Raw genomic sequence first — 56,246 nt, 5'->3', positions numbered from 1 at the left:
CGCCAAGTGGCAAAGGCCACCCCGTCTCCCTGGGGAGTAAGGATGAACCTCTTGATAATCCGTCTGATCATCTTCGCCGTGGTGTTCTTCGCCGGGCTCAAGATCTATCGCATCTATCGCGAGTGGAAGCTCGAGCAACAAGGCGATGACAACGGCACCCAACACGAGGGTGGCAAGATGGTCCGCTGCACCTGGTGCAAGGTGCACGTTCCCGAGCAGGATGCGCTGCGCGAACGCGGCGAATGGTTTTGCTCGAGCGATCACCGGGACAAGTTTCTGGCCGAGCACAGCGACGATACGCCCGACGACCCCAAGGCCTGATCATCGTCCCCGAGTGTGCCTAAACCGCAAGAGCACGGCGCGGGAAGGACTCATTGCTACAAGCATTTGTTAATATAGATCCCTGCTGGCGATCATTAGGCCTCTGCTGAACAGCGAGGTGTCAACCAGGCGCTGATGGGGCGTTGCCGGATCAGCGGGATGAGAGCCCTGATGAGAGCCCTACCGACAACCACCACCGGCGGTGCCTGAGTCTTTCGACCACACGTTGAGGGGACAAATCTATGAAGTGGGCGGACAGCAGCCGCAACCAGATGCACAAGAGCGCCGACGCTATCGGCAACCTGCTGGTAGAGGGCTTCCACTATCTTGGGCTCTTCGCCATCGGCGCGATCACCGCCTGGGCCTCGGTGACGGCCTTTCTCGACATGGTCAGCGCCGGGCACGCCAGCGTCGACAGCATCTTGCTGTTGTTCATCTATCTCGAGCTGGGGGCCATGGTTGGCATCTACTTCAAGACCAACCATCTCCCCATACGCTTTCTGCTTTACGTCGCCATCACCGGCCTGACGCGCTTCCTGATCGGCGACGTTTCCCAGCACAAACCACCCGATATCGGTCTCATCTACATCTGTGGCGGCATCTTCCTGCTGGCCCTGTCCATCCTGGCCGTGCGGTTCGCATCCCATCGCTTTCCGTCGACCAAGACGATCGACGCCTCCGGCGCGGAGGTCAAGGTCAACACCAGCGACCTGTAGCTCGACGGCGCGGGCTCGGTCGACGAGCCCGCGCATAAACACGACCAGTCCCAGTCGCCACCCGGCTAGGGCCCTGGGTCGCTGGAGGAGAAGCCGAGGGGCTCAGGACGGGGCTCGGTGAAGCGCTTCGAGAGACACGGCTACACGCCCTGAACCCGCCCCTCGAGCCGATAGGGCACCGGGTCCAGGATAGGGGGTCGACCGAGCAGTTCATCGACCAGCAAGTGCGTGGAGGCCGGCGCCAGTACCAGCCCGTTGCGATAGTGGCCGGCGTTGACGTGAAGGTTGTCCCACCCCGGCGCTCGGCCGATGAAGGGCACCCCATCCGGCGAGCCCGGCCGCAATCCGGCCCAGTGATGTTCGATGGCGCAGTCGGCCAGCGCCGGCACGATGGCCGTGGCACTTTGCCACAGCGACTCTCGCGCCTCGTTGTCCGTCGTCTTGTCGAAGCCCGCCTCTTCCAGGGTGGAGCCAGCCAGCACCCGCCCATCGCCACGGGGGATGACATAGCGTCCATCCATCAGCACCACGCGCTCGACGAGGCCCGGTGGCGCCTTGAACACCAACATCTGCCCCTTCACCGGGCGCACCGGCAACGCGATGCCGGCCTTGGCCAGCAGCTCGGCGCTCCAGGCGCCGGCGCAGACCACGAACTGGTCTCCCTCCAGCGTTCCGTGTGACGTCTCGAGCGACACGATTCGGCCGCCCCGGCGTTCGAAGCCGCGGACCTCGCACTGTTCACGTAGCTCGACGCCCGGCATGGCATCGAGGCACGCCCGTAATGCACGCAGCAGCCGCGGGTTGCGGATACTGCCAAGGGTCGGCATCCATAGTGCCTCCTCGACGCCGGGGCAGGCTTCGGGCTCCTTGGCATAGATCACCTCGGGGCCCACACGAGAGAGCGGCTTGCCGACGTCCCGCGCCCAGGCGAGAGCCGCGTCTTCGTCGCCGACGCGCAGGTACAATAACCCCTTCTGGCGGTACTCCGGATCGACACCGGTCTCCTCCAGCAGGCGAAAGGCCAGCTCCGGATAGGCCCCCTCAGACCACGCCGCCAGGCGCGAGATCGGACCGCTGTAACGCCACGGATACAGCGGCGAGACGATGCCGCCACCGGCCCAGGAGGCCTCGCGCCCACACTCCCCGCGCTCGATGACCGTCACGCGATGGCCGGCATCTGCCAGTTGCAGCGTCGTCATCAAGCCGATGACGCCGCCCCCCAATACGATGAAATCGCTCACACCCTGTCCCCAAGTCCGATACTGACCCGCTCCCTCGGCGACTAGCCTGATAGCCAGGCCACTGCAGGAGTCGATGACGATGGCAAGGAAGCCTTGCGTCTACCGCTGCGCCCGAGCTAAGTGCCTGGGCGCAACATTACTGGAACTGCTGACCGTCCTGGCGCTCTGCGCCGTGCTGGCCAGCGTGGCGGTGCCCGGCTATCGCCAGCTAGCCGCTAGACAGGATATCGCCGCCGAGCTCGCACGGCTAGGCGGCGCCCTGAGCCTGGCGCGAAGCGCGGCGATGGCCAGCCGTCGCCCGATCACCGTCTGCCCCAAGGGTGAGGGTACGCAGTGTGGAGCAGACTGGGCGGGGCCACTGGTGATCGTTGAAGCACGGGGCGATGACGGTTACCTGAGTGCCGATCGCCGAGTCCTGCGCTATTTCGCCGCCAGCCGCGTCGCCAGCGTCCACTTTCGCCAGGACGACAAGCCGGTGCGCTTTCTTCCCACCGGGCGAGCCAGCGGCCATAACGGTACCTTCGATATCTGTACCCGCCAAGGCCTCGCGGCCAGCCTGGTACTGAGCAACTTCGGCCGCGTGCGTCAGAGTGCCTCTGCACCCGCCTGTCGCTAGCGTCCGCTACGCAGGGCGATCGATCCATAATGTGCCACTGGCTCCTCCGGATGTCTCACCAGTGCTGCCGTTGATGCTGACGTTACCGCTCAGCGACAAGACCCCAGACGCCACCACACCACCATGAACGACGAAGGGATCTTTGAAGAGGTCGCCATTGATGGCGATCCCAGTAGCCCAGAGATCGCCGTCGACCTCTGCCGCGCCGGTGGGATTCAAGGTCAACTGGCCAGACACCAGAAATGACGTGGCGTAATGTCCCGCGGGGAGTGTCACCGCCAGGTTGCCATCGGCCACCACCAGCGCCACGCCTGGAAAATCTGCCAGATCATAGATCCCGGCAAATCCATACTTCGACGCACAGTAGAGTGAGCTTCCTTCTCGGTGGCATCCGCCCGGACCGAAGTCCGTTGCACTGAAGGCCGACAGCGCCTCGTCCACCCGTGCCGAAGGGCTCGTCGCCAGAGGCGAGTACTGGCACATCGCAATATCATTCGGCCCATAGTTCACCGACACACCGGCGGTCAGCGTGTCGCAACCCTCGGGCAGCTCGGGCAGACCAATATCTTCCCCGCCAGGCTCCTCAAGGCTTGCGACCAGCACGAAGTGGCGGGCCACGACTCGCTCTCCGTCGCCGACAAACCCCAGGATCAATTGGGCGGGATCGTCCTGATAGCGACAGTCGATATACCGATAGCCAACCCCCGCATCGGGAGAAACATCGACGCTGGGTGACCAGGCCGAGTCGTAGGCACCGTCAAGCGCCGCGGCCTCTATCACCCCGCAGTCGCGTTCGACGTCCGTCGCAAAGACCTCGGCAAGACGCTCCGCGCCGCCCCATTCGGCCGCCATCTGCGCCTGGGCCTGGGCGCGCAAGTTGCCCGCCAGGCGCTCATCGATCAACGATGACTCGAGCCCCGAGAGGACCATGACTGTGGCGATGACCAGCAGCGACAGCACCACCAGCAAAGCCGCTCCGCGCTCTCTTTCGGGCCCGCTCATGGAGTGCCCTCCTCTGTCATCAGCGCCACATCGCGATCCACCGCATACAGCACCAGTGCCGTCGTTTCTCCCGACAGGCGCAGCCGGATCCGATAGGTCCCGGCGGCCTCCTCGATGACGATGGGCTCGTCATCGCAGGCCAAACCGTCGACCAACGGCTCCCCCGAGCCAACGTCATGCAGGGTGCAGTCATCACTGCCCTCACTGGGTCTCAGCGCGAAGGTACCGGGGTCCGCTTCCCCCCGTCTCAGGGCCCCGATCACCACGTCCAGGGCATAGCTGATCACCGCCTGACGCTCGGTCATCACGGCCACGCGCGCGGCCGTGCGGCTGGCCTGCTCAAACAGGCTTCCAGCGGCGAGGATGACCAAAGTACCGATCAGCATGGCGATCATCATTTCGACCAGGGTAGTCCCCGCCTGGAAGCAGGCAACCCGAGGGCGAGGTATCGGCACGAGCCGATGCTCGGACCACCGCATCGTCTTCATCGCGGCCCTGCCGGCAAACGCAGACGGTAGTCGAAGGCGCTGGACTCACCGCCGAAGCGTGCCTCCAGCCAGCTCACCTGGATGACAAAGCCGCAGTCGGGCAATGCGGTCACCGGGTCACCGTGAAGCCCGGGCAACCATGGCACCCAACTCCCGTGCCAGTCGCTGGCATTGACCGCGGCCGCATCGGGGCAGGCGTGCTCCGAGTCCGAGGCCAACGCCGCCCACAGCCGCTCGCGAGCATCCTGGGCCGCCAGATCGGCGATACCCCGCTGGATGGCGGCATCGGCGCTCTGCAGGCTCTTGAGCTGCATCGCCGCCAGGCCAAGAAACCCCACCGCGAGCACCATCATCGCCACCAGCACCTCCACCAGAGTCTCGCCCGATTGACGCGCCTCGCCTCGCCTCATCGGACGCCCTCCGCCGCGCTGATCACCGTGATCTGGCCACTCGCTTCGACAACGATGTCGCGGCTCCCCACCCCGGCGAGGGAAACCGTCATCTGGCAAGGTGCGCCAAAGGAACACGCGTCGAGGCGGCCAAGCAGATCGAAGCTCAGCTCTCCTGCGGAAATCCGCACCACATCCCCTGGTGACGCGGCAAGGGACAGCAAGGAATAGCCGCCAGCGTCGCTGACCATCAGACGCCAGTAAGGGCGCGCAGGAGGGCCTTCGGCACGCAGGGAAACTGGTCCGCGTCGCGTGACCGCGGCGTTGCGCGCCAAGGTCAGCGCACCGACGACCTGATTGACGTCGGCGGCGAGTCTATTCTCGTCGAGCCACGCCCCGAGGTTCGGTATCGCCACGCTGGCCACAGCCGCCATCACGGCCAGGCTTACGAGCAGCTCGATCAGGCTGATGCCCCGCTGACGGTCGCCGCCGGACCGCCCGGCACTACCAGCAGTCACGGGGAGCCGTCGCACCGGTCTGGTTGGTCGACAGGGTCGCGCACGCCGGGCTGACCGCCGAGGCGGCGACCGCCTTGGCGGTCAGCTGGTAGTGCCCACCCTGCGCCGTCAGTTCCACGACGTAGTGGCCTTGCTCGGAAGGGCCTTCGACGTCGCTGCAGTGATCGTAATGGTGATTCTGGGTATAGCAACGCTCCAGCCGTGCGGCGGCATTGGCCAGGGCGGCGCGGCCATCGGCCACCCGCGCCGAGCGCACCTGGTCGGTGTAGAGGGGATAGGCCACCGACGCCAGAATGCCGAGGATGGCAACGCAAATCAGCAGCTCAATCAGCGTGAAGCCGGCACTGCGGCCGCCGCCGACCGCACCGCGGCCGCCAGGTCGTCGAAGAATGAGGCGCATGCTGCGCTCCTGATACGATGAGATGACACAATCAATAGCAGTATCACCGAGGACGGCGACACGGGGGGCGAGCCAGATCAAGAAGCCGGCAGGCGCTTGAGCGGCGAGCGCACTGGCGAAGGGATAACGAACCACAACGATGAGCCAGCAGAGCTCGCTCAAACAAGCTCAAACAAGATCACACGGCAAAGGCCCCGTGACTGGCGCTGACACCCCGGGGTCGAGCACGCCGGTCCCCTCGCCCCAAGGCCCCTTGCGCCGACCGAGAACGGTCATCCGCGCTAGAGATTGCGGTAGGCGACCCCACCCGCGATAGACGGATCCGCTGCAATAGACGGCCCCACAACGACGTCCGCCGCGAACGTATCGCGGCGGACAGGTAGTGCAGCAGCGCTGACGCCGGGGGCGTGCCTACCCCGGCCCCGCTTGTAACTTGGCACTGTTCACCCCTGGCTGCGCCTCATGCCAGGGCTCTCCCCTGGCTGAGCTCTCCCCTGGCTGAGCTCAATCGCTCGCGATGACCCGCTCGCGCAGCTCCTTGGGCATGGAGAAGGTGATGTTCTCCTCGCGCCCTGCCAGCTCCTCCGGCGACTGGGCGCCAAGCTCCTGCAGGCGCTGGATCACGCCCTTGACCAGCACATCGGGGGCGCTGGCGCCGGCGGTGACCCCGATAGCCGCGAGGCCCTCGAGCCAACTCGGATCGATCTGCTCGGCGTTATCGATCAAGTAGGCCGGCGTGCCGACCCGCTCAGACAGCTCACGCAGGCGGTTGGAGTTGGAGCTGTTGGGGCTGCCCACCACCAGCACCAGGTCACAGCCGTCGGCCAGTTCTCGGACCGCGTCCTGACGGTTCTGGGTGGCGTAGCAAATGTCGTCCTTGCGCGGCCCTTCGATCGCCGGGAAGGTCGCGCGCAAGGCGTCGATGACCTTGGCGGTATCATCCATGGAGAGGGTCGTCTGGGTGACGAAGGCGAGCTTGGACGGGTCCTTGACCGCAAGCCGTGCCACGTCGGCTTCATCCTCGACCAGGTAGATCTGGCCGCCATACGAGACGTCATAGCGGCCCATGGTGCCTTCCACCTCGGGATGGCCGGCGTGGCCGATCAACACGCACTCCTGGCCACGGCGCGCATAGCGCAGCACCTCGAGGTGGACCTTGGTCACCAATGGACAGGTCGCATCGAAGATGCGCAGACCGCGACGTTCGGCCTCCTCCTGCACCGCACGGGAGACCCCGTGGGCCGAGAAGATCACGATGACGTCATCCGGCACCTCGTGGAGTTCTTCGACGAAGATCGCGCCGCGCTCCCGCAGGGTATCCACCACGAAGCGGTTGTGGACCACCTCGTGGCGTACGTAGATCGGCGGCCCGAACACGTCGAGCGCGCGGTTGACGATCTCGATGGCGCGATCGACGCCCGCGCAGAAACCGCGCGGATTGGCCAGCTTGATGTGCATGCGTTGCCTTGCCTCGATGCCTCAAGGGCATCCTATCGTTGACGGCGAAGGGCACCGTGGCGCCCTTCTCGTTTCGGCCCGGGTGACGACGGTCTCGCTAACGACACCGCCTCAGTGGGTGGTGGCCGGTTTCACGCCCAGCACTTCCACCTCAAAGGTCAGGGTACGCCCGGCGAGCGGGTGATTGAAGTCCACCTCGACCATGTCATCCTCGATCTCGGTGATAACCCCCGGCAACTCACCGCCATTGGCATCGGCAAACGACATCACGGTGCCGATCTCCGGGGGTTCGCCGTCGAACACGTCGCGCTTCATGCGCTGGATGTTCTGCGGATTATGCTGGCCAAAGGCGTGCTCCGGGGTGATCTCGAAGGCGCCGTTATCGCCGTCGGTCAATCCCTGAAGCGGCTGCTCGAAGCCAGGGGGCAGGTTGCCGTCGCCGAGCTGGAACGTGGCCGGCGCCTTGTCCCTGGTGGAATCCACCACGGTGCCGTCTTCCAGCTTGAGGGTAAAGTGGAGGGTGATTTCCATGCCCTCGTCGATGCGATAATCGCTCATAGGTGTCTCCAACAGACAGGGCGCCATCGTGGCGCCCGCCAGGACAAAGGGGGCTGTCGGGCCGGTCAATATCACATGCCAGGACCACGCCGCTGATCGAGCCCCGGCGGCGCCAGGCGCCTTGCCGAGGCGCGTCAAGGGCGGCGGCTCAGCCTCGACGAGCGCGGCGGCGCTCACCGAATATCGACTCCCAGATCAGGCCAATGGCGCCGATGGTGATGCCGATATCGGCCACATTGAACGCCGGGTAGTACCAGCCGGCGGCGTGGAACGAAAGAAAATCAACGACATAACCGTGCACCAGGCGATCATATAGATTGCCCAGCGCCCCGCCGATGATCAACGCCAGGCACGCCGCCAGAAACTTCTCGTCGCGCTTCAACCGGCTCATCCATACCGTCAGGCCAATCGTGGCCCCCACCGCAATAGCGGCAAACAGCCAGCGCTGCCAGCCCGGATGACCGGCCAAGAAACTGAAGGCCGCCCCGGTGTTATGCAGCAGCGTGAAGTTGAAAAACGGCAGCACTTCGACCGGTGTCGCATAGGTCAATACCTGGCTCATCAGAGCCTTGGTGCCAAGATCCAACGCCACCCAGGCGATCGCCAGGATCCACCAGCGCAGCGGCTGATTCATTGGTTCTGCGTGTGTCGTCATGCTCGCCTCGGTCTGGGTATCAGGCATAGTGGCGCGTCTCTCCGGCACCTTCCGGCAGGTTGCTTACGCAGCGCGCGCACAGGTCGGGGTGCTCGGGCAGCGAGCCGACCTCGGGACGATGGTGCCAGCAGCGCTCGCACTTGGTGTTGTCGCTGACCGCCACGGCGACCTTGAGGCCCTCGACGTCGGTGTCCTCGGCAGCCGCTCCGTCGGCCAGCGGCACCAGGTGCACGTCACTGGTCAGCATCACGAAGCGCAGCTCATCGCCCAGGCGTGCCAACAGCTCCTGCAGTTCGGCATCGACGTACAGGGTGACCTCGGCCGCCAGGCTGCCCTTGATGGTCTTGGCGTTGCGTGCATCTTCCAGGCACTTGTTCACCGCCTGCTTGACGTTAAGCACGCGCTCCCAGAAGTCGCGCCCCATCTTGGCATCCGCGGACAACGCCCCGAGATTCGGATAGTACGTCTCAAGCAGCACACTGTGTCCGTCGCCCAACCCCTTCTCGCCGGGAATGTTCTCGAAGATCTCCTCGGCGGTGAACGACAGGATCGGCGCGACCCAGCGCACCAGCGCCTGGACCACATGATAAAGCGCGGTCTGACAGCTGCGCCGAGCCAGGGAATCGGCCTGGGTGGTGTACTGACGATCCTTGATCACGTCCAGGTAGAAGCCACCGAGCTCCCGGGCGCAGAAGCCGTGAACCTGCTGATAGACATCGAGGAAGCGATACTCCTCGTAGGCCTTCTCGATACGGCTCTGCAGCTGTGCAGCGCGGTCGACCACCCACTGATCCAGCGCCAGCATGTCATCGAACTCGACCAGGTCGCGGTTCGGCTCGAAGCCGTTGAGGTTGGCCAGCAGAAAACGCGAGGTATTACGGATGCGGCGATACACATCCGAGGTCCGCTTGAGGATCTCGTCGGACACCGCCATCTCACCGGAGTAGTCGGTGGAGGCGACCCACAGGCGCAGGATATCGGCGCCGAGCTTGTCCATCACGGCCTGCGGCGCCACCACATTGCCCAGCGACTTGGACTGTTTGCGGCCCTTCTCGTCGACGGTGAAGCCATGGGTCAGCAGCTGACGATACGGCGGATGACCGTCGATGGCGCAGCCGGTCAGCAGCGACGAATGGAACCAGCCGCGGTGCTGGTCCGAGCCCTCCAGGTACAGGTCGGCCCGCGGGCCACTCTGGTGGCCGTGGGGGTGTGAGCCGCGCAGCACGTGACGGTGGGTGGTGCCGGAGTCGAACCACACGTCCAGGGTGTCGCTGATCTTGTCGTAGTCGGCGGCCTCGTCACCCAACAGCTCGGCGGCGTCGAGGCGGAACCAGGCCTCGATGCCGCCGGCCTCGACGAGCTCGGCAACCGCGCCCACCAGCTCGACGGTACGCGGGTGCAGCTCACCGGTCTGCTTGTGCAGGAAGAACGGGATCGGCACGCCCCAGTTACGCTGGCGCGAGATGCACCAGTCCGGACGGTTGGCGATCATGCTGTGCAGGCGGGCCTTGCCCCAGGCCGGCGTGAACTGGGTCGCCTCGATGCCTTCCAGGGCGCTTTCGCGCAGGCTGCGACCGTCCTTGCCGGCCAGGTCCATGCCCACGAACCACTGCGGCGTGGCGCGATAGATCACCGGCGACTTGTGGCGCCAGCAGTGCATGTAGCTGTGCTCGATGGTCTTGTGGGCCATCAATGCCCCGGCGTCATGAAGCGCGGCGACGATCTTCGGATTGGCCTTCCAGATCATCTCACCGCCGAACAGGGGCAGGTCATCGACGTAGACGCCATCCCCCTTGACCACGCTGATGAAATCGCTGAAGTCCATGCCGTAGCGGCGGCACGACTCGAAGTCATCCACGCCGTGGACCGGCGCCGAGTGCACGATGCCGGTGCTGCCAACGTCGCTTTCGACGTACTCGGCCAGGTACATCGGCGCGAGACGCTCGTAAAGCGGGTGGCGGAAGTTGATCAACTCGAGGCGCTCGCCGCGAGTCGTGGCGATCACCTCGCCGTCGATACCGAAACGCTCAAGGCAGCTGTCGACCAGCTCCTCGGCCAGCAGCAGCAGGCGCTCGCCGGTGTCGACCAGGGCGTAGGTGAACTCGGGATGGACGTTGAGTGCCTGGTTGGCCGGGATGGTCCAGGGCGTGGTAGTCCAGATGACCACCGCGGCAGGCTTGGGCAGCGAGGCGAGATCAAAGGCCTCGGCAAGACGCGCCTCGTCGGCCACCGGGAAGGCGACGTCGATGGCATCGGACTTCTTGTCCGCGTACTCGACCTCGGCCTCGGCCAGGGCCGAGCCACAGTCGAAACACCAGTTGACCGGCTTCAGGCCCTTGAACACATAGCCGCCCTCGACCATATCGGCCAGCGCGCGGATTTCACCGGCTTCGTTGGCGAAGTCCATCGAGCGATAGGGGTTGTCCCAGTCGCCGATCACGCCCAGGCGCACGAAGCCTTCACGCTGCTCATTGACCTGCTCCTCGGCGTAGTCACGGCACAGTTCCCGAGCCTTGGCCGGCGCCAGGTGCTTACCGTGGGTCGTCTCGACCTTATGCTCGATAGGCAGGCCATGACAGTCCCACCCGGGCACATAGGGAGCATCGAACCCTGCCAGGCTCTTCGACTTGACGATGATGTCCTTGAGGATCTTGTTGAGCGCATGGCCGATGTGGATACTGCCGTTGGCATAGGGAGGTCCATCGTGAAGCACGAAGAGCTCGGCCCCCTGGCGCTGCTCACGCAGGCGATGATACAGATCCAGCTTCTGCCACTGCTCGACCCGTGCCGGCTCGCGCTTGGGCAGCATGCCGCGCATCGGAAAATCGGTTTCTGGCAGATTCAGAGTGTGCTTGTAGTCGCTCATAGTCCTGGGGTCAGCCGTCGTCGTGGTCGGCGGGGCGTCCCGCCGAGGAGTCATAATTCGCGGCGTCACGCGCCCGGGGCGCGGATGCCAGAGGAAAGGCGTCGTCGGCCGTGCCGGCAGTCGTCACGGCGGCCGGTGCCGCGGCGCAGCGGCCGGCATCGGCGAACAGTGCCCTAGCCTGGTCGATGTCGGCATAGATCTGCGTCTTCAGCGCATCGAAGCCATCGAAGGCGATCTCGCCGCGCAGCTTGGCGCAGGGCGTCACCGTCAGCAGACGACCATAAAGGTCGCCGTCGAAATCCAGCAGGTGCGCCTCGCACACCGGGCGCGGGCTGCCCACCGTGGGCCGCCAGCCGATATTGGCCACCGCCGGGTACTGGCGACCGTCGACGTCCACCATCACCGCAAACACGCCACGCAGCGCCAGCGGTCCCGGCAGCAGCGGCAGGTTGGCGGTGGGTACGCCGATGGTGCGCCCGCGCTGCTGATCCTTCACCACCCGGCCGCGCATCTGGAAAGGACGTCCGAGCAGTCGACGAACGGCCGCGAAATTGGCGCTGGCCAGCATGGTACGCACCCGGGTACTCGACACCCGCTCACCGTCGGTACGGAAAGTGCGGGTGTTCTCCACCGAGAAACCGCTGGCCTCGCCGGCGTCGGTCAGCAAGTGAAAGTCACCGCTACGATCGCAGCCGAAGCGAAAATCATCGCCCACGACCAGGTGACGCACCCCCAGCCCCTTCACCAGTACCCGGTCGATAAACTGCTGGGCCGTCAGGCGCCGCAATGCCTCGTTGAAGGGCAGGCACAGCACGCGATCAACGCCGGCCTGCGCCAACAGCGCCACCTTATCGCGCAGGCGCGTCAGCCTCGGTGGCGCCTGGTCGCCGGCGAAATACTCCCGAGGCTGGGGTTCGAACACCACCACGGTAATCGGCAAGCCAAACTCGACCGCCTTGTCATGACACTGCTCGAGGATCGCCCGATGGCCGCGATGAACCCCATCGAAGTTGCCGATGGTGGCCACCGAGCCACGGTGCCTCTCGCGCAGATTGTGCAAGCCTCGGATCACTTCCATGGATGTCGCCACGCCCAACGTAAAGGGTTTCGATTATAACGAACCATGATGGCCTTGACAGCCGCGCACCCCGACCACAAGTCCATCGCCATCACCGGCCACAAGACCGACGCCCTGCGCCATCGACTCACTAGCCCTTGAGTCGGAACTGCCTCACCCGCACGCCGGTCAGGCCCAGCCAGATGAAGTACACCGCGCCGCCCGCCGAGACCAGCGCCAGCATCCATAGCGCGCGATGCATCAGATCCCAGCCGAGCCACTCGTGCCACTCGGGCGCCAGGCCCCACAGCAGCGCCCCCATGGCCAGGCAGCCGCCCCCCAGTTGCAGCGCGAAACGCCCCCAACCAGGCTGAAACTTGAGCACCCCTTCGCGGCGCAGCAGCCAGGCGAGCAGCCCAGCATTGAGAAATGCCGACAGGGCGGTGGCCAGCGCCAGGCCCGCGTGAGCCAGCGGCCAGATCAAGATCAGGTTGAAGACCATGTTCGCGACCATGGCGAGAATGCCCACCTTGACCGGAGTCTTGGTGTCCTGACGGGCGAAGAACCCGGGCGCCAGCACCTTGATCAGCATGAACGCGACCAGGCCAAGGGCGTAGGCGCGCAGGCTCATGGCGGCCATGACGATATCGTTGTCGGTCATGGCACCGTAGTGAAACAACGTGATCAACAGCGGCTCGGCCAGCAGCGCCAGCGCCAGCGCCGCCGGCAACCCGAGCAGCAGCACCGCCCGCAGCGCCCAGTCGAGCATGGCGCTGAAATGCTCCCCGGACTGCTCGGCATGACGCTTGGACAGCGCCGGCAGAATCACCGTACCGATGGCCACGCCAAAGACCCCGAGCGGCAGCTCCACCAGGCGGTCTGAGTAGTACAGCCAGGACACGCTGCCCGCCGCCAGAAACGAGGCCAGGACGGTATCCAGCAGCAGATTGATCTGCGACACCGAGACCCCGAACAGCGCCGGCGTCATCAAGCGCAGAATCCGTCGCACCCCCTCATGGGCGAAGTTCGGCCAGGGCCTTGGCAGCAGCCCGAGCCGCGCCAGGAAGGGCACCTGGAACAACAGCTGCGCCGCACCGGCGATCAGCACGCCCCAGGCCAGCCCCATGGCCGGTTCGCTCATCAAGGGCGTCAGCAGCAGCGCCGCACCGATCAGCGACAGGTTAAGCAGCACCGGGGTAAAGGCCGGCACCGCGAAACGATTCCAGGTGTTGAGCACACTGCCGGCGAAGGCCGTCAGCGAGATCAACAGCAGGTACGGAAACGTCAGGCGCAGCAGGTCCGTGGTCAGCGCGAGCTTGTCCGGATCCCGCGCGAAGCCCGGCGCAAACAGCCACGCAAGCCACGGGGCCGCAACGATGGCTAGCGCGGTGATCAGCGCCAGCACCGCGGTCAAGCTGCCCGCCACGGCATTGAGCAGCTCACGCACCTCGGCCTTGGTGCGGGTGGTCGAGTATTCCGACAACACCGGCACGAAGGCCTGATTGAAGGCGCCCTCGGCAAACAGGCGGCGCATGAAATTAGGAATCTTGAACGCCACGAAGAAGGCGTCGGCTCCCGCGCCGGCCCCCAGCAAGGCCGCTATCACCACGTCCCGCACCAGGCCCAGCACCCGAGACAGCATGGTCATGCTGCTGACCACCAGGCCCGAGCGCATCAGGCCCCGGCGCGGCGACGTGGCTGGCACGGCGCCCACCGGAGTACCCTCGCCCTGGTCGAGCGCACCCTCGGCGGGCCGTTCTGACTGTTGCTGTCGACGCTCGTCGCTCACGTCACGCTTCCTTTGATGTCTCTGAAGACCACCGGGGTCTCGGGGCTGGCTCGGACGCCTGCCTCACCCCATGTCTGGCCGTTCCATGGTTCGTGGCATGGTTCGTGGCATGGTTCGTGGCATGGTTCGTGGCATGGTCCATCGCATGGTTCGTGGCATGGTCCATCACATAGCCCTTAGCATGACCCCTGTATAGCCGAATCCCCGACGGTCGCCTTGCGCCCAGGCGGGAGCGCCTCTCCAGGAAAACCTCAAGAACGAAAACCCCAGGCACAAAAAAACCGGCCGAAGCCGGTTTTTCGCCGATGCCGAGACGCCAAGGCGAGCTCGGGCACCGCAGGCGCCAGACCGGCTTACGCGGCCAAGGCCTTAATTCGCTTGTTCAGACGGCTCTTGAGGCGAGCGGCCTTCTTCTTGGACAGCACGTCCTTGTCGGCGATGCGATCGATGACCGGCTGGGCCGCACGGAATGCGTCCATTGCCTGGCCGTGGTCGCCGCCCTGGATAGCCTTGATGACGCGCTTGATGGAAGTACGAACCATGCTGCGCTGGCTCGCCTTCAGGACACGACGGTTTTCTGCCTGACGGGCGCGCTTGCGGGCTTGCTTGCTGTTAGCCACTGACTGTCTCCTTGGAGAAAGTTGTCGTCATCGCTGGGCGATGACTCGATGTCGTATTGATCCAACGGGAAAACAACCACTTCCCATCGGCTTGGCCATCTGGCCGATCACCTCGAATGCACTTCGAACAGTCGTCGAACGCACTGCAAAATGAGGCGATCGTTACGGGCCGTGTCTGAGAGGATGGCGCATACTATCACGCCAACCCCCGCCATGCCACATTTTCACCGACTTCGCCAGGGGCGGTGTCAGTGCTGAACATCACGCCTTCCGCCACCGGCAGCGCCGCCAGGCGACCCCGTGCTACAGCACCACCAGGTTGTCACGATGGATCAGCTCCGGCGCTTCCATATAGCCGAGCAGTTCGCTGATGCGCCGGCTCGGCTGGCCGAGGATCTTGCGCGCATCGTCGCTGCCGTAGTTGACCAACCCCTTGGCGATCCGCTCGCCTTGCTCATCGACACACAGCACCATGTCACCGCGCACGAAGCTGCCTTCGGCGCGGCGCACGCCGACCGGCAACAGGCTCGAGCCACTCCCGCGCAGCACACGCACCGCGCCGGCGTCCAGGGTCAGAGTTCCCCGCACTTGCAGTTGCCCGGCCAACCAGCGCTTGCGCGCCGCCATCGGTGCCTGGTCCGGCGTCAACAGGGTGCCGAGTCGCTCGCCCCTGATCAGTCGGCAAAGCACCTCGGGCTGACGTCCGCTGGCGATCACCGTGACCGCGCCGGAGCGCGCGGCAAGCCGCGCCGCCCGGACCTTGGTGGCCATGCCACCACGACCAAGGGCCCCGCCGCCGCCAGCCACCGCGGCAAGCCGTGGATCATCGGCACGCCCTTCGGCGATCAGGCTTGCCCGCGGGTCGTGACGCGGATCGGCATCGAACAGCCCCTCCTGGTCGGTGAGAATCACCAGGGCGTCGGCCTCGAGCAGGTTGGCGACCAGGGCCCCGAGGGTGTCGTTGTCACCGAAACGAATCTCGTCGGTGACGACGGTGTCGTTCTCGTTGACCACCGGCACCACCTTGACATCGACCAGGGTTCTGAGCGCCGAACGGGCATTCAGGTAACGCTTGCGGTTCGACAGGTCATCATGGGTCAGCAGCACCTGGGCGGTCAGCAGACCGTGACGACCGAAGTGGTTCTCGTAGGTCTCGGTCAAGACGTTCTGCCCCACCGCCGCCGCGGCCTGCAAGTGGTGCACCGAGGTCGGGCGAGTCGCCCAGCCCAGACGCACCATGCCGGCCGCCACGGCACCGGATGACACCAGCACCACCTCGACCCCCGCCTGGCGCAAGGCGGCGATCTGGTCGACCCAGCCCCCGATGGCCGCATCATCGAGCCCACGACCGTCATTGGTCAGCAGCGCGCTGCCGATCTTGACCACCACGCGCCGCGCCCCGGACAGGGCGTCGCGCCCCGGTACCTGCTCTACGCTGTGCATCCTTTCCTCGCCATCGCCACGCTGGGGCAGCCGCTTCGTGCCGCCGCCCCGACCACCCTCAGGGGGCGTATTCGACCTCGACGTCGTAATCGTCGTCATCGAAGTCATCGTCGTCGATATCGTCGCGATGACGCTTGCGACCGAGGCGTGCCTCGGTACGAGCCACCGCTTCGTCTTCCATGCGCCGGCGCATTTCCATCTCGCGCTCCATGGCTTCTTCATCCTCGTTCTCGAGGGTGCGCTGCTCGGTCAACCAGCGGTAGGCCGCCTGGACCAAGGCATCGGTGCCATGGTTGGAGATCGCCGAGATGCGAAACACCGGGCCCTCCCAGCCCAAGCGCCGGACGATCTCGTCCGCCACCGCCTCACGCTCTTCCTCAGGCAGCAGGTCGAGCTTGTTGAGCACCAGCCAGCGCGGACGCTCGGCCATGGTCGGTGAGAACTGTCCCAGCTCGCGCACGATGGCCGCGGCCGCCTCGACCGGATCAGACTCATCGAACGGCGCCACATCGACCACATGGAACAACAGCCGCGTCCGGGTCAGGTGCTTCAAGAACCGCAGCCCGAGGCCGGCACCATCGGACGCACCCTCGATCAGGCCGGGCACGTCGGCCATGACGAAGTGCTCGTGCATGCCGAGCTTCACCACGCCAAGGTTCGGCACCAGGGTGGTAAACGGATAGTTGGCGACCTTCGGCTTGGCCGCCGATACCGAGCGAATCAGCGTCGACTTACCGGCATTGGGCAAGCCCAGCAGGCCGACGTCGGCCATCACCTTCATTTCCAGGCGCAGGTTACGCCGCTCACCCTCGGTCCCCGGCGTGGTGCGACGCGGCGCACGGTTGGTAGAGGACTTGAAGTGGATATTGCCCAAGCCTCGACGGCCGCCCAGGGCCACCTGCACCACCTGACCGATTTCGGTGACGTCGGCGATGACCTCGAGGGTGTCCTCGTCGATCACCGTGGTCCCGACCGGCACCTTCACGTGCAGGTCATCACCGGCACGCCCGCTCATCTGGCGGCCGCGGCCGGGCTGCCCGTTCTGGGCCTTGTAGAAACGCTGGAACTTGAAATCGATCAGCGTATTGAGGGCGTCATCACCGATCAGGTAGACACTGCCCCCGTGACCGCCGTCGCCACCGTCCGGGCCACCCTTGGGCACGTACTTTTCGCGCCGGAAGCTCAGGCAACCGTTACCGCCATTGCCTGCCTCCGCGATGATCGAGGCTTCGTCGACGAACTGCATCTGTCATTCTCCTGGCGGATCCTGTCCACCATGATACAAGAAGGCCCCGCAGATAGCGGGGCCTTCTCTGGTCGCTCCGACACTGTCAGAGCCAAAACATCCGCTCCGGCCGGCGCGACCTTCTCAGCTCGGGCGGTCTCAGGCGGAGACGACGCTCACGAACTTGCGGTTCTTCGGACCCTTGGTCTCGAACTTGATCACGCCTTCGTTCAGTGCGAACAGGGTGTGATCCTTGCCGATGCCAACACCGGTGCCGGCGTGGAACTTGGTGCCACGCTGACGCACGATGATGTTGCCCGGGGTCGCTGCCTGGCCGCCATACAGCTTGACGCCAAGGCGTTTGCTTTCACTATCGCGACCGTTACGTGTGGAGCCGGCTGCCTTCTTATGAGCCATTGCAAAGTCCTCGCTCGTTAGGGGAATAATCCGCAACGCTGCTTGCCCGAGGGCAAGGCGTCTTTAGGCAGAAATTCCGGTGATTTTGACTTCGGTGAACCACTGACGGTGGCCCTGACGCTTCATGTGGTGCTTACGGCGACGGAACTTGATGATGGTCACCTTCTCGCCACGGCCGTGAGCCACGACTTCAGCAGAGACCTTGGCACCGGACACCAGCGGGGCGCCGACGGTGACGTCGTCGTCGTTACCGACCAGCAGAACTTCGTCGAACTCGACGCTTTCGCCGGTGGGAACTTCCAGCTTCTCGAGCTTGAGGGTCTGGCCTTCCTGAACGCGGTACTGCTTGCCGCCGCTCTTGATCACTGCGTACATGCTTTCTCTCCAGAAACTCATCGGGGTTGGCTCTTGATCGACCTGCTTCGAGTGGCGCCCCTTTTGGCAGCCATCTGACAGGGAGCATGGATGAGTGGGCCGCGGATTATAAACCAGTCTCGCCCGCATGCACAAGCCATGAAGCCGCGTCAACCAGGGTCCCCGCGCACACGGGCCTCACATGGCCGCATAAAGTCGGCCCTTGTGCGACTTGGCCGTCTTGACGCCCCCATGGGGGGCCCATAGCATGACCGGCAACCCAAGGCCCACGGCCCCATCTACCAGTCGAAGTCGCCTTCATGCCCGTCAACGCCACGCCATCACGCCCCGCTCCCTCGCCGATTCACGCCGTGGTCGCCGACGACTTCAGCGCCGTCAATCGCACCGTCCTCGACCAGCTCGCCTCGCGTATCCCCCTGGTCGAAACCATCGGCCAGTACATCATCGAAAGCGGCGGCAAACGGCTGCGCCCCCTGCTGGTACTCCTTTCGGCCCGAGCCCTGGACTATCGCGGCGACCAGCACATCGCGCTCGCCACCCTGATCGAGTTCATGCACACCTCGACCCTGCTGCACGACGACGTGGTCGATGAATCGCATATGCGTCGCGGCAAGGCCACCGCGAATGACGCCTGGGGCAACGCCCCCTCGGTGCTGGTCGGCGACTTCCTCTACTCGCGCTCGTTCCAGATGATGGTCGAGATCGGCTCCATGCGCATCATGGAGGTGCTGTCCAAGGCCACCTGCACCATCGCCGAAGGCGAAGTCCAACAGCTGACCAACGTCGGCAACCCCGACACCGACGAGGCGGCCTACTTCGACACCATCATGGGCAAGACCGCAATGCTGTTCGAGGCGGCCTCCCATAGCGGCGCGATCATCGCCGGCGCCAGCCCCGAGCAGGAACAGGCCCTGGCCGCCTACGGCCGTTACCTGGGCCTGGCCTTCCAGCTCATCGACGACCTGCTCGATTATCAGGGCGACGCCGAAGCCATGGGCAAGAACGTCGGCGACGATCTGGCCGAAGGCAAGCCCACCCTGCCCTTGATCCAGGCCATGGCCGTGGGCACGCCGGAGCAGACCAAGCTGGTCCGCCGCGCGATCCGCAAGGGCGGCCTCGATCACCTGGACGAAGTGCTCGCCATCGTCGACAGCACCGGCGCCCTGGATTACACCCGGGCCAAGGCCGAAGAGATGTCGGCCTTGGCCCTGAACGAGCTCAAGCACTTGCCGCCGTCGGAGTTTCGCGATGCCATGGCCCAACTCGCCCGCCTGGCCGTCGAGCGCAAGACCTAATATCCAAGAGCTGAGAGCCGAGAGCTAAGACATGGCGAGTGGCCAGCACTGCCGCTACGGCGACGCACCACCAGCCGTCGCAGGAATGGCGAAAGCAGGCGAGCCGGCAGAACGACACTGGCGAGCGCTCCGGGGCAGAGGCATGCGCCGGCGCCAGGACGGACATGTGCCAGAAAAGCCCGGTAAGCGAAGGACGAGACTGTAAAAAAATGCGCAACCAAGGCGCTGCAGGGTTGCAACGCACAGTGGGATCCGTATACTACGCAACCGTTGAGGCGCACACCTCAGCGAAGATCGGAGTATAGCTCAGCTTGGTAGAGCGCTGCCTTCGGGAGGCAGAGGTCGTAGGTTCGAATCCTGCTACTCCGACCACAGATTTCAAGACCGCCGCCCAGGCGTTGCCGGGCGGCGGTTTTTTTTGGCCACAAGCGCCACCTCTGCCACGTCGAGCCTACCCTCAGCCGCCCGACGGAGCGTCCAGCCTTGTCCCATGCCGGAGCACTCATCAGGGTGTTGCATCATCCAATGGATCGCGCCCACCGAGCCAGACCGCCATCAACGTCGACCGTCGATCCGCTGAAACGCCCCGAGGAGATACCCCGGGGGCTCACCTCGGCCAACCCGGTCATCCATCGACGGCTCGCTTGCCATGGCCCCCTCGGATTGGTCTCGGCGGCATCGATCAGGCCGGCATCTGATTGGCCTTGGCGTCTCGCGACCAGACCCGGTGACCGAGCAGCGCTTGGCGGAAGTCCGCGTAGACCCCATCGACCGAACCCCCGAGCACGATGCCCTCTTGCGGTGCCGAAATGCCCGCGGCATCGAGCAGGTGGCGGGCGTCGCCCAGGCCGGCGATTGGCTTCAAGTGCTTGAAGGCCTCCTGGAGATAGTAGCGCCCTTGGCCTGAACCACTCAGCGCCTCAACGCTCTCGGCTCCGCCTGCCACGACCACCGCATCCAGCGTGACAGAAGGCTGGCCGTTGAGCATCGCGTCAGGGGTCAGACTGGCCCCCTGGACGGTGTTCACCGGGGCCATCGACGGAGCAATGATCAAGCCCGCGGCGCCCTCCTGCTCAAGCTTGCTCTGCAGCGCCTCGACCTGATCACCATCGACACCATCCGCCACCAGGATAGCGACCTTGCGATAACGAATATCCGGCTGCTGGCGGTGCAGTAGACTCAACGCCGCGGAGGCAGCCAACGCCGACTTGCCGAGCTCCTCGTTCGGCGCCGGGGCTTGGTCTGGCGGTTCGATGCCGTGCTTCTCACCGACTCGGCGCGCCAGCCCCATGTCGATGTTGGGCAGGATCTCCTGGATGACCCGCTGGCGAATCCAGGGCCGCTCGACCTTGGACAGCTCGAAGGCATAAGCCGCGATGATATGCTCTTGCTCGACCTCACTCTGACTGTGCCAGAAGAGCCGCGCCTGGGAGTAATGGTCGCCGAACGACTCGCTACGGGCCCGAACCTTGTGGGCGTCGATGCGCTCGTTGTGGCTCTCGAAACCGCCGTTCTCCGGTGCCGGAGGCGTCTCACTGGGCCAGCCGCCATCGATGGAGTTGGGCTCGTAGGAGGCCTGTCCCTTGTTGATGGTCTGGCGATGCGGCGCATCCCGCTGGTGATTGTGAAAGGGACACACCGGCTGGTTGATCGGGATCTCGTGGAAGTTGGGTCCCCCCAGGCGCAACATCTGAGTATCCAGATAGGAGAACAGCCGGCCCTGCAGCAGCGGGTCATTGCTGAAGTCGATGCCGGGCACCACGTTGCCGGGGTTGAAGGCGACCTGCTCGGTTTCGGCAAAGTAGTTGTCGGGATTGCGATCGAGCACCATCTTGCCGATCGGAGTGACCGGCACCTGCTCTTCAGGGATCAGCTTGGTCGGATCCAGTATATCGAAGTCGAAGGCGTGCTCGTCTTCTTGCTCAACGACCTGGATGCCAAGCTCCCATTCCAGCGGATCGCCGTTTTCGATATCTGCCCACATCTCACGACGGTTGAAGTCGGGATCCCGCCCCCAGAGCTTCTGAGCCTCGTCCCAGATCAGCGAGTGGGTCCCCGCCAACGGCTTCCAGTGGAACTTGACGAAGCGAGCCTTGCCGTCACGATCGATCAACCGGAAGGTGTGCACGCCGAAGCCTTCCATATAGCGAAAATGGCGTGGAAAGGCGCGATCCGACATGGTCCACAGCACCATATGGGCGCTCTCGGGCATCAACGACACGAAGTCCCAGAAGGTATCGTGGGCCGACTGACCCTGCGGTATCTCGTTGTGGGGCTCGGGCTTCACGGCGTGCACCAGGTCCGGAAACTTCATCGCATCCTGAATGAAGAACACGGGCATGTTATTGCCGACCAGATCCCAGTTGCCCTCATCGGTGTAGAACTTGACGGCGAACCCGCGCACGTCGCGCACGGTGTCGTTCGAGCCACGGGCGCCCTGCACGGTAGAGAAGCGCACGAAGACCGGTGTTTTCTGGGCCGCATCCTTGAACAGCCCCGCCTTGGAATAGCGTGCGGCCGACGAATAGGGCTGAAAGTGGCCATGCGCCGCCGCCCCCCGAGCATGAACGATGCGCTCGGGTATCCGTTCATGATCGAAGTGGTTCATCTTTTCGCGAAAGACGAAGTCTTCCATCAGGGTGGGGCCACGCTCCCCCGCCTTGAGCGAATTGTGGTTATCGGCGATGCGGGTACCCTGATTGGTACGCAGGTCATGGCGTTCGGCATCGCTTCGGTAGGTCGCCAGGCGATCGGACTTACGCTCGCCATCGTTGCGATGCTCGGTGTCCTGGGCAGGGCCACGGTTGGATTCGGTGTGAGGATTATTGGCCATGAACAAACACTCCTTTGCTCGTGGAGAGCGGGGCTTCTTGCCGATCTGTCAAAAAAGCCCACGCTGTCTCGTTAGCATAGATGTCTTGTACAACTTCCCCGTTATAGGGAATTCGCCACTACGCCACAAACCCTCCCTCGCCCATTTCCGCTCGACAGTAGAAAATATATTGTTAAATATCAACTTTTTACATAACAAGCACACCCTCACCAAACTTCGATCTTTACACACCATACCCACCCATTACATTTTCTCACCGCCACCCGTCGCCGAGGAGATTCCCACGAGCCTCCCGCCGCCTTGGGCGACTCAGGACCGTGGCGTTCAGCTTCGGCGCATGGGTCAAAGGCCAGGGGCCCACCACGCAGATGCCCCCTTGGCCTCGCGACCAGGGGGCGTCTTCTCCACGGACACGCGGCCAAGCCAGCAAGCGTCAGCGAGATCGAAAACCGAACGATCTCGCCGAGTCCCTTCAGCCAAATAGCGACAGCAGCGCCAGCGACAGCGCCGGCACGTAGGTGATCACCAGCAGCGACAGGATCATCGCGATCACGAAGGGAACGATGCCGCGAATCACGGTCTCGAGCGATGTATTGCCTATTCGCGCCGCCACGAACAGATTGATGCCGAGTGGCGGTGTGATGAAGCCGATGGCCAGGTTGACCACCATGATGATGCCGAAGTGCACCGGATCGATGCCGATCTGGATCGCCACCGGATAGAGAATCGGCGACAGCACCAGAATCGCCGGCGTCGTGTCCATCACGCAGCCAACGATCAGCAACAGCACCAGGATGAGCAATAAAAGCAGCACCGGGCTACCCGACACCTGCAGCATGGCATTGGCGATGGCCACCGGAATCTGCTCGATGGTCAGTATCCGGGCGAAGGTCGAGGCGCAGCCCAGGATCACCATCACCGTCCCCGTCGTCGCGCAGGAGGCGGCCACCGTCTTGAAGATGTCTCGGGGAGACAGCTCGCGATGGATGAAGACTCCACAGACGAAGGCATAGACGGCCGCCACCGCGGCGGCCTCGGTGGGGGTAAATATCCCCGCATAGATGCCCCCGAGGATGATCACGGGGTTGAGCAGCGCCCACTTGGCTTCCCAGACCAGGCAGAGGGTCTGGCGCATGTCGAAAGGCGTCTCGTCCCCCTTCCATCCCATTTTCTTCGAGTAGAAGTACGAGTAGAGAATCAGCACCAGGCCGATCATCAGACCCGGCAACACTCCCCCGAGGAACATGTTGGAGATCGAGGTGCCGGTGGACACGCCGTAGAGCACCATGGGAATCGACGGCGGGATGATGACACCGATGCTGCCGGCGGCGGCGACCAGCGCCAGCACGAAGGACTTGGAGTAGCCTGCCTGAAGCATCGTCGGCACCACCATGGAGCCGACCGCCGCCACCGTCGCCGGGCCCGAGCCCGAGACCGCGGCGAAGAACATGCACACCACCACGGTAACGATGGCCAGGCCCCCGGTGAAGCGACCGAAGAACGCCGAGGCCACCGACAGGATTCGCCGCGACACGCCGCCGGCCCCCATCAGATCGCCGGCGAGGATAAACAGCGGAATCGCCATGATCGGGAAGCTATCCGTCGCCGACACCAGGGTCTGGGCGACGTACAGCTCGGACAGGGTACCGAAGCTCAGGATCGTGATCACACAGGCGAGGCCGATCGCGATGCCGACCGGTACATTGAGAATCAATAGAACGACAAGGCCAGCAAAGAGCACCGTAGCGGTCATCTCACACTTCCTCTTCGACGGCGGCTTGTGGATGCTTCAGTCGCCAGGTAATGGTTTGCACCTGGCGCAGCGTGGTCAGGGCAAAGCCGACGAAAGGCGCGGCGTAGACGATCCACAGCGGCACACTCAGCGCCGGCGAGCGCTGGCCTAGCATCATCTGTCGCCCGATCACCTCCCAGGAGGTCCACACCACGTAAAGCGCAAAGGCCAGAAACAGCACGTCACCCAGGATCACCACCCACCGGCGCGCCGCCCGCGGGAACAGCTTCAGTCCGGCGTCGATCTTGATATGGCGCATCTGCCGGGCACCGTAGCTGATGCCGAGATAGATCAACCAGATAAACAGATAGCGAGCGAGCTCTTCTGACCAGGACAGCGAGGCCCCCATGACGTAGCGCATGAACACCTGCACCGCAAGAATGCCCGCCATCAACATCATCAATGCCACACACACCGAAATTTCGGCGTACTCATCGAGCCAATTCACGACTTTCATCCGCTCTCCTCCTGTTCCCTGGGCGCGGTCTTGGCCGATTCCTCCAGCCAAAAAGATGGGACGCCCCCGCTATGCCATAAGGGGCGCACCGTGGGTCTTGTCTTGGTGCAAAGACGCCGCGCCTTACTCGTCGAGAAGCTGGTCGAGGTAGTCAGGGTGCTCCATCTTCGACTTCACCAGGTCGTAGATATCGGCATCGCGAATCGCCTGCTGCCAGGGCTGTTTCTGCGCCGGCGTAATCTCGGTAACGACGACGCCCAGGTCGACGAACTTGGCCAGAATGTCACCCTCGACCTCCTGGGAGCGCTGGCGCTGGAAGTCCGTGGTTTGATCGATAGCCGCTTCGATGACCTGCTGCTGCTCTGCACTGAGCGACTCGTACCGGTCGAGGTTCATGAACACGACGTACGGCGTGTAGACATGCTGCGTCAGCGACACATGGTCCTGAACTTCCTGGAAGCGGTTGCTGTCGATGATGCCCAGCGGGTTCTCCTGAGCATCCACGGTGCCCTGCTGAAGCGCGGTAAACAGCTCCGTAAAGGCCATCGGTGTCGGATTGGCACCGAAGGCCCGCCAGGCCGCCAAATGCACCTCGTTCTCCATGGTGCGCACCTTCATGCCTTCCAGGTCAGACGGCGCGACGACCGCCTTGCCACTATCGGTAAAATTGCGAAAGCCGTTTTCCCAGAACCCGAGCCCCTTGAGGCCCTTGCTCTCGAGCGACGCAAGGATGTTCTGCCCGATCTCGCCGTCGAGCGCTGCGTAGGTCGCCTCGGGCGACAGGAACAGGAAGGGAGAATCGAACAGGTACAGGTCCGGAAACAGATTCGCCATCGGGCTGGTGGAAGACACACCGATATCGATATCACCGAAGATGGTGCTTTCGGTCACCACCCGGTCGTCGCCGAGCTGGTTGTCCGGAAACAGGTTGATCTCGATCTCGCCGTCGGTGCCTTCCTCCACCAGACGCTTGAACTCGACTCCCGCCTCCTTGGCCGAGACCGACGTGACGTTGGACATGCGCAGGGTATCGGCCTGGACCGCAACGGGTACCAGGGATAGGGTTGCGGCGGCGATCGCGACGCTGCATGCCGATAGCTTGAGCCGCGCGCTCCGGAACCCGGTGCTGGTACGCTGCGCCGGTGGGCGCGGCGAGAGCTGACGTGTAACGCAGGACGCGGGGCTAACCAAGAACTGAGCCATGGTGTGTTCCTTGTTGGTATTGTGGGTTGCCAGAGTCTGGCGGCGTGACTCGTCTCCACCGCAAGGGCTCGGCGGTGGTGACCTGGCGGCACTACAGCCGCCGATTCAGCGTGGGGTGTTCACTGGCCACATGACCGCCTCACCACGCGCAAAGCGCACGGCTTCTTCGGCGACCTTGCGCTTGAGCTCTTGGGCGGCGTCTTCTGAGTACCAGGCCATGTGAGGCGTGATCAGGCAGTTGTGTTGCGCCCACAAGGGGCTATCGGGTGTCAGCGGTTCGTGCTCGGTGGTATCGAGCCCGGCCCCGGCGATGTGGCCCCTGGCCAGGGCCTCGGCCAGCGCCGCTTCATCGATGATGCCGCCGCGGGAGGTGTTCACCAGATAGGCGCCGGGGCGCATGCTCTCAATGGCTGCGGCATCGACAAGGTGATGGGTGTCATCGTTTAACGGGCAAAACAGCGCGATGATATCGGCCTGGCGAAACAGCGCATCGAGCGCCACCGGAGTGATGAAGTCGGTGCCATCGGCGGCGTTCGGCGTGTAGAAGCGATCATGCCCCACCAGCGCGAAGCCCAGCGCATGCATCTTGGCGGCGTAGAGGCGTCCGATGCGCCCAAGGCCGATCAAGCCCAGGGTCTGAGTCGACTGGCGCCGAATCGGAACCGCCTCGATGTAATTCCAGCGTCCGGCGCGACATGAGGCGTTCATCGGCACGATGCGACGGGTCAGCGCCAGGGTCAGCGCGACGGCGTGGTCCGACACTTCGTGCATGCCATAGTCCGGCACGTTACAGACCTGAACGCCGGCGTCGCTGGCCGCCTCGAGATCGACGTTGTTGACGCCGACCCCATAACGGACGATCTGCTTGAGCCGGGGTAGCGCTTCCAGCACCCGGCGGGTAAAGGGGGCGTATTGATTGAGGACGATATCGGCGGCGGCCACCTGCGCGATAAGGTCGTCTTCACTGCGACAGGCCAGCAGCGGCGCCTCGAACCCGGCCTCAGAGAAGATGGCCTGTTCGATATCATGGTCTGCGTGGTCAAGATCCGAAAATACAATGCGCATTGCCTGACTCCCTTCAAGGTCCCAGCTCTCTTGGTCCCAGCTCTCTTGGTCCACCGCTGGCTTGGTCCACCGTCGGCTTGGTCCACCGTCGGCTTGCTCCACCGCTGGCATGGCGCCGCGGACATGGCCCGCGGACATGACGCAGCGCACTCGGGGCCAAAGCCCCTGCCCGTCGCCGGGCCGCGCTGCCAGGAGGCCCTTTCGGGCCAAGGTCTCCAGGCCCCGTCAGCGCCCCAAGTACCCCCCGTCCACCGGCAACGTGACGCCGTGGACATAGTCCGATGCGCTTGAGGCCAGAAACAGCAGCGGCCCCTTCATGTCTTCACCGCTGCCCCAGCGACCGGCCGGAATCCGGGCGGTAATCTCGGCGTTGCGCCCTTCGTCGGCGAGCAGCGCGGTATTCATGTCGGTGGCCATGTAGCCGGGCGCGATGGCATTGACGTTGATGCCCTGTGCGGCCCATTCGTTGGCCAGCGCCTTGGTCAGCTGCATGACCCCACCCTTGCTCGCGGCGTAGGCAGGAACGGTGTAGCCGCCGAAAAACGCCATAAGCGAGGCGATATTGATGATCTTTCCCCCGCCCTGCTTGAGCATCACCCGACCGGCCAGCTGCGCCAGTTCGAACACCGCGGTCAGGTTGACCTCCAGCACATCGTTAAACTCGTCCAAGGGGAAGGCTTCGCTTGGATGGCGGCGCTGGACCCCCGCCGCATTGACCAGGATGTCGAGGCGCCCCCCAAGCGCCTCGATGGCGCGGTCGAATCCCTGACGGCGTGAGCTCGCATCGGCCAGGTCGATGATGACGCCATGGCACAGCCGCCCGCCGTCAGACAACCCTCGCGCCACGTCCGTGGTCGTGTTGGAGGAGCCGACTATCACCACCTCGGCGCCGGCCTCGAGCAAGGCTTCGGCCATGCCGAGGCCAAGGCCTCGGGTACCACCGGTCACCATGGCCTTGCGGCCGCTTAGATCGAACAGGTTCATGTTTGGCAATCCACTAAAATCTTGACGGTATTGATGCCTGGGTCCGCAATCATGGCGAAGATCCCCGCCGACTGAGACAGCGGCACCACCTGGGTGATGGCCCGCTCAAGCGTCTCGGCGAGCGCCGCGGCCAAGGGGATGGCGCTGCCGAACTCCGCCTTGGTGTACACCCGCGAACCGACCAGCGTGAGTTCCTTGAAGTTCACGTCGATCAAGGCCACCGGGGGTGCGGACTTGTGGGTCGCGGTCAGGCAGATGGTGCCCCCCACTCGGGCCACCTGGGTCATCTCCAAGGCCGCGCTCACCACCCCGGAACACTCGAAAACCGCATCTGCGCCGTCCCCCGTGGTGACCGCGTTGACATGCGCGATCAGGCTGTCACTGCCCACATCGACAGCGTCGAATCCGAGTTCTCGACAGAGTTCGAGCCGGGCCGGATCCACGTCCGAGATCACGACCATCGAGGCCCCTGCGTGACGCAGCACCATGGCGGTGAGCAGCCCGATCGGCCCGGCCCCCATCACCACGGCCCGCTGCCCGAGTGCAAAACGCGCCTGGTGAACGGTGCGAACCACCACCGCCAAGGGCTCCACCAGCGCCGCCACACGGTCCGAGAGCCCATCGGGCACCTTGAACAGGACCTCCTCATCGATCCACAGGTGCCCGGTCAGGCCGCCATCCCGGTCGATACCGATCAGGCGCAGGTTGGCGCAGACATGGGGCGTGCCGTGGCGGCACGGGTAACACTGGCCACAGGAGATCAGGGGGTAAGCCACGACTCGGTCCCCCGGCACGAACTGCGAGCCTTCTGGGCTCTGCTCGACGACCCCCACGAATTCGTGACCCAGCACCAGGGGCGCCTGGGCCCGCGGATGTTTGCCGGAGAAGATACCGATGTCTGTCCCGCAGATACCGCAGTAGGTCATGCGCACCTTGACTGCGCCCTGCCGGGGCTCGGCGACCGGCACATCGCGCACCTCAACGTTATTCGGACCGATGTAGACCAATGCATCCATGTTGCCCCCCTGAACCCTTCGTGTTGTTCGGCGTTACGTCATTCGTTCCGCGGCGCATCGTGCCACCGCTCCGGCCTATGCCTACTCTTCCCGACAGCGCCCCAAGGCCCGGGATATGTGTTCCGCGGCCGACTTCACGACCGGGCCCAGCTCATGCATGCGCGGCTCCGACAAGAAGCTGATGACACTGGTCACGCTGACCGCGGCAACGGCCCGGCCGGCGTGATCGTGCACGGCGGCCGCGACACAGCGGATGCCGACCTCGTTCTCTTCCCAGTCGTATGTCCACCCGCGCACGCGTGACGCCCGCAGGTCACGGGCGACTTCGGCCAAGGGCCGCAGCGCCGGACGATCGCTGCACCGGGCATCGAAGCGTCGCAGCGCCTCGTAGGCGTCCGGCCAGCTCGACTCCCGCGCCTTCGCCAGCATTGCCTTGCCCATGGCGGTCGCCAGCGCCGGCATGCGCACTCCGGTGCGCGAGCGCATTTCGACGCTACGCATGCCGGGCAGCTTGTCGAGATAGAGCACCTCGCCGTTATCGAGAATGCCGAAGTGCACGGTGTCTCGGGTCGCCGCGGCGAGGGCCTCCAGATGAGGGCGCGCCAGGTCCACCAGCGGGCGCTGTTCGGCGGCGCGCTCGCCAAGCTCGATCAACCGCGCGCCGAGAAAATACCCCTTGTAGGGCACATGGTGCAGATAGCCCTCCGCCACCAGGCTCGACAAGGTGCGAGCAATGGTGCTGCGCGGTACGCCGAGGGTTTGCGCAAGGCTCTTGACGGTCGATACGCCGCGTCCCACGCACTGCATCAATGCCAACCCTCGCAGCAGCGTCTGGGTGCCAGCGTCGCGTCGCGCCTTTACCGAGCCTCGTTCGTTCATCGCCCCTCCTGAGTTGGGGCAAGTGAAGTCAACGCCGTAAACTCGGTCAAATAACGCCACAAGCACCCAAATAGTGAGATAGGCGATATCCGCCCGGGGCGCTTCGGGTCGTTCTGTCGACTTCTTCTTCAAAACACCGGGAGTCTGGGCCTTTCTTTCATGCTCCAGGATGAGTCGTTTCATCCCGCTCGCCGGAATCGGCCAGGAGAACGCTCCAAGACCCAATCACATCAGCACAGGAAGCGATTCAAAATGCGAGTTCCAGCAAAATTCACCCACGGGGAAACGTCGAGGTCCCAGGACAGGGATCTCTCGCGACAGCAGCGTGATGGAGACAGCAGGGCAAACAGCTCCGCTGCTAGCCTGCGTAACACATGACGCGGTTACGTCCGGCGTGCTTAGCGGCATAGAGGGCACTATCTGCCCAGGCCAGGGCCAGGGTTCGCCGCGCATCCAGGTCATCGCCGCCCAGGGGCAGCTTGGCCATCCCCAGGCTGATCGAGATATCCACCAGGCGAATCGCCATGGCATCGTTGCAGGCGTCGCGGTGCATTCCACCGGTATCGATACGAAACGGCGTGCCGCAGACCCGACGACGGATTCGCTCTGCCAGCGCCTCGGCATCGTCGTCGTCCAGGTTGCGCATCAGCACGGCGAATTCTTCGCCACCGACTCGCACCAAGCCATCGCCCACGCGAAGTTCGGAGCGAATCCGCCTCGCCAGCAACTTGAGCACCCCGTCGCCGACCAGGTGACCGTAGCGATCGTTGATGGCCTTGAAGTGATCGATATCCAGCAATACCAGATGAACGGGCGGCGAGGTCTCCCTCACCGAGGCCAGCCATTCCTGCAACAACCGGTCCATGCCACGACGATTCAAGACACCGGTCAGGGCATCGAATTCGGAGGCTTCGCGAGCGCTCTGCTCACTCCTCTTGCGCTGACTGATCTCGATGATCACTCCCGATACGCCCTGGGCCAGGCCCCGCTCGTCGCGGCTGACCTCGGCCATGACCTCGTGCCACACCCAGCGTCTGTCAGGGCCACTATCGAGGCGAACGTCGAGGCGCCACTGGGCGTCATCGCTCGCCATGCAGCGCCTCAGGCTCTCCCACAAAAGGCCGCGGTCATCCCGGTGAACATGGGCCAGCATCCTTCTCACCGGCACGCGCGGGTACGTCTCGGGATACCCCAGCAAGACCTTCAGTGCCCGGGAGCACCACACCCGACCATTGCGCAGGCTGACCTCCCAGACGCCACACCCGGTAATCCGATGAAACAGCTCGATCTGGCGTGAGCGGCTGGTCAATTGATGACGATAGATCGCCGCCGCGATCAACTCGGCGGCGGCGGACAGCGCGTCGAGGCCGGCGCCCTCCCAGCCGATCGCACGCTCACAGTCGTCCACCCCAAGGGTGCCCCACCAGTGGCCGTGGACGAAGATCGGAACGGTCGCCATGGACTGAATGCCCTGACTCTCCAGATGGCTCTTTAGCGGCCCTTGGGCCATGCTTGGCACACAAATGTCTTGGCGTCGCCCGGCCAGACGGTCATCGACCAGGCGTCGATAGAGCGGGTCGTTCAACGAGGAGGCGAAGAAGCGAAAACGCCGCTGGGTAAGCTGGCGGTAGCGAGCGTCGGCGGCCCACTCGAAGACGTAGTCCTGCACCACGGCGTCGGTCTGGAGCTCCAGCAATTGAAAGATCCACACGCGGCTGGCACCGGTAGCAGGCCCCAGTGCCTCGATCAGCAGCTCGACACCATCGGCCCAGTACTCGGCATCTTTTAGCGCCTGGCCTCCGCGGACCAACGCCGCCAGGCACCGATCGGCACGAATAGGCGAATCCGACCCCATAGGTTCCCGCTCCCCGCTACGTCCTGGTCGTCCCGGTCGTCCTGGCGACCGCCTCTAGCACCCGCTCGACGCATCCCATTCGATATGGCTTATGTAACGTACCATCGCCGGCATGAACGGAGGCCAAGCCCGGGCACCACACCGAGGTATACGTAGGAATCATTCAACGCTTTTCCAGCGTTCCCCATCACCCTCGACGCGCAGACCGACAGCCGCGTGGCCGTGCGAGGCGAAGCGCTCGCCGACCCACCGGTTTGGCACAATAGCGTAAAGCGCAAATTCGCCAGACGGCGACAAGAACACGGGGTTTTCCGTTTTTTCGGCATCAAATTGGCGCAAGTTGACGATCACGTCCGAGGGACTGTGCTTGGACGCAGCACAGTTCCGCGCTAAAATTCACGTTTTCACTCAGGCACCCCAACAGCATGGAACAAATACGCCTAAGTGACTGGTTAGGCTGGCGTCCCGGCGACCACCACGCCGCCACCTCCTCGCGTCTGCTGCCCTACGACACGCCCGGCAGTTCATTGCCGGCGATGCTCAGACGGCGCCTGGACGGCGCCGGTCGCGCCACCTGCGACATCCTCGCCGGCCTCGACCCCGAGGCACGCTTCCCGCTGGTGCATGCCTCACGCCATGGCGATGCCAACCACACCCTGTCCATGCTCAAGGCCCTGGCCAACGACGAGGCGCTGTCACCCACACGCTTCTCGATGTCGGTGCACAACGCCACCCTCGGCGTTCATGCCATCGCCAATCAACATCGTCGTCCGCTACAGGCGCTCGGCGCCGGCGGCAACGAATTCGAGGCCCTACTGTGGGAAGCCGCAGGCTACCTGCATGAGGGCCATGAGGCGGTCGTCATCGTCTTCAGCGAAGGCACGCTGCCCGACGAGTACGCCTCCTGTACGGCTCACCCCGGCTATGCCTGCGGCGTTGGCCTGCGCCTGACTCGCAGCCACGGGGTCACGCTGCTTGCCGCCCCCACCCCGGAGTCGCCGACCTCCCCGACGCCCGACGAGGTCATCGACTGGCTCAGCGGCCAGCGCCGCCATCTCGATGCCACCCAACGCTGGACGCTGGGGCAGGCATGACGCTGGATCAGTGGCGACGCGGCGCCGGCACCGCGCTGTCCTTCACCGCTTTCGGTATCGGCGGTCTGGCCATCGGGCTCGTCGTTGCACCGCTGCTGCGCCTCGGAGTCCGCGATGGCACACGGCGACAGCGCTTGGCGCGTCGCGGTATCCGGCACGCCTTTCGGGCGTTTATCGGCTTGATGAGTGGGCTCGGCGTTCTCGACTATCGCCTCGAGGGCGGCGAGCGGCTCGCCCGCCCGGGTCGCTTGATCGTGGCCAACCATCCCTCGCTGATCGACGTGGTCTTTCTGCTCGCCCACACCCCCAATGCCGACTGCATCGTCAAGGGCCGGCTCGCCACCAATCCCTTCACGCGAGGCCCGATACGCGCCGCCGGCTACATCACCAACCGTGACCCCGAGGCGCTACTCGACGCGGCACGCAGCAGCCTGGGCCAGGGCAATTCATTGATCCTGTTCCCCGAAGGCACCCGCACCACACCGGGCCGGCCGATCAGGTTTCGCCGCGGCGGCGCCAACATCGCACTGCGTACCGATACCCGCATCACCCCGGTGTTGATTCGCTGTTCACCGACCACGCTGACCAAGGGCGAGCCCTGGTACCACATCCCCAAGCGCAAGGTTCACCTGAGCCTGCATGTTCTCGACGACCTGCCGCCAGAGCAGGCGTCCGATCAACCGACGAGCCAGCGCGCCCGGCAGCTGACGCGGGAGCTGAGCGACTATTTCAATAGGGAACTGGAGCGCCATGAGCGAAACCACACCGCTGTCGCTTGATCTCAAGCACATGATCATCGACACCCTCGAACTCGAGGACATCACCCCGGACGATATCGACGATCACGCTCCGCTGTTTGGCGAGGGCCTGGGGCTGGATTCCATCGACGCCCTGGAACTCGGCCTGGCCCTGCAGAAGCGCTACGGCGTGAAGCTGGACGCGGAAGCCGAGGAGACGCGTCGCCATTTCGCCAGCCTGGCAGCGCTCGAGGCGCTGGTGGAGGAACGCCGTGCCAACTGATGCCATCCAGCGGGTCAGCCGGGAGCAGATCCTTGCCCACGTGCAGCGCACCCTGGTGGAGCTGTTCGAGGTATCGCCCTCGGAGGTTCCCCCCGACGCGCGGTTGTACGAAGACCTGGACATCGACAGCATCGATGCCGTCGACCTGGTGGTCGAGTTGAAACAATTCACCGGCCGGCGCATCAATCCCGAGGCCTTCAAGTCCGTGCGCACCATCGACGACGTGGTCGACGCCGTCGAAAACCTGATGCGCGACTGAGGCGGCGTGCGCTTTCTCGCCATCCTCGCCACCACCCTGGCGACCGGCCTCGCCCTGGCCTGGCCGCTGACGGTCTGGTGGCTGCAGGGCGCCCTCGGCCCCTGGCCATTGCTGCTGATCGGCTGCGGTCTGATCGCCTGGCGCCTGCCCCAGGCCCGAGGGCTGGCCGTGGTCGCCGCCATCGTGCTGCTGGCGGTGGGGCTCGTGGTCGATGCCGAGCTCGGCATGCGCGGCTATCCGGTGGCCGTCAATGCCGTGCTGTTGGCGACCTTCGCCCTGAGCCTGTGGCGTGGCATGCCGGTGGTCGAGCGCCTGGCGCGGATCAAGGAGCCTGAGCTACCGGCGCGTGGCGTGGCCTATACCCGCCGAGTGACCCAAGCCTGGTGTCTGTTCTTCGTGATCAATGGCACCCTGGCGGCCTGGACGGCGCTCTATGCCGACCTGGCCGCCTGGTCGCTGTACAACGGCGTGATCAGCTACGCCCTGATCGCGCTGATGTTTACCGGCGAGTGGTGCTGCCGCCGTCGCCTGCAACGGTCCGCTCCGTGAACCACACGGCGAACAGTCCGTCAGACCATGGGGCAGATCGCTCGCCCAATCGCTCTGCAACAAGCCCAGTGAATAGCGCCATGAATAACCGCGACAACCACAGCTCCGCCACGGCCAGCACGGCGACGCTGTCGCCGGATGCCGAGCGACCAGCCGCCCCGGGCCACTATCTGCCGCTGACGCAGTCGCCCTGGCGGCGCGCCTTGAGTCCTCCTCGAGCCCTGCCCGAGCGTTGGTGTCGCCCCGACCAGTTACGCGGGCGCATCGACGCCTGGCGGGTATGGCTCGCCACCCAGCCCATGGGCCGCTGGTTGGTCATTGAACCCGACCCACGCGCCTTTACCGCCGCGTTGCTGGCACTTTGGGAAACCGGTCGCAGCGCCGTGCTGCCTGGCGACGACCGTCCCCAGACCCTGGCTCGTCTCACGCCTCTGGTCGAAGGCTCACTGCCGGCAACGCCGCCACCGCCGAGCCAGGCACCGCCGCCGACCCCGGTGCCGATCGACCCCGAGGCCGAAGCCGTGGTGCTCTATACCTCCGGCTCCACGGGCAAGCCGGTGATGCAGCCGAAGCGCTTTCGCCAGCTCGAAAGCGAGCTCGACCGTCAGGCCGAGCTGTGGCCGCTGGAAGGCGCCGCCGTGATCTCCCAGGTCAGCCACCAGCATATCTACGGGCTGCTCACCGGCATCCTGCGCCCACTGTGCCACGGTGTGCCGTTCTGCGGCGCCGAGAACCGCTACCCCGAGGCCATGGCCGAGCGCCTGGCCGAGGCCAGCGACGCCGGACTCGGCGCACGCCTGGTCTCGTCCCCGGCCCAGCTCTCGCGGCTCCCGGAGCATCTGTCGTGGCCGTCCGCGGCCATGGTGTTCTCCTCCGGGGCGCCGCTGGCCTTGCGCGATGCACAGCGCTGCGAACACCTGCTGGGCGCGCCGGTGATCGAACTCTATGGCAGTACCGAAACCGGGGGCATCGCCCATCGCCGCCAGACACTGAGCGAAGCCTGGACCCCATTGCCCGATGTCGAGATCGCCCTCGGCGACGGCACCCTGTCGCTGCGTTCGCCGTTTCTCGCCAGCCCCCAGGAATGGTGGCAACAGGCCGACCGAGTCGAGCCCGCGGCGAACGGCTTTCGCCTGCTTGGCCGCAGCGACCGCGTGGCCAAGATCGGCGGCAAGCGCATCTCGCTGACCGCTACCGAACGATACCTGCGCCAATACGCGACCATCGACGATGCTCACTGTCTCGATCTTGAGCGACGCGATGGCCGCCTCGGCGTGGTGGTGGCAATGGCCGCGGAGACACTGCCCCACCACCATGCCAGCCGCCGCGCACTGGTCACGACGCTGCGCGACCATCTCGCGACGCTGCTCGAGCCCGTCGCCATTCCCCGCTATTGGCGCTTTGTGCAGGCGCTGCCGATCAACAGCCAGGGCAAGCGCGATCACGCCACACTAAGGCGCACCTTCGACGACCTCGATGATGATCGCCTGGCACGCTGGCTGGGTGCCAGCGTATGCGACGGCAAGCACGTCATCGCCCTGGAGGTTCCGGAGCGGCTGCGCTACCTGCAAGGCCATTTCGACCAGTTCCCCCTGGTGCCCGGCGTGGTCATGATCCAATGGGCCATCCACCACGCTCGCGAGACATTCACCGGGCTTGGCGCCTTTCGCGGCGTCGAGCGCCTCAAGTTCCAGAAGGTTCTGCTACCGGGTCAACGTCTGGCGTTGACCCTGGAGCATCGCAGCGACGGGATCGCCTTCGGTTTCGACTCGAACCTGGGGCGACACGCCAGCGGTCGCGTCCGTTTCGTCCAGGAGCCCCGCGATGCCTGAGCTGCGCCCCTGTGCCATCGTGCCCGTCTACAACCATCCCGATACGATCGCCGCGGTCTGCGCCGAGCTCGCGGCGCAGGGCCTGCCGGTGGTGCTGGTGGACGATGGCTGCGATGGTGCCTGTCGTCATGCCCTGGAACGTCTCGAGGCCGGCGGCCATCATCTCGTCACCCACGAGCGCAACCGTGGCAAGGGGGCCGCGGTACGCTCGGGGCTGGCCGAGGCCGAGCGGCTCGGCTACAGCCATGGGTTGCAGGTAGACGCCGACGGCCAGCATCACAGCGACGATCTGCCGGCCTTCCTCGCGGCCATGCACCAGGCGCCGGAGGCCCTGATGGTGGGCTACGCCTGCTATGACGACAGCGTGCCGAAGGCACGGCTCTATGGCCGCTACGCCACCCATGTCTGGGTGTGGATCAACACCTTGTCACGCCATATCCGCGACACCATGTGCGGCGTTCGCCTGTATCCGTTGGCCGCGGTGAATGCCCTGCTCGACAGGCACCACTGCGGCAACCGCATGACCTTCGACACCGAAGTACTGGTCCGCTGGTACTGGTCGGGCGGCGCCCTCCACAACCTGCCGGTGCGTGTCCACTATCCCGCCCATGGGGTGAGCCACTACGCCATGGGTCGCGACAACGCCCAGCTCAGCCTGATGCATGCCCGTCTGTTCTTCGCCATGTGGCCGCGGGTCCCGAGCCTGATACGGCGTCGCAGGAGGCAGCCATGAGCGCCAGGAGACAGCCATGAGCGCCAGGAGACAGCCATGAGCCGCAGAACAAGCGCCATGAGCCGCCAGCATTGGGCCAGCATCGGCGAGCGCGGCACCCTCTCGGGCATGCTGTTCATGGTCAAGCTGAGGGGCCTCGGGGACTGGCCCTTCAAGCTGCTGCTATGGCCGGTGATCCTGTGGTATTACGCCTCGCACCGCCTCGCCCGGCGCGCCTCGCGGGACTACTGGCGGCGCCTGGAGCCGCATCTCGGCCGTCACCCTCTGGCGCTCAGGCGCCGGAGCTTCCGGCACTTCTTGAGCTTCGGTTATTCGCTGATGGACAAGGTCGCCGCCTGGAACGGTGAATACCCGCCCTCGCGCCTCGCTGGCGATGGCGTCCAGCGCTTCGCTACCGCCGTCAACGAGGGGCAGGGTGGTCTGATACTGGTCGACCACCACGGCAACCTGGAGGTGGTCAACGCCCTGAGCGAGCGCCACCCGAGCCTCGACCTCACCGTCATCATGCACACTCGCAACGCGCGCAAGTTCAACGAGCTGCTCGAACGGGCCACCGGCCGTCGTCAGCCCGACATCCTCGAGGTCAGCGAGATCTCTCCGGCCAGCGCCCAGCGGCTGGACGAGCGCATCCGCGGTGGCGGCTTCGTGGTCATCGCCGCCGACCGCGCCCCGCCCAACGACGGGCGCACCCGTTCCCTCGACTTCCTTGGCGCCAAGGCTCCCTTCCCCGACGGCCCGTTCGTTCTCGCCACGCTGCTGCGCTGCCGGCTCTATCGCCTGGCCTGTGTGCGCGAAGGCGACGGTTTCCTGGTCGACTTCGATCTCATCGATGACACCACCCGGCTATCGCGGCGCGACCGCGGCACCTGGATGGCGACAACCATGCAACGCCACGCCGACGATCTAGCTGAGCGGGTGCGGCGTCATCCACTGCAGTGGTTCAACTTCTTTCCCTTCTGGCACGCCCAAGAGACCTTCGACCATGACGCATCGCGCTGAGCCACCCTCCCCGCTGATCCTCTCGGGCCAAGCCCTCTGCCTCGAGGATGTGCTGGCGGTGGCCGAAGGCCAGCGCCATGTGGCGCTGGCCGATACCCCCGAATTCCGTGCTCGCATTACCCGCGGGCAGCGCTTTCTGGAGCGCCTGCTCGACGAAGATGGCGTCGTCTATGGTGTCACCACCGGCTACGGCGATGCTTGCACGCGCCCGGTCGCCGCCGCGGACATCGCCAGCCTGCCCCACCAGCTATTCACCTTTCACGGCTGCGGCATGGGCCAAGCCCTCAGCGTAGAAGCCGCCCGCGCGGTGGTGCTGGTACGCCTGGTGTCGTTGTGCCAGGGCGTTTCCGGGGTCAGTCTCGAGCTCCTCGAGCGCCTGACCTGGTTGCTGGAACACGACGTCATGCCGGTCATCCCCGAGGAAGGTTCCGTCGGTGCCAGCGGCGACCTGACGCCGCTGTCGTACCTCGCCGCCGTGCTGTGCGGTGAACGCGACGTGTTCGATGGCGGCGAGCGACGCCCCGCCGCCGAGGCCCTGGCCGAGCGCGGACTGGCGCCCTATCGGCTCAAGCCCAAGGAAGGCCTGGCGCTGATGAATGGCACCGCCGTGATGACCGCCCTCGGTGTGCTGGCCTTCGCCCGCTGCGACTACCTAGCCGGGCTTGCCACGCGCATCACCGCGCTGTCGGTGCAGGCGCTGGACGGCAACCCTTACCACTTCGACGCTGAGCTGTTCGCGGCCAAGCCCCATCCAGGCCAGCAACGGGTGGCCGCTCGCCTGCGCGAGGATCTTCATGCCCCCGCGACGCCGCGCAACTCGCCACGCCTGCAGGATCGCTATTCGACCCGTTGCGCGCCCCACGTCATCGGCGTGGTCGAAGACGCCCTGCCCTGGTGGCGCCAGTTTCTGACCAACGAACTCAACAGCGCCAACGACAACCCGCTGATCGACGCCGAGGCCGGTAAGGTCATGCACGGTGGCCACTTCTACGGTGGCCACGTGGCCTTCGTCATGGACAGCCTCAAGCAGGCCGCCGCGAACCTCGCCGACCTGCTCGACCGCCAGTTGGCGTTGCTGGTCGACAGCCGCTACAACCACGGCCTGCCGAGCAACCTGAGCGGGGCCAGCCCCGCGCGCCTGGCGCTGAACCACGGCTACAAGGCCGTGCAGATCGGTGCCTCCGCCTGGACCGCCGAAGCGCTCAAGCTGACCATGCCGGCCAGCGTGTTTTCACGCTCCACCGAATGCCATAACCAGGACAAGGTCAGCATGGGCACCATCGCCGCCCGCGACGCACTGCGGGTCCTCACCCTGGTCGAACAGGTCGCCGCGGCCACCTTGCACGCCGCCGCCCAGGGCGTCGAGCTGCGCAGCCGACTGGCCGCCAGCGACCCCACTCCCGACCGCCTGTCGGCCTTCGTCGATCGCCTGCGCGAGGACATCGCGCCGCTCGGCGAGGACCGCGCCCTCGATCACGACTTGAATCGCCTCTGCGGCCTGATTCGTCTCCGCCACTGGAGCCTGTATGACGCCGGATGATCGCCCCCTGCCCCGGGCCGAAATCGAGCTCGAGGTACCGTTTCACGATGTCGACATGATGGAGGTCGTCTGGCACGGCCACTACGTGCGCTATCTCGAGATCGCCCGCTGCCGACTGCTGGACGCCATCGACTACAACTACCCGCAGATGCGCGCCTCAGGCTTTGCCTGGCCGGTGATCGACCTGCGCTTGCGTTACGCCGCCCCGGCGCTGTTTGCCCAACGCCTGCGCATCGAGGCACGCCTCAGCGAGTGGGAGCACCGCCTCAAGGTCGACTACACCCTCCGCTGTGCCGACACCGACAAGCGCCTGACTCGCGCCTGGACGGTGCAGGTGGCGGTTGGCCTCGATGATCGCGAAATGCGCCTGGTCTCGCCCGACGCCCTTATCGAGCGCTTGCTCGCCTGGCAGGAGACTCAGTCATGATACGAGCGTCCCTCCTGGTGGCCTCGGCCACCCTATTGACCTGGGGTCTGTGGGCCAGCACCGCGCTAGCCGTCGCCGCTACCGGCCCGGCCACCAACGCACTCGATCTGGATGCCCTCGGCGAACGGTTAAGCCACGAGGTACCAGCCTGTGTGACCTTCGAGCAGCATCGCTGGATGGAAGACCTCGGCACCGAACTGCCAAGCACCGGCTATTTCCGTCGCCACCCCTCGGGACTGGTGTGGCAGACCCTGAGCCCGGTGGAGGACCGCATCGAGCTCTCCGCCGACAACCGCGACCTCCCGCCGGGATTCAAGGCGCTGCTGCCGGTGCTGACCGGCCTGCTGGAAGGCGACTGGGATAGCCTCGAGCACCACTTCCGGGTAGATCTCAGCGGCTCGATGGCGGCCTGGCAGGCCGAGCTTGCACCGCGCGACGCGGCCATCGCCGAACGCCTTAAGGGCGTCAGCCTCAGCGGCGGCGATGCGGTCGAACGCCTGGAGGTGGCCTTCGTCGACGGCGACCAGCTCGCGCTCGGCCTGACGCCGGTCGACTGCGCCGACCTGCCCGGCGGGGCCGAGGCCCCGTGACACCTCCCACGCCGCGAAGTGGCGGCCTCCGCGCGCGCGCGAGGGCCAGACACGCCGCCTGGGCCTGGGCGGCAGTGCTGGTCGTCTGTGCGCTGATACTGGCCTCGCAGCTACTGCGCGGAGCCCCCCTGGATACCCGCATCACCGCGCTGCTGCCGGAGACCGATGGCACCGAGCGATTGGCCCAGGCCGACGCCAAGCTGAGCGCAACCTTCGAGCAACGCTTCATGCTGCTGGTGGCGGGCACCACTGACGCCGAATCCCGTGCCGCCGCCAAGGACCTGCGCCGCCGACTCGACGCCAGCGGCATCATCGCCGCCTTCGACAGCCAGTCTCCCGCGCGCCCCGACCGCCTGCTGGCACCCTATCGCTACCGCCTGCTGGCCGATGACCTGACCCACGACGATGCCCAGGCCTGGCGCCAACGGGGCCTGTCGCGACTGTTTACCCCCGGCGTCGATTCGGACCTTTCCCGCGATCCCTTCGGCCTGCTGGACGCCTGGCTCGGCGAGCGCTTCTCGGGACCGCTGAGCTGGCAGGACGGTAGCCCCAGTATCGCGACGGCCGAGGGCCAGTGGAGCCTGATCGGCGCGACCCTGACGGCCAGTCCCTATGCCATGGCCGTGCAGCGCACCCTGACCGAGACCATCGCCGAGTTCGGCGCGGCTCACCCCGACGTTCGACTGCTGCGCGCCGGGCTGGTGTTCCATGCGGCGGCGGGCGCCAGGCAGGCCCAGCAAGAGATCACCACCATCGGCCTCGGTTCGCTCTTCGGCATCCTGGCGCTGCTGGCCCTGGTCTTCCGCCGCCCCATCGTGCTGGCGACCCTGCTATTGCCGGTGGCCACCGGCCTGGTCTTCGCCGGCGCCCTGACCTGGACCCTGTTCGGTTCGCTGAACCTGATCACCCTGGCCTTCGGTGCCAGCCTGATCGGCATCTCGGTGGACTATGCGCTGCACCTGCAGTGCGCCCGACAGCTGCATCCCGCTCGTCCCCTGTCCCGCCTGTGGCCGGGCCTGACTCTGGGCCTGCTCTCGAGCCTCTGCGCCTATCTCGTACAACTGGCGACGCCCATGCCGGGGCTGCGGCAGATGGCCACCTTCACCGCCCTCGGCCTGATCGGCGCCTGGCTGAGCGTGCGTCTGTGGCTACCGCTATTGCCGTTGCATCCGCATTCGGCCACTCAATCCATCGCCCGGCGCTTGAATCGCCTGCGCCTGACCCGCCGCCACCCCGGGCTCTATGCCGGCGTCGGCCTGGCGCTCGTCGCCGCCATCGCCCTGGCCATCGGCCAGGGCAGCACCAGCCACGACCTGCGCCAGCTCAACCCGTCGCCGGCCTCGTTGATCGACCAGCAACACCGCGTGCAGACCCTGCTCGAGCGACCGGCTACGTTGCGCTACCTGCTGGTCGGTGCCGATTCCAGCGAGGCGTTGTTGCAACGCCTCGAGACGCTGACGCCGACACTCGCCGAGCTCGAGCGCAATGGCCACATCGCCTCCTACCAGCACCTGGCCCAGGCGGTCCCCTCCATGGCGACCCAACAGGCCAACCTGGCGCGGGTGCGCCAGCGCTACTCCGAGGCACTTGCTGGGCTACTCGACGACGCCGGCCTGCCCGCCACGCTGGAGGACAGGCTCGGCGCACCACTCGAGGAGGTACCGGTGCTGACGCCCGCCACCTGGCTCGAGTCGCGAGCCGGTGAAGCGGACCGCGCGCTATGGCTGGAGGACACCCGCCGAGCCGGCGGCACGCCGAGTGCGCTGGTGATGATTGGCGATGTCGACGCTGCAGGCCAGGCGGCACTGACGCGACTGGCCGAGTCCGACGACGTGATCTACCGTGACCGGGTCCAGGCCCTGTCGGCCCAGCTTGCGGACTTGAGCGACGAGATCCTGCAATGGCTCGCGGTCGCGCTCGCCCTGCTGGTGCTGACCTTCGGCTGGCGCTATCGCCGCCGGGCCTGGCGCGTGCTGCTGCCGCCGGTGGGTGCGGTGATCATCACCCTGGGCGTGTTTGCGGCTGGCCACATTCCTCTGACACTGTTTCACCTGCTCGGCCTGCTGCTGGTCCTGGGCATCGGGCTGGATGCCGGGATCTTCAGCACCGAACACCCCGCCGACCCCGGCGCCTGGCTCGCCATCAGCCTGTCCTGTGCATCCAGCCTGCTCGCCTTCGGCCTGCTCGCCTTCAGCGCCACGCCGGCGCTGCACTTTCTCGGCACCACCTGCCTCATCGGCCTGATCGCCACCTGGTGCCTGGTGCCGCTGGCCCGGGGCGTCGTGGGCCAAGGCCCAACAGCCGACCCGACACCCGACGGTCAACGCCTTTCCACTACCCAGGAGATCCCCCGCCATGGACCAGCATGACACTACCGACGTGGCAATCATTGGCGCCGGCCCCTCAGGGGCGGCGGCGGCATCGTGGCTGGTCCGCGCGGGGTATCGCGTCAGGGTGCTGGAGCGCAGCCACTTCCCGCGCTTCTCCATCGGCGAGAGCCTATTGCCCCAGTGCATGCCATACCTCGACGCCTGCGGCCTCCTGGCGGCCGCCGAGGCCGGCGACTTTCAGCCCAAGAATGGCGCCGCCTTCTGCCGCGGCGAGGCCTACGCCTCGATCGATTTTCGTGACAAGTTCAGCCCCGGCCCCGGCACCACCTGGCAGGTCGAGCGTGCCGACTTCGATCAGCGCCTGATCGACGCGGCCCGGGCCGCCGGCGCCGACGTCGATTTCGGCGTCACGGTCACCGACTTCCGGGCCGACGCCCGCCAGCCACAGCTCGACTACACCACCGACGGCGGTGAGCGTGGCACGCTATCCGCGCGCTTCGTTCTCGATGCCAGTGGCTACGGTCGCGTACTGGCGCGTCTTGAGGCACTCGACAAGCCTTCGAGCCTGCCCACTCGTGGTGCGCTTTTCACCCACGTCGAGGACCGCATCGAGGCCGCCGAGCATGACCGCGAGAAGATCCTGATCGGCGTCCATCCACGCCATGCCGACGTCTGGTACTGGCTGATTCCGTTTCGTCACGGGCGGGCCTCGGTCGGGGTCGTGGCCAGCGCCAAGGTGCTAGCGGCCGCCGGCGCCGATGACGACGAACGCCTGTGGACGCTGATCAACGAGGAGCCGCGCTACGCGCGTCTGCTCAAGGACGCCACGGCGGTGCGTGACGTCCAGCGCCTACAAGGCTATTCCGCCGACATCACCCGACTGCACGGCCCGGGCTACGCGGTGCTCGGCAATGCCGGGGAATTTCTCGACCCGGTGTTCTCCTCCGGCGTCACCATCGCCCTCGACTCCGCCGTGCGGGCCGCGCCCCTGGTGGCACGCCAGCTCGAGGGCGAGAACGTCGATTGGCACGACGCCTTCGAGCAACCGTTGCGCCGCGGTGTGGCGACGTTTCGGGAGTTCGTCGACGCCTGGTACGATGGCCGACTGCCACGCATCATCTTCCATCCGGCCCAGCCCGCCCGGGTGAAGGAAATGATCGCCTCGGTGCTGGCCGGCTACGCCTGGGACGCCACCAACCCCTTCGTCGCGGCCAGTCGGCGCCGGCTCAACAGCCTGGCCGAACGTTGTGCCCTCGATGCCGAGGTCACCGACCCATGAGCCAGATCCCGACGGCCCCTTGTCGTGTCGCAGCGTTGCTGCCCATGGCGCTCCTGGCCGGCCTCGTCCTGGCGCTTGGCGCCTGCAGTCTGGTGCCTCCCGTCTCGCCGCCACCGGCGCTGGCGTCACTGCCACCGGCCGGGCCCGACACCCAGCGCCTGACCTTCACCCGGGACGCCGAGACCCGTGTCCTGATCGGCGTGCTGCGCCATGACAGGCAACGCCTGCAGCTCGCGCTGCTAAGCCCCCAGGGCCAGCGACTGCTGACCCTGGTGCGCGATGCAAAGGGCGCTCGCTTCCTGCCCGGCGCGGCCTTCGATCCGCCGTTCACCGCCGAGTGGCTCGCCAGTCGTCTGAGCTGGAGCCTGTGGCCAGAAGCCCAGCTCGAGGCGGCCTTCGCGGGCAGCGACTGGTCGATCGACCACGCCGGTGACGAGCGCCGCATCTACCGTGACGACGACCTGATCGCCCGCCTGGTGATGACGCCGACCTGCCGGGTGATCCATGATATCGAGGCCGACTTTCGGCTCAGCGTCTCGTCGCTGGGCGACTCAGCGGACCGCGGCGCCGCACGCGGCCCCCGCCACGACGCCCATACCGACACCGACACCGACACCGACACCCATCAAGATAACGATTCGCCATGCCCTCAGACCTGACCCACGAGACCGACGTGACCGACGCACCCGCACGGGCGTTCTGCCGACTCCACGCGCCGGCCCTGGTTTGCCCCCTGGGGGATGACCTTGGTGTCGTCGCCGCGCGTCTGTTCAACGGCGAGCGAGGCCTGACACAGAGCGACGCCTATACCCCCGGTCGGCCCCTGTGGCTAGGCGCCGTAACGACGCCACTGCCCGATGACAGCGCCTGGCCGGCGCCGCATCGCTCACGCAACAACCGCCTGCTCGCCGCGGCGCTGACACGGCTCGAGCCGACCTTGAACGCCTACCTGGCCGAGCACCCGGCGGCCCGCATCGGCGTGGTGATGGGCACCAGCACCTCAGGCATCGGCGAGACCGAAGCGGCGCTGGCCGAGCGTCTCGAGGGCACAGACTGGCCGCCAGACTTTCACTACTGTCGCCATGAAATCGGCGCACCGTCGGACTTCGTCGCCTGGCGCCTGGCAACGACCGGCCCCGCCTACACGCTGTCCACCGCCTGTACCTCGAGCGCCAAGGCTCTGGCCAGCGCTCGGCGCCTGATCCAAGCCGGGCTGTGCGACGCCGTTGTCGCCGGCGGCGCCGATACCCTGTGCCGCCTGACGGTCAATGGTTTCGCCTCCCTCGACGCGATCAGCGATGCCCCTTGCCGGCCCTTCGCCGCCGAGCGCGACGGCATCAATCTCGGCGAGGGCGCCGCCCTGTTCCTGGTCACCGGCGAGCCCGGCGGCATCCAGCTCAGCGGCTACGGCGAGTCCAGCGATGCCCACCATATCTCGGCACCACGCCCCGACGGCGATGGCGCCTTTCAGGCCATGCGCCAGGCGCTGGACATGGCCGGGGTGCGTCCCGACCAGATCGATTACCTCAACCTGCACGGTACCGCCACCCGCCAAAACGACAGCATGGAATCCCTGGCCGTGGCGGCGCTGTTCGAACACGGCGTCGCCTGCGGCTCGACCAAGAGCCTGACCGGCCATACCCTGGGCGCCTGCGGCGCGCTGGAGGCGGCCTTCTGCTGGCTGGCGCTGCACCACGACCGCCTGCCACCGCACCAGGATGCCCCGGATCCGACGTTGGCGCCCCTGGCTTACTGCGGCCAGGGCGCGAAAAGTCGCACAGCCTCGTCCACGCCCGCGGCGAACCGACCGTTGCGTCGCACGCTGACCAACGCCTTCGCCTTCGGGGGCAACAATATCGCCCTGCTGCTGGAACAAGCACCATGACGACGCCAAGCGACAAGACAACCGACGCAAGGCGCCATGCCATGGACCCGAGCGGCACAGCGCCGTCGGCGCCGGCCTGGCCGCCCATCGCCGATCTGGTCCCCCATGGCGGGACCATGTGCCTGCTCGACGAGGTCCTCGAGATCGGTGACGAACACCTGCGGGCCCGCATCACGCCCCGCGCCGACGATCCCTTCGCCGACACCTCGGCGACCGCCGGCCCCGGCATTCCCGGCTGGGTCGGCCTCGAGTGGCTGGCCCAGGCCATCGCCGCCTGGTCGGGGCACACCGCCCGCGCCCAGGGCGGAACGCCCCAGATCGGCTTTCTGCTCGGGGCCCGGCGCTATCACTGTGAGGTCGAGCAGTTTGCCCTTGGCGCGCCCATCGAGGTCGCGATTCACCTCGACTACCGCGCCGATAACGGCCTCGGTGCCTTTCGTGGCGAACTGTGTGGCGCCGACGGTGTGGTCCTCGCCCATGCCGTCCTCAACGTCTTTCAACCCGACTCGGCCGACGCCCTGGCGGCCATGCTCGAGGACCCTGCTTCATGACCGATACCCTACTCGTCACCGGATCGAGTCGCGGCATTGGCCGCGCCATCGCCCTGCGCCTGGCCCGCGACGGCTTCGATATCGTGCTGCACTGCCGTCAGCGCCGCGACGCCGCCGAGGCGGTGGCCGATGACATCCGCCAACTGGGCCGCGAGGTGCGTATCCTGTGCTTCGACGTCACCGACCGCGTGGCCGCTCGCGAAGCGCTGGAGGCCGACATCGAGGCCCACGGCGCCTACTACGGCGTGATCTGCAACGCCGGCATCACCGCCGACGGCGCCTTCCCCGCCCTCACCGATGACGACTGGGATGGCGTCATCGACACCGGCTTGAACGGCTTCTACAACGTGGTCAAGCCGATCACCATGCCCATGGTCCGTCGACGCAAGCCCGGGCGTATCGTGGTCATGTCCTCGGTCTCGGGACTGATGGGCAATCGCGGCCAGGTCAACTACAGCGCCGCCAAGGCCGGGCTGATCGGCGCGGTGAAGGCACTCGCCGTGGAACTGGCCAAGCGTCGCATCACCGTCAATGCGGTGGCGCCGGGACTGATCGACACCGACATGACCGAGGCCGTGGTCGACGAAGAAGCGCTCAAGATGATTCCCATGCGGCGCACCGGCAGCGGTGAGGAAGTGGCCGCCACCGTGAGTTTTCTGTGCTCGCAAGACGCCGGATACATCACCCGCCAGGTCATCGCCGTCAACGGAGGCATGTGCTGATGAGCTCCAGCCCACTGCGTCCCGACGGCCTCGGCCGCCGCGTGGCGATCACCGGCATGGCCGGCTTTTCCCCCATCGGCAACGACTGGGTCAGCATTCGCCAGCGCCTGAAGAGCGGCACCAACGGCATCCGCCACATGGCGAGCTGGGACGTCTACGAGGGTCTCAATACCCGTCTCGGTGGCCCCGTGGAAGACTTCGAGTTGCCCGCGCACTATCACCGCAAGGCCCTGCGCAGCATGGGCCGAGGGGCGCGCATGGCGACCCGCGCCAGCGAACTGGCCCTGGCCGATGCGGGCCTGCTGGGCGCAGAGCTCGTCGCCAGCGGCGCCCTGGGCATCGCCTACGGGGCCTCTGCCGGCGAACCCGATGCGGTCGCCGACTTCGGCAACATGCTGATCAACAAGTCCACGGACGGCCTCAACGCCAACTCCTATATCCGCATGATGGCACACACGGCACCGGTCAATATCGGCGTCTTCCTCGGCGTGCGCGGACGTATCCACACCACCTCGAGCGCCTGCACCTCAGGCAGCCAGGGGATCGGCTACGCCTTCGAGGCGATTCGCTTCGGCCGCCAGCAGGCGATGATCGCCGGCGGCTGCGAAGAGCTGTCCGCCTCCGAGGCCGCGGTCTTCGATACCCTGTTCGCCACCAGCACCCGCAACGCCACCCCCGAGGCCACGCCACGCCCGTTCGACGCCGAGCGCGATGGCCTGGTGATCGGCGAGGGCGCCGGTAGCCTGATCCTCGAGGACCTGGAACACGCCGAGGCCCGGGGCGCCCGCATCCACGCAGAGCTCGTCGGCTTCGGCACCAACAGCGATGGCCGTCACGTCACCCAACCCGATGCCGCGATGATGGAGCGGGCCATTCGTGAGGCGCTGGACGATGCGGGGCTGGCACCATCGCAGATCGGCTACGTCAGCGCCCACGGCACCGCCACCGAGCGTGGTGATATCGCCGAGTCCCGGGCCACGCACGCGGTATTCGGCAGCGCTCAGCCGATCAGCGCCTTCAAGAGCTTCACCGGCCACACCCTTGGCGCCTGCGGCGCGCTGGAGGCCTGGGTCGCCATCGAGATGATGCGCGAGGGCTGGTTTCATCCGACGATCAACCTCGACCGGCCCGATGCGGCCTGCGCCGAGCTCGACTACCTGCGCGGCCACGGCCGCGAACTCGACTGCGAGTACGTCATGAGCAACAACTTCGCCTTCGGCGGCATCAATACCTCGCTGATCTTCCGGCGCTGGTCGTGATCGCCCCATGAAGTCGGTGGCCCACGCGGGCCGCCATTCCCCCGCAAGGAGATGACATCGATGAAGAAAGGATATTTCGCCCTCGCCCTGCTGCTGGCCGGCATGACTGCCGCGGCCAGCGCCGAAGCCCGGGACACCCGCCTGTTCCTGCCGATCGAGGAAGCCATCAATGCGCCGGAGGCTCAGAACAAGCTCAACCCCAGCATTCGCCTGGTGTTCGGCGAGGGCGTCGACGAAGTGAGCGAGGAGCACGGCCCGGTAGTCACCAACCGCAAGACCAATGCCTTCAACAAGACCGATGAAGAAGCCTGCCGCTGGGTCATGCTGTCGGCCCTGATCGCCCTGCAGGAGCGCGCCCGCGAGCAGCACGCCAACGCCGTGATTAATATCGAGAGCTACTACGACCAGGTAGAGATGTCCTCGACCAGCGAATACGAGTGCCACGCCGGCGCGCTGATGGCGGGTGTCGCGCTCAAGGGCGATGTCGTCACCCTGCCCTGACGCCGGTCCCCCGCGTCTGCTGCTGGCCTTGGCCAGGGTGGCGCCGGGGCACAGGCCAGGCCCCCCCCCCGCCAGGGGCATCGAGGCGTCCCGTCTCGGCCGCGAGCTGCTTACCCGGCTCGCCGCCGAGTGCGGTCTCGATTGCCCCGCGGCTCAGTGGTCGCCCCGCGGCGCCGGACCGCCACGCCATGCGCGGCTGCCCGCCGGGCTCTGGGCCGGTCTGAGCCACAGCCGTGGCCGAGTCGTCGCCACCCTCGCCGAGTGCCCGCTGGGCGTCGATATCGAAGGCGTCAATCGGCGCCATCATCGACGCCTGGCCGGTCTGGTCGATACCCTCCCGGAGGTCGAGGTGCGCGACGCCATTCGTGCCGCCAAGGATCCGCTGTCGGCCTTCTACCGCGCCTGGACCCTGTACGAGGCCCGCTACAAGCTGGGTTGTCTCGAGGGACATCCCCCCGATCATGTGCTGGCGACACGGGTCGCGTCGCTGATGACGCCCCAGGCACCCGACGACGCCGATGACTTCAGCCGGCACGGCCAGACGCTGCACGCCTGGCAGGCGCAGGACGACCATCTCACCCTGAGCCTGTGCGCCCGTGGATCAGAGCTGGTCATCGAGACGCCCGTGGATGGCCCAGGATTGCCGGCTTGGATAGTGCTTCCACACCCATCGGATTGAGAGGCCGCAGCCCTGGCACGTCATCGGCGCCCGATGCGTGGTTCATTGATTCACCTATCTCTTCATTGATGCACCGACCTCTTCATTGATGCACCGACCTCTTCATTGAGGCACCGACCTCTCCATTGATGCACCGACCTCGGGACTCAGAAAGTAGGCTTCTTTCCCTCCAGGGCTCAGTGCTTCTCACCCTTCATTTCTCAACGTCGCCACCTGCTCGAGTTCGAGCCCGCAGATCTCGGCGATCTCTCGGTCATCCATGGCGGTGCGCGCGAGCAGGTTTCGTGCGACTTCCCGACTCCTTTTCTCCTGACCTTCCTGCCGTCCTTCTTCTCGTCCCTCTTCTCGTCCCTCTTCTCGTCCTTTCTGCTTCCACTGTTCCGGCCATCGTTTGGCACGTTCCGCCAGCATGGTATGTACCTCCTCAAGATCGTTGAGCGACCGCCACTGCTCGTCCTCACCTTCCTCTCCCGGCACCCAACTGGGCAACAGGACGCGTTTGATCCATATCGCGAAGTGACGACGCAATCTGTCCTGTTCAGGTGATTTCAGCCACTCCACCAATAGCCCGATGGTGTCGATCACGTCCTGCTGGCTATGGTGATGCTCCAATCGAAAGATGGCGGCAACCAGGTTACGGGTGTCCCGTGGCCAGCGTTCGCTGGCCACGATAGCGCCTTCATCCAGCAGCAGGTAGGACTGCGAAGGCTGGTAGCGCGCCAACTCTGTCGACACGGGGTGAATCAGCTCGGAAAGCTCCTGCGCCGCGCTCCAGCGTCTTTCTCCATTGTAGAGGACGATGGGCAGTACCGGCGGTAACCGGCGCCCTCTGGCCAGTTTCCTCTGTTTCACCAGATCCTGATGCAGTAGCCCGACGTAGGTCATGATGCGCAGCGCCATAAAGGAATCGACGCTACTCTGGAACTCGATCAGCAGGTAGAGGTACAGCCAGTCATCGCCAAGGCGCACCCGCCAGATCACGTCATCCTCGCGGTCGCGAAGGTCATCCGTCACGAAACTGCCACTGACCTTCTCCAGGGTGTCCAGGTCCAGTTGCTCGACCCACTCGCCCTCGACGAACCCCGTCAACAGGTCACGCACCACTGTGGACTCGCTGAACAGCAGCTTGTAGCTCTGGTCGTGTCGATCACTCATGGCGGGCTACTCAGTCCAGGCATCCTGCACCGCAGAGTGACGTCGAATCACGCTCTTCTCGAGCCGGCACGTTTACCGCGGCACAGACCCGACTCGCCAGTGAGTTTCCCGGAGCAAAATGGCGGAAGGTGCCGATGATCGGGCGTCTACCACCAGACGAGAGACGAAGCGCCAAGACGTTGAGCCGAGTGCTGCCCCTTCCACCAAGGTCTACTCCATTCGATGCAGTTTTGTCTTGCTCGAAATGTCAGACATTAACTATAGTAACGTTGAACATTATGGAGGCCGCGATGGACGTTCTCGCTTCACTCCCGAGGCCGACCGAGGGGCGCGGCGCAGCGGTACTGGCCGAGGTGCTGGCCCGGGCGATCCTGTCGGGGCTCTGGCAGCCGGGGGATGTCTTTCCCCGTGAGCTGGATCTTTGCCAGCACTTCGAGGCCAGCCGCAATCGGGTGCGCAACGCCCTCGCCGAGCTCAGCTCGGCGGGACTGATCGAGCGCACCGCCGGTCGTGGCACCCTGGTGCGCGATATCGTCGACTGGCACCTGCTGGACCCGCAGATGAGTGGCTGGATGGCGAGCCTGGACGCCCCCCACCCGCAACTGGTCGAAGCGGTGTTCGCCTTTCGCCTGGCAGCAGAGCCCTATATCGGGGAGCTGGCGGCACACCACGCCACCGGCGAAGACCTTGCGTGTATCGAACGCGCCTTCGAAGGCATGCGGGATACCGCCGATACGCCGGAGCAACGGCTGGCCCACGCCGAACACGACGTGGCCTTTCACGACGCCATCTATCGTGCCAGCCACAATCTGGTCTGGCGCCAGATGGGACTGCTGCTGAGGCCCTCCATCGTCGCCTTGATCCAGCGCTCGCAACGTCAGGCCGACGGTCCTGACAATGGCCTGACGGACGAGCCATCGGGCAGCAACGCCCCCGGACTCAGCGATAGCCTGGAGCGCCATCGCCAACTACTCGAGGCGATTCGCCTGAAGCAGCCGAAACAGGCACGCCGTGCCACCGAATTGCTGCTGGAGCGCACCGCCCGGGACCTGGGCAACCCGCTACCGGGCAACGGGGTCGCGTCACCCACGTCGAGCAGGAGGTGAGCCCGTCCGCTTCCCATTTTCCCCCTCCTCCCCATCAACACCGGGCCATCGGCCCTCACAAGAGGCATCGACCATGAAGATCACCAAGCTCAAGACCTGGCAAGTTCCCCCGCGCTGGCTGTTTCTCAAGATCGAAACGGATGAGGGCGTCTACGGCTGGGGCGAACCGGTGGTAGAAGGGCGTGCCGCCACCGTGGAAGCCGCGGTGCACGAGCTGTCCGACTACCTGATCGGCCAGGACCCGCGCAACATCGAGCACCTGTGGAACGTGATGTATCGCGCCGGCTTCTATCGTGGCGGCCCGATCCTGATGTCCGCCATCGCCGGCATCGACCAGGCGCTGTGGGATCTCAAGGGCCGTGAGCTCGGCGTGCCGGTGCATCAGCTGCTCGGCGGCAAGGTGCGCGACAAGATGCGCATGTACGCCTGGACCGGCGGCGACCGCCCGGCCGACGTCGGTGTTGGCGCCAAGGCGCTGGTGGATCAGGGCTTCACCGCCTTCAAGATGAACGGCACCCCGGAGATGCAGATCGTCGATTCCCACAAGAAGATCGATGATGCCGTGGCCCGCGTGGCCGAGGCTCGTGATGCGGTAGGCGGCGACGTCGGTATTGCCGTGGACTTCCACGGTCGCGTGCACCGCCCCATGGCCAAGACCCTGATGCGCGAGCTCGAACCCTATCACCTGATGTTCATCGAGGAGCCAGTGGCCCCCGAGCACCTGCCGGCGCTGAAGCATATCGCCCAGGACCTGGCGACGCCGATCGCCACCGGTGAGCGCCTGCACACACGCTTTGCGTTTCGTGATCTGCTCGCCGATGGCATGGTCGACATCATCCAGCCCGACCTGTCGCACTGCGGCGGCATCAGCGAGGGCCTCAAGATCGCGACCCTGGCCTCGGCGTTTGATGTGGCCATGGCGCCGCACTGTCCGCTCGGCCCGCTGACGCTCGCCGCCTCGTTGCAGCTCGATGCGGTGTGCCACAACGCCTTTATTCAAGAGCAGAGCATGGGCATCCACTACAACAAGGACAACGACGTGCTCGACTATCTGGTCGACAAGTCGGCGTTGGCTATCGCCGATGGCTTCTGCGCCATCCCGGAAGGCCAGGGGCTTGGCGTCGAGATCGACGAGGCCTTCGTCGAGGAGCGCGCCAAGATCGGCCACCGCTGGCGCAACCCGGTGTGGCAGCACGAGGATGGCTCCGTCGCCGAGTGGTAAGCTCGCGCCACCGCGCCTACCCTGCTTGACAGTCGTGACGCGTCCCTCGCGCCGGGGCGCGTCGTCGCGTTGCATTGGCCCAGGATGACGAAAGGAGTTTCCATGAGCGATACCCCCTCTGCCGCCCCCTCGAGCACGCCCACCACCGCGCCGTCCCCCTGTCTCGGCCACGCCGAGGTGCTCGTCGAAAAGCGCTGCGAACTGGGTGAAGGACCGAGCTGGGATGGCGCTCGCGGCGAGTTCCGCTGGCTCAACATTCTCGGCCGCGAGCTGCATCGCTACCATCTGGCGCTCCGCGAACACCGCGTCACCGCCCTGCCGGTCCTGACCTCCTTCGCCGCGCCCCTGGCCAGCGGCGATGACCTGCTGGTCACCGAGCATGGCCTCGCCCGCCTCATCGGCCACCAGGACGATGAAGCCAAGCTCGCACCTTGGCGCGACGTCGAGGCCGACAATGCCATCACCCGCAGCAACGACGCTCGCCTCGATCGCCAGGGCGGCCTGTGGTTCTCGACCATGGGCAAGGCCGCCGAGCCCGGCGCCGGCAGTTTATACCGGCTCTATCGGGGGCAGATACACGTGCTCAGGCGCCATATCTCCATCCCCAATGCCCTGTGTTTCTCCCCCGACGGGCGCCTGGCCTACTTCACCGACACGGTGACCGGCGTGGTAATGCGCTGGCCCCTCGATCCCGATGGTTTTCCCCTGCGTCGCGACGGGGCGGCCTTTGTCACCGGTGCCACCCAGGATCAGACGGAGCCACCTGCGCTGATCGAGCCCGAGCCCTGGGCCGACTTCAGCGCCGACGCCGGCAATCCGGACGGCGCGGTGGTCGATAGCCTCGGCTACATGTGGTTGGCGCTGTGGGGAGCGGGACGCGTCGCTCGCCTCGACCCCGAGGGCCGCGAGGTCGGCCACGTCCGCGTCGACGCCGAGCAGCCCTCGTGCCCGGCCTTCGGCGGTCGCGACTTGACGACGCTGTTGATCACCACGGCCACCGAGGGCAAGACGACGCTTGCCGAGGGCGCCCATGACGGCGCCACCTTCATCATCGACCTGGCAGCGGCGCTGCCAGGCGTGCGCGGCCTCGAAGAAGCCCCGCTAAAGCTGAACTAGACGAGGCTGAACCAGGCGTCGATCGCACCGAGCGCGACCATCTTGCATTCCGCACCCAAGCGAGTGAGGCTCATGGCATCGACTCAAGGAGAGATTCCCATGCCCCAGCCATCCGACTCCCCCCGCGTTGCCATCGTCACCGGCGGCTCTCGCGGCATCGGCGCCGCCATCAGCCGACGCCTGGCCGACGAAGGCTTCGCCGTGGTCATCAACTACGCCAGCTCGGCGGATATCGCCGAGGCCCTGGCCGACAAGATCGAGCAGGCCGGCGGCCAGGCCATCGCGGTGGCCGCCGACGTCGCCAGTTCCCATGACGTCGCGCGCCTGTTCGACGCCGCCATGGAGCACTTCGGACGCATCGATGCGCTGATCAACAACGCCGGCGTGCTCACCACCATGCCCCTGGCCGAGGTCAGCGACGAGCTCTTTAGTCAGCATTTCCAGGTCAATACCCAGGGCACCTTCAACACCCTGCGCGAGGCCTACGCGCGGCTCGAGGATGGCGGACGCATCGTCAATATCTCGAGCACGGCGCTGGCCCTGAACCTGCCCGGCTACGCCATCTACAATGCGACCAAGGCCGCGGTCGAGTCGTTCACCCGGGTCTACGCCAAGGAACTGCGTGGGCGTCGTATCACCGTCAACGCGCTGGCACCGGGGCCTGTCGACACCGAGCTGTTCCGCACCGGCAAGACATCCGAGCAGATCGAGTACTTCGCCAACCTGCCGCCGCTGGAGCGCCTCGGCACGCCACAGGATATCGCCGCGGCGGTGGCCTTCCTGCTGCGCCATGAGGCGGAATGGATCAACGGCCAGGTGATTCGCGCCAACGGCGGCATCGCCTAGCCACCCGCGACGCCCCAGGGCACACCGCCTTTGCGCCCGGCAGGCGCTCCCGGCCCTACTGCAGGCGCATGATATCGGCATAGAGTGGCGCCAGCCGGCCGAGCAGGCTGTTGCGTGGGCCGATGGCGACCCCTTCTTGTATCAAGGCCTCGCGCAGGTGCTCGACCACGGCGTTGAAGTGGGCATCGGTGAGGCCCATGTGCTGGTGGGAACGGTCCAGCGGCGGTCCATTGTAGGTACAGGGGCCGTCGCTGACATCGCACAGCAAGGTGGTGAACGCCTCGACGAACTGATCGATGTTGGTGCTGGCGAAGAACGGCAGCACCTCGGGGTCGTCGGCCAGGCGTCGCGTGAAGCGCTCGACCACCGCGTCGAGTCCCGGCTCCCCCCCAAGCTGTTGATACAGGGACGTTGAGCCTGTCGCGCAGCCGCTCAACCCCAGCGCCAGCATCGCGATCGCCAAGAATGTGTGACGTGCCTTCACCCTCGCCTCCCGAGACCAGGACAGGGCCCAGCGGCCGCCCTGGCAGCTGCGACCATTGGTAGCGCCCTTGCCGGTCGGTGTTTGCCCCACGCCGGCCCGCTCATAGTGCCAACTGCAGAGACCATTGGTAGCGCCCTTGCCGGTCGGCGTTTGCCCCACGCCGGCCCGCTCACAACGCCAACTGCAGAGACCATTGGTAGCGCCCTTGCCGGTCGGTGTTTGCCCCACGCCGGCCCGCTCACAACGCCAACTGCAGAGACCGTTGGTAGCGCCCTTGCCGGTCGGTGTCTGCCCCACGCCGGCCCGCTCATAATGCCAACTGCAGAGACCATTGGTAGTGCCCTTGCCGGTCGGTGTTTGCCCCACGCCGGCCCGCTCATAGTGCCAACTGCAGAGACCATTGGTAGCGCCCTTGCCGGTCGGTGTTTGCCCCACGCCGGCCCGCTCATAGTGCCAACTGCAGAGACCATTGGTAGCGCCCTTGCCGGTCGGTGTTTGCCCCACGCCGGCCCGCTCATAGTGCCAACTGCAGAGA

General features: G+C 65.8%; 57 protein-coding genes and 1 tRNA gene. 29 read left to right on the top strand and 29 right to left on the bottom strand.

Going from position 1 to position 56,246, the window contains the following annotated elements; all coding sequences use genetic code 11:
- Window positions 1-42: 42 nt before the first annotated feature.
- Window positions 43-321, top strand: coding sequence for a PP0621 family protein (locus ACUN9Y_RS20430; RefSeq protein WP_445462579.1), 279 nt, complete (start codon window positions 43-45; stop codon window positions 319-321).
- A 242-nt stretch (window positions 322-563) separates the two neighbouring features.
- On the top strand, window positions 564-1,037 hold the full coding sequence (locus ACUN9Y_RS20425; RefSeq protein WP_445462578.1) for a phosphate-starvation-inducible protein PsiE: 474 nt from the start codon (window positions 564-566) through the stop codon (window positions 1,035-1,037).
- A 140-nt stretch (window positions 1,038-1,177) separates the two neighbouring features.
- Here the strand turns inward: ACUN9Y_RS20425 and thiO are convergent, their stop codons facing one another.
- Window positions 1,178-2,278, bottom strand: a complete 1,101-nt coding sequence (gene thiO / locus ACUN9Y_RS20420) for a glycine oxidase ThiO (protein WP_445462577.1) — start codon at window positions 2,276-2,278, stop codon at window positions 1,178-1,180.
- Between the two features lie 79 nt (window positions 2,279-2,357).
- Between thiO and ACUN9Y_RS20415 the strand changes: the two genes are divergently transcribed.
- A complete protein-coding gene (locus ACUN9Y_RS20415; RefSeq protein ID WP_445462576.1) occupies window positions 2,358-2,894 on the top strand; it encodes a GspH/FimT family pseudopilin in 537 nt (178 codons plus the stop codon).
- A 6-nt stretch (window positions 2,895-2,900) separates the two neighbouring features.
- Here ACUN9Y_RS20415 and ACUN9Y_RS20410 read toward each other — a convergent pair whose 3' ends face one another.
- From ACUN9Y_RS20410 to rplU, 16 genes are all read right to left on the bottom strand, one after another.
- On the bottom strand, window positions 2,901-3,896 hold the full coding sequence (locus tag ACUN9Y_RS20410) for a PilX N-terminal domain-containing pilus assembly protein (RefSeq protein ID WP_445462575.1): 996 nt from the start codon (window positions 3,894-3,896) through the stop codon (window positions 2,901-2,903).
- Window positions 3,893-4,351 carry a PilW family protein gene (locus ACUN9Y_RS20405; RefSeq protein WP_445462574.1) on the bottom strand — a complete coding sequence of 153 codons (459 nt, stop codon included), beginning with the start codon at window positions 4,349-4,351 and terminating at the stop codon, window positions 3,893-3,895. The genes ACUN9Y_RS20410 and ACUN9Y_RS20405 overlap by 4 nt, the downstream gene beginning before the upstream one ends.
- Before the next feature lie 29 nt (window positions 4,352-4,380).
- Complete coding sequence (gene pilV, locus ACUN9Y_RS20400) at window positions 4,381-4,794, bottom strand: type IV pilus modification protein PilV (protein ID WP_445462573.1); 414 nt, start codon at window positions 4,792-4,794, stop codon at window positions 4,381-4,383.
- The gene (locus ACUN9Y_RS20395) at window positions 4,791-5,291 is read right to left on the bottom strand and encodes a pilus assembly FimT family protein (RefSeq protein WP_445462572.1); all 501 of its coding nucleotides are present in this window, start codon (window positions 5,289-5,291) and stop codon (window positions 4,791-4,793) included. Before ACUN9Y_RS20395 ends, pilV begins: the two co-directional genes overlap by 4 nt.
- Window positions 5,278-5,691: a type IV pilin protein gene (locus tag ACUN9Y_RS20390; protein WP_445462571.1), complete on the bottom strand. Its 414-nt coding sequence runs from the start codon at window positions 5,689-5,691 to the stop codon at window positions 5,278-5,280. The genes ACUN9Y_RS20395 and ACUN9Y_RS20390 overlap by 14 nt, the downstream gene beginning before the upstream one ends.
- A gap of 504 nt (window positions 5,692-6,195) precedes the next feature.
- Window positions 6,196-7,149, bottom strand: a complete 954-nt coding sequence (ispH, locus tag ACUN9Y_RS20385) for a 4-hydroxy-3-methylbut-2-enyl diphosphate reductase (RefSeq protein WP_445462570.1) — start codon at window positions 7,147-7,149, stop codon at window positions 6,196-6,198.
- A gap of 111 nt (window positions 7,150-7,260) precedes the next feature.
- Complete coding sequence (gene fkpB / locus ACUN9Y_RS20380; RefSeq protein ID WP_445462569.1) at window positions 7,261-7,707, bottom strand: FKBP-type peptidyl-prolyl cis-trans isomerase; 447 nt, start codon at window positions 7,705-7,707, stop codon at window positions 7,261-7,263.
- 148 nt (window positions 7,708-7,855) lie between these two features.
- Window positions 7,856-8,362: a signal peptidase II gene (lspA, locus tag ACUN9Y_RS20375; protein WP_445462568.1), complete on the bottom strand. Its 507-nt coding sequence runs from the start codon at window positions 8,360-8,362 to the stop codon at window positions 7,856-7,858.
- A gap of 19 nt (window positions 8,363-8,381) precedes the next feature.
- Window positions 8,382-11,228, bottom strand: coding sequence for an isoleucine--tRNA ligase (gene ileS / locus ACUN9Y_RS20370; protein ID WP_445462567.1), 2,847 nt, complete (start codon window positions 11,226-11,228; stop codon window positions 8,382-8,384).
- A 10-nt stretch (window positions 11,229-11,238) separates the two neighbouring features.
- Entirely contained in the window at window positions 11,239-12,306 is a 1,068-nt protein-coding gene (gene ribF, locus ACUN9Y_RS20365) for a bifunctional riboflavin kinase/FAD synthetase (protein WP_445462566.1), read from the bottom strand.
- Between the two features lie 130 nt (window positions 12,307-12,436).
- Window positions 12,437-13,960, bottom strand: coding sequence for a murein biosynthesis integral membrane protein MurJ (murJ, locus tag ACUN9Y_RS20360; protein WP_445462599.1), 1,524 nt, complete (start codon window positions 13,958-13,960; stop codon window positions 12,437-12,439).
- 467 nt (window positions 13,961-14,427) lie between these two features.
- On the bottom strand, window positions 14,428-14,694 hold the full coding sequence (gene rpsT / locus ACUN9Y_RS20355) for a 30S ribosomal protein S20 (protein ID WP_445462565.1): 267 nt from the start codon (window positions 14,692-14,694) through the stop codon (window positions 14,428-14,430).
- Between the two features lie 303 nt (window positions 14,695-14,997).
- Window positions 14,998-16,137, bottom strand: coding sequence for a glutamate 5-kinase (gene proB / locus ACUN9Y_RS20350; protein WP_445462564.1), 1,140 nt, complete (start codon window positions 16,135-16,137; stop codon window positions 14,998-15,000).
- A gap of 58 nt (window positions 16,138-16,195) precedes the next feature.
- Window positions 16,196-17,383, bottom strand: coding sequence for an Obg family GTPase CgtA (gene cgtA, locus ACUN9Y_RS20345; RefSeq protein ID WP_445462563.1), 1,188 nt, complete (start codon window positions 17,381-17,383; stop codon window positions 16,196-16,198).
- 138 nt (window positions 17,384-17,521) lie between these two features.
- Window positions 17,522-17,779, bottom strand: coding sequence for a 50S ribosomal protein L27 (gene rpmA, locus ACUN9Y_RS20340; protein WP_445462562.1), 258 nt, complete (start codon window positions 17,777-17,779; stop codon window positions 17,522-17,524).
- 63 nt (window positions 17,780-17,842) lie between these two features.
- Window positions 17,843-18,154 carry a 50S ribosomal protein L21 gene (gene rplU / locus ACUN9Y_RS20335; protein ID WP_445462561.1) on the bottom strand — a complete coding sequence of 104 codons (312 nt, stop codon included), beginning with the start codon at window positions 18,152-18,154 and terminating at the stop codon, window positions 17,843-17,845.
- 299 nt (window positions 18,155-18,453) lie between these two features.
- Here rplU and ispB point away from each other — a divergent pair, with 299 nt between their 5' ends.
- Window positions 18,454-19,449, top strand: coding sequence for an octaprenyl diphosphate synthase (gene ispB / locus ACUN9Y_RS20330; protein ID WP_445462560.1), 996 nt, complete (start codon window positions 18,454-18,456; stop codon window positions 19,447-19,449).
- Window positions 19,450-19,744: 295 nt separating this feature from the next.
- Window positions 19,745-19,821: transfer RNA gene (locus tag ACUN9Y_RS20325), tRNA-Pro, on the top strand.
- 310 nt (window positions 19,822-20,131) lie between these two features.
- Here ACUN9Y_RS20325 and katE read toward each other — a convergent pair.
- The 10 genes from katE to ACUN9Y_RS20275 all read right to left on the bottom strand — a co-directional run bounded on the left by katE (window position 20,132) and on the right by ACUN9Y_RS20275 (window position 31,884).
- The gene (gene katE / locus ACUN9Y_RS20320) at window positions 20,132-22,282 is read right to left on the bottom strand and encodes a catalase HPII (protein ID WP_445462559.1); all 2,151 of its coding nucleotides are present in this window, start codon (window positions 22,280-22,282) and stop codon (window positions 20,132-20,134) included.
- A gap of 472 nt (window positions 22,283-22,754) precedes the next feature.
- Window positions 22,755-24,035: a TRAP transporter large permease gene (locus ACUN9Y_RS20315; RefSeq protein ID WP_445462558.1), complete on the bottom strand. Its 1,281-nt coding sequence runs from the start codon at window positions 24,033-24,035 to the stop codon at window positions 22,755-22,757.
- Between the two features lies 1 nt (window position 24,036).
- Complete coding sequence (locus ACUN9Y_RS20310) at window positions 24,037-24,531, bottom strand: TRAP transporter small permease (protein ID WP_445462557.1); 495 nt, start codon at window positions 24,529-24,531, stop codon at window positions 24,037-24,039.
- Window positions 24,532-24,654: 123 nt separating this feature from the next.
- Entirely contained in the window at window positions 24,655-25,734 is a 1,080-nt protein-coding gene (locus ACUN9Y_RS20305) for a DctP family TRAP transporter solute-binding subunit (RefSeq protein ID WP_445462556.1), read from the bottom strand.
- Between the two features lie 105 nt (window positions 25,735-25,839).
- Entirely contained in the window at window positions 25,840-26,799 is a 960-nt protein-coding gene (locus tag ACUN9Y_RS20300; protein ID WP_445462555.1) for a C-terminal binding protein, read from the bottom strand.
- Window positions 26,800-27,024: 225 nt separating this feature from the next.
- Window positions 27,025-27,783 carry an SDR family oxidoreductase gene (locus ACUN9Y_RS20295; RefSeq protein WP_445462554.1) on the bottom strand — a complete coding sequence of 253 codons (759 nt, stop codon included), beginning with the start codon at window positions 27,781-27,783 and terminating at the stop codon, window positions 27,025-27,027.
- The gene (locus tag ACUN9Y_RS20290; RefSeq protein ID WP_445462553.1) at window positions 27,780-28,799 is read right to left on the bottom strand and encodes a zinc-dependent alcohol dehydrogenase; all 1,020 of its coding nucleotides are present in this window, start codon (window positions 28,797-28,799) and stop codon (window positions 27,780-27,782) included. The genes ACUN9Y_RS20295 and ACUN9Y_RS20290 overlap by 4 nt, the downstream gene beginning before the upstream one ends.
- Window positions 28,800-28,880: 81 nt before the next feature.
- On the bottom strand, window positions 28,881-29,678 hold the full coding sequence (locus tag ACUN9Y_RS20285; RefSeq protein ID WP_445462552.1) for an IclR family transcriptional regulator: 798 nt from the start codon (window positions 29,676-29,678) through the stop codon (window positions 28,881-28,883).
- A gap of 358 nt (window positions 29,679-30,036) precedes the next feature.
- Window positions 30,037-31,533, bottom strand: a complete 1,497-nt coding sequence (locus tag ACUN9Y_RS20280) for a sensor domain-containing diguanylate cyclase (protein ID WP_445462551.1) — start codon at window positions 31,531-31,533, stop codon at window positions 30,037-30,039.
- Window positions 31,534-31,692: 159 nt separating this feature from the next.
- Window positions 31,693-31,884 carry a hypothetical protein gene (locus ACUN9Y_RS20275; protein ID WP_445462550.1) on the bottom strand — a complete coding sequence of 64 codons (192 nt, stop codon included), beginning with the start codon at window positions 31,882-31,884 and terminating at the stop codon, window positions 31,693-31,695.
- A gap of 74 nt (window positions 31,885-31,958) precedes the next feature.
- Here ACUN9Y_RS20275 and ACUN9Y_RS20270 point away from each other — a divergent pair, with 74 nt between their 5' ends.
- The 20 genes from ACUN9Y_RS20270 (at window position 31,959) to ACUN9Y_RS20175 (ending at window position 49,782) form a co-directional block, all read left to right on the top strand.
- Window positions 31,959-32,627 carry a beta-ketoacyl synthase chain length factor gene (locus tag ACUN9Y_RS20270; RefSeq protein ID WP_445462549.1) on the top strand — a complete coding sequence of 223 codons (669 nt, stop codon included), beginning with the start codon at window positions 31,959-31,961 and terminating at the stop codon, window positions 32,625-32,627.
- Window positions 32,624-33,406, top strand: a complete 783-nt coding sequence (locus tag ACUN9Y_RS20265; RefSeq protein ID WP_445462548.1) for a lysophospholipid acyltransferase family protein — start codon at window positions 32,624-32,626, stop codon at window positions 33,404-33,406. Before ACUN9Y_RS20270 ends, ACUN9Y_RS20265 begins: the two co-directional genes overlap by 4 nt.
- Entirely contained in the window at window positions 33,378-33,647 is a 270-nt protein-coding gene (locus ACUN9Y_RS20260; protein WP_445462547.1) for a phosphopantetheine-binding protein, read from the top strand. Before ACUN9Y_RS20265 ends, ACUN9Y_RS20260 begins: the two co-directional genes overlap by 29 nt.
- Entirely contained in the window at window positions 33,637-33,906 is a 270-nt protein-coding gene (locus ACUN9Y_RS20255) for an acyl carrier protein (RefSeq protein ID WP_445462546.1), read from the top strand. The genes ACUN9Y_RS20260 and ACUN9Y_RS20255 overlap by 11 nt, the downstream gene beginning before the upstream one ends.
- A 6-nt stretch (window positions 33,907-33,912) precedes the next feature.
- Window positions 33,913-34,455 (top strand): hypothetical protein, encoded by a 543-nt coding sequence (locus tag ACUN9Y_RS20250; RefSeq protein ID WP_445462545.1) that lies wholly within the window; start codon window positions 33,913-33,915, stop codon window positions 34,453-34,455.
- An 80-nt stretch (window positions 34,456-34,535) separates the two neighbouring features.
- Window positions 34,536-36,287 carry an AMP-binding protein gene (locus tag ACUN9Y_RS20245; RefSeq protein ID WP_445462544.1) on the top strand — a complete coding sequence of 584 codons (1,752 nt, stop codon included), beginning with the start codon at window positions 34,536-34,538 and terminating at the stop codon, window positions 36,285-36,287.
- Window positions 36,280-37,020 (top strand): glycosyltransferase family 2 protein, encoded by a 741-nt coding sequence (locus tag ACUN9Y_RS20240; protein ID WP_445462543.1) that lies wholly within the window; start codon window positions 36,280-36,282, stop codon window positions 37,018-37,020. Before ACUN9Y_RS20245 ends, ACUN9Y_RS20240 begins: the two co-directional genes overlap by 8 nt.
- Before the next feature lie 36 nt (window positions 37,021-37,056).
- Window positions 37,057-38,019, top strand: coding sequence for an LpxL/LpxP family acyltransferase (locus ACUN9Y_RS20235; protein WP_445462542.1), 963 nt, complete (start codon window positions 37,057-37,059; stop codon window positions 38,017-38,019).
- On the top strand, window positions 38,003-39,559 hold the full coding sequence (locus tag ACUN9Y_RS20230; protein WP_445462541.1) for an HAL/PAL/TAL family ammonia-lyase: 1,557 nt from the start codon (window positions 38,003-38,005) through the stop codon (window positions 39,557-39,559). Before ACUN9Y_RS20235 ends, ACUN9Y_RS20230 begins: the two co-directional genes overlap by 17 nt.
- Window positions 39,546-39,986, top strand: coding sequence for an acyl-CoA thioesterase (locus ACUN9Y_RS20225; RefSeq protein WP_445462540.1), 441 nt, complete (start codon window positions 39,546-39,548; stop codon window positions 39,984-39,986). Before ACUN9Y_RS20230 ends, ACUN9Y_RS20225 begins: the two co-directional genes overlap by 14 nt.
- Window positions 39,983-40,576 (top strand): LolA-related protein, encoded by a 594-nt coding sequence (locus ACUN9Y_RS20220; protein WP_445462539.1) that lies wholly within the window; start codon window positions 39,983-39,985, stop codon window positions 40,574-40,576. Before ACUN9Y_RS20225 ends, ACUN9Y_RS20220 begins: the two co-directional genes overlap by 4 nt.
- Before the next feature lie 74 nt (window positions 40,577-40,650).
- A complete protein-coding gene (locus ACUN9Y_RS20215) occupies window positions 40,651-42,945 on the top strand; it encodes an MMPL family transporter (protein WP_445462538.1) in 2,295 nt (764 codons plus the stop codon).
- The gene (locus ACUN9Y_RS20210; protein WP_445462537.1) at window positions 42,932-44,185 is read left to right on the top strand and encodes an NAD(P)/FAD-dependent oxidoreductase; all 1,254 of its coding nucleotides are present in this window, start codon (window positions 42,932-42,934) and stop codon (window positions 44,183-44,185) included. The genes ACUN9Y_RS20215 and ACUN9Y_RS20210 overlap by 14 nt, the downstream gene beginning before the upstream one ends.
- Window positions 44,182-44,844, top strand: coding sequence for a DUF3261 domain-containing protein (locus tag ACUN9Y_RS20205; protein ID WP_445462536.1), 663 nt, complete (start codon window positions 44,182-44,184; stop codon window positions 44,842-44,844). Before ACUN9Y_RS20210 ends, ACUN9Y_RS20205 begins: the two co-directional genes overlap by 4 nt.
- A complete protein-coding gene (locus tag ACUN9Y_RS20200; RefSeq protein ID WP_445462535.1) occupies window positions 44,829-46,070 on the top strand; it encodes a beta-ketoacyl-ACP synthase in 1,242 nt (413 codons plus the stop codon). The genes ACUN9Y_RS20205 and ACUN9Y_RS20200 overlap by 16 nt, the downstream gene beginning before the upstream one ends.
- Window positions 46,067-46,621, top strand: a complete 555-nt coding sequence (locus ACUN9Y_RS20195) for an ApeP family dehydratase (protein ID WP_445462534.1) — start codon at window positions 46,067-46,069, stop codon at window positions 46,619-46,621. Before ACUN9Y_RS20200 ends, ACUN9Y_RS20195 begins: the two co-directional genes overlap by 4 nt.
- On the top strand, window positions 46,618-47,343 hold the full coding sequence (fabG, locus tag ACUN9Y_RS20190; protein ID WP_445462533.1) for a 3-oxoacyl-ACP reductase FabG: 726 nt from the start codon (window positions 46,618-46,620) through the stop codon (window positions 47,341-47,343). Before ACUN9Y_RS20195 ends, fabG begins: the two co-directional genes overlap by 4 nt.
- Window positions 47,343-48,602, top strand: coding sequence for a beta-ketoacyl-ACP synthase (locus ACUN9Y_RS20185; RefSeq protein ID WP_445462532.1), 1,260 nt, complete (start codon window positions 47,343-47,345; stop codon window positions 48,600-48,602). The genes fabG and ACUN9Y_RS20185 overlap by 1 nt, the downstream gene beginning before the upstream one ends.
- Window positions 48,603-48,662: 60 nt before the next feature.
- On the top strand, window positions 48,663-49,103 hold the full coding sequence (locus ACUN9Y_RS20180; protein WP_445462531.1) for an excinuclease ATPase subunit: 441 nt from the start codon (window positions 48,663-48,665) through the stop codon (window positions 49,101-49,103).
- A complete protein-coding gene (locus tag ACUN9Y_RS20175) occupies window positions 49,084-49,782 on the top strand; it encodes a 4'-phosphopantetheinyl transferase superfamily protein (RefSeq protein WP_445462530.1) in 699 nt (232 codons plus the stop codon). The genes ACUN9Y_RS20180 and ACUN9Y_RS20175 overlap by 20 nt, the downstream gene beginning before the upstream one ends.
- A gap of 186 nt (window positions 49,783-49,968) precedes the next feature.
- Here the strand turns inward: ACUN9Y_RS20175 and ACUN9Y_RS20170 are convergent, their stop codons facing one another.
- Window positions 49,969-50,937: an Rpn family recombination-promoting nuclease/putative transposase gene (locus tag ACUN9Y_RS20170; RefSeq protein ID WP_445462529.1), complete on the bottom strand. Its 969-nt coding sequence runs from the start codon at window positions 50,935-50,937 to the stop codon at window positions 49,969-49,971.
- A gap of 290 nt (window positions 50,938-51,227) precedes the next feature.
- Here ACUN9Y_RS20170 and ACUN9Y_RS20165 point away from each other — a divergent pair, with 290 nt between their 5' ends.
- From ACUN9Y_RS20165 to ACUN9Y_RS20150, 4 genes are all read left to right on the top strand, one after another.
- A complete protein-coding gene (locus ACUN9Y_RS20165; protein WP_445462528.1) occupies window positions 51,228-52,043 on the top strand; it encodes a FadR/GntR family transcriptional regulator in 816 nt (271 codons plus the stop codon).
- 73 nt (window positions 52,044-52,116) lie between these two features.
- Entirely contained in the window at window positions 52,117-53,265 is a 1,149-nt protein-coding gene (gene dgoD / locus ACUN9Y_RS20160) for a galactonate dehydratase (protein ID WP_445462527.1), read from the top strand.
- A 102-nt stretch (window positions 53,266-53,367) separates the two neighbouring features.
- Complete coding sequence (locus tag ACUN9Y_RS20155) at window positions 53,368-54,381, top strand: SMP-30/gluconolactonase/LRE family protein (RefSeq protein WP_445462526.1); 1,014 nt, start codon at window positions 53,368-53,370, stop codon at window positions 54,379-54,381.
- Between the two features lie 99 nt (window positions 54,382-54,480).
- Complete coding sequence (locus tag ACUN9Y_RS20150) at window positions 54,481-55,227, top strand: SDR family oxidoreductase (RefSeq protein ID WP_445462525.1); 747 nt, start codon at window positions 54,481-54,483, stop codon at window positions 55,225-55,227.
- Between the two features lie 55 nt (window positions 55,228-55,282).
- Here the strand turns inward: ACUN9Y_RS20150 and ACUN9Y_RS20145 are convergent.
- A partial coding sequence (locus ACUN9Y_RS20145; protein ID WP_445462524.1) for a group I truncated hemoglobin occupies window positions 55,283-56,246 on the bottom strand: 964 nt, incomplete at its 5' end.

The sequence above is a fragment of the Halomonas sp. V046 genome (genome assembly GCF_052645355.1).
Note: the sequence above shows the minus strand (reverse complement) of the source record. Positions and strands in the feature narration are given on the sequence as shown.

Bases quoted from the DNA above. Each gene is read 5' to 3' on its own strand.
- ACUN9Y_RS20430 (WP_445462579.1), top strand. From the start codon at position 43: ATGAACCTCTTGATAATCCGTCTGATCATCTTCGCCGTGGTGTTCTTC.
- ACUN9Y_RS20425 (WP_445462578.1), top strand. From the start codon at position 564: ATGAAGTGGGCGGACAGCAGCCGCAACCAGATGCACAAGAGCGCCGAC.
- ACUN9Y_RS20415 (WP_445462576.1), top strand. From the start codon at position 2,358: ATGGCAAGGAAGCCTTGCGTCTACCGCTGCGCCCGAGCTAAGTGCCTG.
- ACUN9Y_RS20410 (WP_445462575.1), bottom strand. From the start codon at position 3,896: ATGAGCGGGCCCGAAAGAGAGCGCGGAGCGGCTTTGCTGGTGGTGCTG.
- pilV (WP_445462573.1), bottom strand. From the start codon at position 4,794: ATGAGGCGAGGCGAGGCGCGTCAATCGGGCGAGACTCTGGTGGAGGTG.
- ACUN9Y_RS20390 (WP_445462571.1), bottom strand. From the start codon at position 5,691: ATGCGCCTCATTCTTCGACGACCTGGCGGCCGCGGTGCGGTCGGCGGC.
- ispH (WP_445462570.1), bottom strand. From the start codon at position 7,149: ATGCACATCAAGCTGGCCAATCCGCGCGGTTTCTGCGCGGGCGTCGAT.
- fkpB (WP_445462569.1), bottom strand. From the start codon at position 7,707: ATGAGCGATTATCGCATCGACGAGGGCATGGAAATCACCCTCCACTTT.
- lspA (WP_445462568.1), bottom strand. From the start codon at position 8,362: ATGACGACACACGCAGAACCAATGAATCAGCCGCTGCGCTGGTGGATC.
- ileS (WP_445462567.1), bottom strand. From the start codon at position 11,228: ATGAGCGACTACAAGCACACTCTGAATCTGCCAGAAACCGATTTTCCG.
- ribF (WP_445462566.1), bottom strand. From the start codon at position 12,306: ATGGAAGTGATCCGAGGCTTGCACAATCTGCGCGAGAGGCACCGTGGC.
- murJ (WP_445462599.1), bottom strand. From the start codon at position 13,960: ATGCGCTCGGGCCTGGTGGTCAGCAGCATGACCATGCTGTCTCGGGTG.
- proB (WP_445462564.1), bottom strand. From the start codon at position 16,137: ATGCACAGCGTAGAGCAGGTACCGGGGCGCGACGCCCTGTCCGGGGCG.
- cgtA (WP_445462563.1), bottom strand. From the start codon at position 17,383: ATGCAGTTCGTCGACGAAGCCTCGATCATCGCGGAGGCAGGCAATGGC.
- rpmA (WP_445462562.1), bottom strand. From the start codon at position 17,779: ATGGCTCATAAGAAGGCAGCCGGCTCCACACGTAACGGTCGCGATAGT.
- rplU (WP_445462561.1), bottom strand. From the start codon at position 18,154: ATGTACGCAGTGATCAAGAGCGGCGGCAAGCAGTACCGCGTTCAGGAA.
- ispB (WP_445462560.1), top strand. From the start codon at position 18,454: ATGCCCGTCAACGCCACGCCATCACGCCCCGCTCCCTCGCCGATTCAC.
- katE (WP_445462559.1), bottom strand. From the start codon at position 22,282: ATGGCCAATAATCCTCACACCGAATCCAACCGTGGCCCTGCCCAGGAC.
- ACUN9Y_RS20315 (WP_445462558.1), bottom strand. From the start codon at position 24,035: ATGACCGCTACGGTGCTCTTTGCTGGCCTTGTCGTTCTATTGATTCTC.
- ACUN9Y_RS20310 (WP_445462557.1), bottom strand. From the start codon at position 24,531: ATGAAAGTCGTGAATTGGCTCGATGAGTACGCCGAAATTTCGGTGTGT.
- ACUN9Y_RS20305 (WP_445462556.1), bottom strand. From the start codon at position 25,734: ATGGCTCAGTTCTTGGTTAGCCCCGCGTCCTGCGTTACACGTCAGCTC.
- ACUN9Y_RS20300 (WP_445462555.1), bottom strand. From the start codon at position 26,799: ATGCGCATTGTATTTTCGGATCTTGACCACGCAGACCATGATATCGAA.
- ACUN9Y_RS20295 (WP_445462554.1), bottom strand. From the start codon at position 27,783: ATGAACCTGTTCGATCTAAGCGGCCGCAAGGCCATGGTGACCGGTGGT.
- ACUN9Y_RS20290 (WP_445462553.1), bottom strand. From the start codon at position 28,799: ATGGATGCATTGGTCTACATCGGTCCGAATAACGTTGAGGTGCGCGAT.
- ACUN9Y_RS20285 (WP_445462552.1), bottom strand. From the start codon at position 29,678: ATGAACGAACGAGGCTCGGTAAAGGCGCGACGCGACGCTGGCACCCAG.
- ACUN9Y_RS20280 (WP_445462551.1), bottom strand. From the start codon at position 31,533: ATGGGGTCGGATTCGCCTATTCGTGCCGATCGGTGCCTGGCGGCGTTG.
- ACUN9Y_RS20270 (WP_445462549.1), top strand. From the start codon at position 31,959: ATGGAACAAATACGCCTAAGTGACTGGTTAGGCTGGCGTCCCGGCGAC.
- ACUN9Y_RS20265 (WP_445462548.1), top strand. From the start codon at position 32,624: ATGACGCTGGATCAGTGGCGACGCGGCGCCGGCACCGCGCTGTCCTTC.
- ACUN9Y_RS20260 (WP_445462547.1), top strand. From the start codon at position 33,378: ATGAGCGAAACCACACCGCTGTCGCTTGATCTCAAGCACATGATCATC.
- ACUN9Y_RS20245 (WP_445462544.1), top strand. From the start codon at position 34,536: ATGAATAACCGCGACAACCACAGCTCCGCCACGGCCAGCACGGCGACG.
- ACUN9Y_RS20240 (WP_445462543.1), top strand. From the start codon at position 36,280: ATGCCTGAGCTGCGCCCCTGTGCCATCGTGCCCGTCTACAACCATCCC.
- ACUN9Y_RS20235 (WP_445462542.1), top strand. From the start codon at position 37,057: ATGAGCCGCAGAACAAGCGCCATGAGCCGCCAGCATTGGGCCAGCATC.
- ACUN9Y_RS20230 (WP_445462541.1), top strand. From the start codon at position 38,003: ATGACGCATCGCGCTGAGCCACCCTCCCCGCTGATCCTCTCGGGCCAA.
- ACUN9Y_RS20225 (WP_445462540.1), top strand. From the start codon at position 39,546: ATGACGCCGGATGATCGCCCCCTGCCCCGGGCCGAAATCGAGCTCGAG.
- ACUN9Y_RS20220 (WP_445462539.1), top strand. From the start codon at position 39,983: ATGATACGAGCGTCCCTCCTGGTGGCCTCGGCCACCCTATTGACCTGG.
- ACUN9Y_RS20210 (WP_445462537.1), top strand. From the start codon at position 42,932: ATGGACCAGCATGACACTACCGACGTGGCAATCATTGGCGCCGGCCCC.
- ACUN9Y_RS20205 (WP_445462536.1), top strand. From the start codon at position 44,182: ATGAGCCAGATCCCGACGGCCCCTTGTCGTGTCGCAGCGTTGCTGCCC.
- ACUN9Y_RS20200 (WP_445462535.1), top strand. From the start codon at position 44,829: ATGCCCTCAGACCTGACCCACGAGACCGACGTGACCGACGCACCCGCA.
- ACUN9Y_RS20195 (WP_445462534.1), top strand. From the start codon at position 46,067: ATGACGACGCCAAGCGACAAGACAACCGACGCAAGGCGCCATGCCATG.
- fabG (WP_445462533.1), top strand. From the start codon at position 46,618: ATGACCGATACCCTACTCGTCACCGGATCGAGTCGCGGCATTGGCCGC.
- ACUN9Y_RS20185 (WP_445462532.1), top strand. From the start codon at position 47,343: ATGAGCTCCAGCCCACTGCGTCCCGACGGCCTCGGCCGCCGCGTGGCG.
- ACUN9Y_RS20180 (WP_445462531.1), top strand. From the start codon at position 48,663: ATGAAGAAAGGATATTTCGCCCTCGCCCTGCTGCTGGCCGGCATGACT.
- ACUN9Y_RS20175 (WP_445462530.1), top strand. From the start codon at position 49,084: ATGTCGTCACCCTGCCCTGACGCCGGTCCCCCGCGTCTGCTGCTGGCC.
- ACUN9Y_RS20170 (WP_445462529.1), bottom strand. From the start codon at position 50,937: ATGAGTGATCGACACGACCAGAGCTACAAGCTGCTGTTCAGCGAGTCC.
- ACUN9Y_RS20165 (WP_445462528.1), top strand. From the start codon at position 51,228: ATGGACGTTCTCGCTTCACTCCCGAGGCCGACCGAGGGGCGCGGCGCA.
- dgoD (WP_445462527.1), top strand. From the start codon at position 52,117: ATGAAGATCACCAAGCTCAAGACCTGGCAAGTTCCCCCGCGCTGGCTG.
- ACUN9Y_RS20155 (WP_445462526.1), top strand. From the start codon at position 53,368: ATGAGCGATACCCCCTCTGCCGCCCCCTCGAGCACGCCCACCACCGCG.
- ACUN9Y_RS20150 (WP_445462525.1), top strand. From the start codon at position 54,481: ATGCCCCAGCCATCCGACTCCCCCCGCGTTGCCATCGTCACCGGCGGC.